We start from the raw sequence: 57671 nt of genomic DNA, 5'->3' as shown, positions 1-57671 counted from the left end.
TGAGGCGGCCGATGCTCTATCTCCTCGGCGCGAGCGAGAATACCTTTCCGTATGCGAATCGCTATCTGACGATCTATGTCCTGGGGACGATCTTCGTCATGCTCGGGCTCGGCATGAACGCCTTCATCGATTCCCAGGGATTTGCCCGGACAGGCATGATGACTGTCATCATCGGGGCGGTGATGAACATTGTGCTCGATCCGCTGTTCATCTTCGTCTTCCACATGGGCGTCTCCGGCGCCGCGCTGGCGACGATTCTCTCGCAGATGGTTTCCGCCGTCTGGATCCTGCGCTTCCTGACCGGGACAAAGACGATTCTCCGCCTGAAGCGCCAGAATATGCACCTGGAAGCGCACCGGTGCCGGCGGATCATTACCCTCGGCTTCTCCGGCTTTGTCATGAGCGCCACGAACAGCCTCGTGGAAATGGTCTGCAACACCACGCTCCAGAGCTGGGGCGGGGATCTCTACGTCGGCGTGATGACTGTCCTCTCCAGCCTCCACGAGATCGCCCTCCAGGCGGTCCGCGGGCTCACACACAGCGCCCAGCCGGTCTTCGGCTTCAACTATGGCGCCGGGGAGTACGGCCGCGTGAAGCGCGGGATCGTCTTCCTGACGATCTCCACGGTGCTCTACGCGCTGCTCGTGTGGTTCCTGATGGTCACCTTCCCGGAATTTTTCATCCGGATTTTCAACCGGGATGAGGCGCTTATTCAGAAGGCAATCCCCGCCCTGCACGTGTATTTCTTCGGATTCTTTATGATGGCCCTGCAGTTTACCGGGCAGTCGGCGGCGGTCGGGCTCGGAAGGTCCGCCCAGGCGATCTTTTTCTCGATTTTCCGGAAGGTGATCATCGTCGTCCCGCTGACCATCCTGCTGCCGAAGCTGGGCTTCGGCGTCATGGGCGTCTTCATCGCGGAGCCGATATCCAACTTTATCGGCGGCGCGGCTAATTATATCACCATGCTGCTTACGATCTGGAGGGATCTCAGCCGGGAGATGAAACCGCGAAGGGTGCAGAGACCGTTGGAATAAGGCATAGAAAATGCACCCGGTTTTCCGGGTGCATTTTCTGCGGCTAAGAGGCCTCAGGAGCTGCTTTCCTCCTCCACGAGCCTCACCGCGTTGTATTTCTTCCGGAGCAGGGGCTTTTCGATCTTCCCTGTCGCATTTCTCGGCACGTCGGCGAAAATGATCCTGCGCGGCCGCTTGTATCGGGGCAGTTTCAGGCAGAACTGGTTCACCTCGTCCTCCGTGAGCGTCATGCCCGGCTTCACCTCGATAACGGCGGTCGCGATCTCGCCGAGCCGCTTGTCCGGGGTGCCGATGACCGCCACGTCCTGGATCCTGTCGTTGCTGCTCAGGAAGTTCTCGATCTGTACCGGGTACAGGTTTTCCCCGCCGGAGATGATGACATCCTTCTTGCGGTCAACCAGATAGTAGAACCCGTCCTCGTCCTGGCGCGCCATATCGCCGGTGTGTAGCCAGCCGTCAACCAGCGTCTCGGCGGTCGCCTCCGGGTCATTGTAATAGCAGACCATGACGCCCGGCCCCTTCACGCAGAGCTCGCCGACCTCGCCCCGGGGAGTCGGATTGCCGTTCGCGTCAACCAGCTTCGCCTGCCAGCCGTAGCCGGGAAGGCCGATCGCGCCGACCTTGTCGATGTGGTCCATGCCGAGATGGATGCATCCGGGGCCGGTCGATTCGGACAGGCCGTAGTTCGTGTCATATTTCTGCCCAGGAAAATACCTCTGCCAGTGCCGGATGAGGCTCGGCGGCACGGGCTGGGCGCCGATGTGCATGAGCCGCCACTGCTTGAGGTTGTAGTCCGACATCTTGAGCTCGCCGGAATCGAGGGCGGTCAGGATATCCTGCGCCCACGGGACGAGCAGCCAGACGATCGTGCAGCCCTCGCGGGAGACCGCCTGGAAAATGGTTTTCGGCTTATTTCCCTGGAGAAGGACAGCACGGCTTCCGGTGTAGAGGGAGCCGAACCAGTGCATTTTTGCGCCGGTGTGGTATAGGGGCGGAATGCAGAGGAAGGTGTCCTTATGCGTGGTCTCGTGGTGGATCGCCTCCATCTTCGCGGACTGCATGAGCGCCGAGTGGCGGAGCAGGATCGCCTTCGGGAAGCCGGTCGTCCCGGAGGAGAAGTAGATCGCCGCGCAGTCGTCGTCCTCGACCAGGACCTTCGGGGCACTGCTCGAGCAGTTGGCGGCGGATTCCTGATAATCCTCGGCAAATGTTGGGCAGGAATTGCCGACGTAGAAGAGAAGATCCTTCTTCCCGAGGTCTTCGGCGATCGCTTCGACCCGGCCGATGAATGTCTCGCCGAAGAAGAGGACGTCGCAGTCCGCTTTCTTCATGCAGTAGCGGATCTCCTCGGCGGTGTAGCGGAAGTTGAGCGGGACGGCGATCGCGCCGGCCTTCAGGATACCGAAATAGATCGGAAGCCATTCGAGGCAGTTCATCAGGAGGATGGCGACCTTCTGCCCTTTCCGGATGCCCTTTTTGACCAGGAGGTTCGCCACGCGGTTCGCCTTCTCATCGAAGACAGACCAGGTGATCTCCCGGCGGTAGTAGTCGGGAGAAGTGGGCTGGATGAGCTCATATTCCTTCCAGGTAACTCTCTGCGGTTCGGTGACTTCCGGGTTGATGACGATGAGCGCCGTCTCATCGCCGTACAATTTGCTGTTACGCTCGAGCAAATCTGTGATCGGCATGGTGCAACCTCCAAAATGTTATCGTGTCGGTAAAATAGGAAATGTTTAAAGCTTTTGTACTTTAATGCATAAAATCAATAACCTCAGATTATCGCGTTTTGCGCGGGGTGTCAAGTGGTTTTCGCCAATTCCACGCGGGATATCACGATTTCTTTTGGCGATTTTTCCAATCCTGTTGCTGAAATCGCGATAAAGTGCTAAAGTGATGTCATGTCTGTGAACAGAACGATGGAGGTATGCGATATGAAACAACTGATGCTGGGCAATAAAGCGGTTGCGCGCGGCCTTTACGAGGCGGGCTGCTGCTTCGTCTCCAGTTATCCCGGAACCCCGAGTACCGAGATCACGGAGGAGGCGGTCAAATATGACGACATTTACTGCGAATGGGCGCCGAACGAGAAGGTAGCCATGGAGGCGGCCTTCGGCGCGTCCCTGGCCGGAAGGCGGTCCTTCTGCGGCATGAAGCATGTCGGGCTCAATGTCGCCTGCGACCCGCTCTTTACGATGTCCTACACGGGCGTGAACGCCGGCCTGGTCATCGGTGTGGCGGACGACGCGGGGATGCACTCCTCCCAGAATGAGCAGGATTCCCGCCATCACGCGATCGCGTCCAAGATCCCGATGCTGGAGCCCTCGGATTCCGCGGAGGCGCTCGCATTTACCAAGCTTGCCTATGAGATTTCCGAGCAGTTCGACACGCCGGTGCTGCTCAAGATGTGCACGCGCGTGTCCCACTCCCAGTCGATCGTGGAACCCGGCGAGCGCGTTCTTCCGCCGAGAAAAGAGTATAGAAAGGATGCGGCGAAGAACGTCATGGTTCCGGCATTTGCCAAGAAAAAGCACCCGGTCGTCGAGGAGCGGATGAAGAAGCTCACCGCGTACGCGGAGGAGACGCCGATCAACCGCGTGGAAATGGGCGGAACCGAGCTCGGCATTATCACGGATTCCACCTCCTATCAGTATGTGAAGGAAGTTTTCGGGGATTCGGTGTCCGTCCTGAAGCTCGGCATGATCAACCCGATGCCGGTGAAGAAGATCCTTGATTTCGCGGCGAAGGTGAAGAAGATCGCGGTGGTGGAGGAGCTTGACCCGATCATCGAGAACCACTGCCGCCAGCTCGGCCTTACCGTATCCGGCAAGGATATCCTGCCGATCACCGGGGAATTTTCCCAGAATATCGTGGCAGCCGCCTTTGGCAGACCTGTGGACAAGGGACCGTCCATCGGGGAGGACATCCCGATGAGGCCGCCGGTGATGTGCTCCGGATGTCCGCACCGGGGGCTGTTCTACACGCTGCACAAGAACCGCTGCGTCGTTCTCGGCGATATCGGCTGCTACACGCTCGGCGCCTCCGCGCCGCTGAACGCGATGGACATGACCCTCTGCATGGGCGCGTCCGTGAGCTCCATCCACGGCTTCAACAAGGCCGGAGACGGGGAAAATGAGCACCGGACTGTTGCGGTCATCGGCGATTCCACCTTCATGCACTCCGGCATGACGGGGCTCGCGAACATCGCCTACAACCAGTCCAATTCCACGGTGATCATTCTGGACAACTCGATCACCGGCATGACCGGTCACCAGCAGAACCCGCTGACCGGCAAGAATATCAAGGGCGACCCGGCGGGGAAGATCAACCTCGAGGCGCTCATCCGGGCGATGGGCATCAACCGCGTCCGCGTTGTGGATCCCTATGATCTTGACGAGTGCGACAAGGCCGTGAAGGAGGAGCTTGCGGCGGATGAGCCGTCGGTCATCATCGCGAGAAGGCCGTGCGCGCTGCTCAAATATGTCCGGCACAACCCGCCGCTCAGGGTCAACGAGGAGAAATGCGTCGGCTGCCATGCCTGCATGCAGATCGGCTGCCCATCCATTTCCTTCCGGGACGGCCACGCCTATGTGGATGAAACCCAGTGCGTCGGCTGCGGCGTCTGCGAGCAGATGTGCCATTTCGATGCTTTTGAGAGTACGGGAAAGGAGTGATTTCGATGAAAACGAAGAATATCATGGTCGTTGGTGTCGGCGGTCAGGGATCGCTCCTTGCCAGCAAGCTGCTCGGGCAGGTATTTCTCGACGGCGGTTTCGATGTCAAGGTTTCCGAGGTCCACGGCATGTCGCAGCGAGGCGGCAGCGTGGTGACCTATGTCCGTTACGGGGATAAGGTAGCCTCCCCGATTATCGATGAGGGAGAGGCGGACGTGATCGTCTCCTTTGAGCTTCTCGAGGCGGCCCGCTGGCTTCCGTGCCTCCGCCCGGACGGCCAGGTGGTGACCAACCTCCAGCAGATGGACCCGATGCCGGTGATCACCGGGGCGGCTTCCTATCCGGAGAATCTGGTGGAGAAGATGAGAAATGCGGGCGCGAAGGTGGATGCCCTCGACTGCTTGAAGCTTGCCGAGGAGGCCGGTTCCGCCAAGGCGGTGAACATTGTCCTCATGGGCAGGCTTTCCCGGTATTTTGACTTCCCGGTGGAGACCTGGATGAAGGCGATGGAGAGAATCGTTCCGGGCAAATTCCTGGAGATGAACCGGAAGGCATTTGCCCTCGGCCGGGACGCGGAGTAAGTCCCCCCGAGGCTGAGGCGAAGGCTTGTTTACTCAGAGCCGCGGCGGGAGGACGGGATTCTACCACCGCGGAGGAGGGGCGGCAGCACAGCAGGAACAGGACAGGAGAGAGAAGACATGGAAAGGTACTTTCAGAAGGACATCGAGTGCGCGCCGCGCGAGGTGATCCGGGATATCCAGAACAAGAAGCTCGTCGAGCAGGTGCGCCACGTGTGGGATCATGTGCCCTATTACCGGGCGCTCATGGAGAAGAAGGGCGTCACCCCGGAGGACATCCGGTCGATCGATGACCTCTATAAACTGCCGTTTATCGCCAAGGCAGACCTCAGGGAATCCTATCCCTACGGGCTCCTCGGCGTCCCGCTCAGGGACTGCGTCCGGATTCACTCGACCTCCGGAACCACCGGCAAGCGGGTTGTGGCCTTCTACACGAAGGGGGATCTTGACCTCTGGTCAGACTGCTGTGCCCGCGCGATCGCGGCGGCCGGCGGCACCGAGGAGGATGTGTGCCAGATATCCTACGGCTACGGTCTTTTTACCGGCGGCATGGGGCTCCACGGCGGCTCGGAAAAGCTCGGCTGCCTGACGATCCCGACCTCCTCCGGCAACACGGAGCGGCAAATCATGTTCATCCAGGATCTCAAGACCACCATCCTCTGCTGCACGCCGTCCTACGCGGCCTATCTTGCCGAGACCATGAAGGAGATGGGGCTCACCCCGGAGGATATCCCGCTCAAGGCGGGGATCTTCGGGGCTGAGGCCTGGACAGAGGAAATGCGCCACAGCATCGAGGAGACCCTGGGCATCAAGGCCTATGACATTTACGGCCTGACGGAGCTGTCCGGCCCCGGTGTAGCCTACGAGTGCTCGGCGCAGGATGGCATGCACATCAACGAGGATCACTTTATCGCGGAGATTATCGACCCGAAAACCGGCGAGGTACTACCCGAGGGCGCGGAGGGAGAGCTGGTCTTCACCTCGCTCGACAAGAAGGCGTTTCCCCTTCTCCGCTACAGGACAAGGGATATCTGCAGCCTGACCCGGGAGAGATGCTCCTGCGGCCGCACCTTTGTCCGGATGCAGAAGCCGAAGGGCCGGACGGACGATATGCTGATCATCCGCGGCGTCAATGTCTTCCCGTCGCAGATCGAGACTGTCCTCATGCAGCTCGGCTATCCGGCAAATTACCAGATTGTGGTGGACCGCGTGAACAATACGGATACCTTCGATGTCCTCGTGGAAATGACACCGGAGATGTTCACCGATGATATGGTGGAGGTGACCCGCCGCAGGAAGGAGCTCGGGGACGCCCTCAAATCCATGCTCGGCATCCGCGCGAACATCCGCCTGGTTGCGCCGAAGACAATCACCCGGAGCGAGGGGAAGGCGGTCCGCGTGATCGACCGGAGAAAACTGAACGGTTAACCTAAGGCCGGGCGGAGATTTCCGCCGGAGAGGAGAAGGCAGAAGATGAGTGTCAACCAGATTTCGATTTTCCTGGAAAATAAGCCGGGGACGCTTCATGAGATGACGCAGGTCCTCGATGAGAGCCGGGTCAACATGCGCGCCCTGTCCCTCGCGGAGACGGAGGGCTTCGGGATTGTCCGCATCATCGTGAACGATGTGGACGAGGCGGTCAATGTCCTCCGGAATGCAGGCTATGTCTGCCGGATGGTCCCGGTGGTGATCGTGTCCATTCCCGACGAGCCGGGCGGCCTGAATACGGTGCTCAGCTATCTGAAGGATGCCGGCGTGAACCTCGACTACATGTACGCGATGGAGGGCGGCCGGATCGCGGAGCACGCCCTGATGATTTTCCGCGTGAGCGACGCGGCGAAGGCGGAGCGGGTGCTTAAGGCCAAGAATATCCGTATCGTGAGCCAGGCGGATATCAGGGAAGAGTAACCGCGGCAGGATGCTTTGGTGAAAGGCAGTGTGCCGGGAAATGGCGGATATCCGCTGTTTGCCGGCGCACTGCCTTTTTTGCGTACCGACTTTTTGCGGGGTTCTGTTCCGGAATACAGCTGTTCCGCCGGCCTGCCCCGCCCGCGTTGCCTTTCCGGGACGCTGCCGGTAAGCCACCGTTTTGTGAATTTTCCCATCCGGAATGTGCCGGACAGCGATACCCTATGTACAGATTTGACGAATGTGAATAAAAAAACAATTGATTTTTCTGGACAATAATGCTAATATGACTAACAGAGATTGAGAGCAGAGGGCATCACATGGTAAAAAATTCGCAAATGTACTGCATTTCACCATGTGGGCTTTAATCTGCCCTTTTTTTGACTTTTCAGCTAAGCGCTCAATCTAATCCATAAGGGGGAGATATTCTATGGTTAAAAATTTTGCTCATCGGGGATTTTCCGGCAGATATCCGGAGAATACCCGGATTGCCTTTGAGAAGGCGATCGAAACTCCGGGGTGCGACGGTATTGAGAATGATGTGCACCTGACCAGGGACGGCGAGGTGGTCATCATCCATGACGAAAAACTGGACCGCACCTGCCTCAATATGAAGGGATTTGTGCGGGACTACACGCTGGACGAGCTGCGCCGGGCGGATCTTTCCTATACCTTCGCCGGCCAGGTTGAGCCGCAGCACATCATGACGCTCCGCGAATACCTGGAGCTGCTTGCGCCGACAAGCCTGGTCACGAATATCGAGTTAAAAACCGGTATTTTCGAGTACCCCGGCATCGAAAAAAAGGTGATCGACCTCATCCGCGAATTTGACATGGTTGACCGCATCATCATCTCGTCCTTCAATCATTACAGCATCAAGCGGATGAAGGAGCTCTGCCCGGAGATCCGCTGCGGGCTGCTGACCGATTCCTGGATCCTGGATGCCGGCCGTTATGTCCGGGAAAATGGATTCGAGTGCTATCATCCGATTTTCTATAACTGCACGCCGGAGCTTGTCCGCGGAATCCTTGCCCAGGGCATCGACATCAACTGCTGGACGGTCAATGAGGAGAAGGATATCCGCCAGATGATCGCCGCCGGCGTGACCTCGATCATCGGCAATTTCCCGGACCGGGTCGCGAAGATCCTCGCGGAGAAGAATTAACCGGCGCCGTTCTCCGGAAGTATATTCCCGTGCTGCAGATTCTGGTATGACGGGGCGGATCGGAATTCTTCCGGCCGTCTTGACAATAAAAGGAGGAAATGTATGAAAAACTTGAAAAAAGCGATGGCACTGACCATGGCTGCCGCAATGGCGGCATCCCTCGCGGCGTGCGGAGGATCTTCCTCATCGTCGACAACCGCGGCGGCGAAGACAACCGCGGCAGCAGCGGACACGACGGCGGCCGCGGCGGCAGATACGAAGGCGGCGGGTGCATCCGCGGCAGGCTCTGATTCCGAGGCGATTGACCTCTCTGGCGTTGACCCGAACTACAAGATCGAGTTCAAGCTGAGCCACGTATTTGCTCCGGATGAGGCGCTGACCAAGCACATGCAGGCCATCGCGGACAGCATCCGCGAGAAGTCGAACGGCATGGTGGATATCACCTGCTATCCGCAGTCCCAGCTGCCGGTATACCAGGACGGTGTCGCGCAGGTAGCCGCCGGCGCGAACTTCATTTCCGTAGAGGATCCGTCTTACCTTGCGGACTATGTTCCGGATTTCAACGTCCTGGCAGGCCCGATGCTGGTATCCAACTATGACCAGTACGGATACCTCCTGCAGACCGATGAAGTTCAGGAAATGTTCAAGAAGGCCGAGGAAAAGGGTGTCAAGGTCCTGAACATGGACTACATCTTCGGCTTCCGTTCAATGATGACCAACAAGGTCATCAAAGAGCCGGAAGACCTGAAGGGCATGAAGATCAGAACCCCGAAGTCTGAGCTCTATGTCAACACCATCAACGCGATGGGCGCAACGGCGACACCGATGGGCTTTGCGGATACCATCTCCGCTGTCCAGCAGGGCGTTGTTGACGGGCTTGAGGGAACCATCGACGCTTACGGCAGCAACGGTTCCGCGGAAGTCTGCAAGAACATGGCACTGACCAAGCATCTCCTTGGTGTCTGCGGCGCTTATATCAATCCTGATGTCTTCAACAGCATGCCTGAGCCGCTCCAGAAGCTGGTTCAGCAGGAGTTCAACAAGGGTGCTGAGGACATGGTCAAGGAGATTTCGGAGAACGAGAAGTCCCAGATGGAAAAGCTGGAGAAGGAGCAGGGCATCCAGTTCAACGAAGTGGACACGGAAGCCTTCCAGAAGCTGATGGTTCCGATCTACTCCGATATGGAGAAGAACAAGGGAACCACGCCTGGCCTGTATGACAAGTTCCAGAAGTACATCAAGGACAGCGGACTCTGATTCCTGAAACAGACAAAAAACGTTTATTGACCGTGCGGAGGGAGGGGGTTAGCCATTTCCCTCCGCATATTTTCCGCTTTGTGAACAGGGACGGATTCCGAGCCTTGTTTCCGCATCCCGATGATTAAAGGAAGATTAGCCTATGCTTTCCATGAAAAAATTCATGCGCGAAAATCCCGAGGAGTTCATCGCGTCGATTCTGCTCGTGATTACCACGATCCTCGTCCTGATGAATGTCTTCTTCCGCTACTGTCTGAACTCCGGCATCTACTGGAGTGAGGAGGTGGCGACCAGCTGCTTTGTCTGGAGCGTCTTCATCGGCGCCGCCGGCGCGTATCGGACCGGCGCCATGCTCGGCATCGATCTCCTGGTGAACAGGCTCCCGAGAGCGGCCAGGACCGCGGTGAAAATCATTGTCCAGTTTATTCTGCTGGTCATCAATTTCTATATTGTTTACCTCTCTGTTCTCTATATCAACCATACCCACGGGATTTCGACGTCCGTCCTCGGCGTTTCCTCCGCCTGGGTCAGCGCGGCGATCCCGGTGGGCTTCGGACTGGCGGCGATCTATACCGTTGTGCATATCGTTCAAATGTTCCGTGATATCCGGAACGGGAAGGAGGTATAAATATGGGATTTGCACCGCTCATTATTGTGCTGGTTCTGTATTTTACCGGCATTCCGATCGCATTTGCCCTTTTCGGTGCGACACTGTATTACTTTGCGTTTTTAAATACCGGTAGCCCGGCCTACCTGATTCTTCAGAAGTTCATCACCAGCGCCCAGTCGTTCTCCCTGCTGGCGATCCCGTTCTTCGTCATGGCCGGCTCCATCATGAACTACGCGGGCATCAGTGAAAAACTGATGGCTTTCGCTGACGTCCTTACCGGACATCTTCCCGGCGCGCTGGCGCAGGTCAACGTCCTGCTCTCCATGCTGATGGGCGGCGTATCCGGCTCGGCGAACGCGGACGCGGCGATGGAGGCGAAAATGCTCGTGCCGGAGATGGAGCGGAGAGGGTACAGCCGCGGGTTCTCCGCGGCGATCACCGCGGCGTCATCCGCGGTGACACCGGTCATCCCACCGGGCATTAACCTGATTATCTACGCGCTGATTGCCAATGTGTCCGTCGGGAAAATGTTCATGGCCGGTTATGTTCCCGGCATCTTCATGGCCATCTGCCTGATGATTGCGGTTCACATCATCTCGAAAAAGAGGGGGTACAAACCGACCCGCAGCCACATGGCTTCCGGAAAAGAAATCGGGAAACAGGCACTGGATTCGATCTGGGCGATTTTCTTCCCATTCGGCATCATCGGCGGAATGCGGATCGGCATTTTCACTCCGTCTGAGTGCGGGGCTGTCGCGGTCCTTTACACGCTCATTGTCGGCGCCCTGATTTACCGGAGGCTGAAACCGGAGCACACCGCGCTGATCCTCAAGGAATCCGTGGAAGGCACCGCCGGCGTTGTCCTCATTATCGTGGCCGCAAATGTCTTCGGGCAGTACATGACCTGGGAAGGGATTCCGGGAATGATCTCCAGCGCGCTTCTCGGCGTGACCTCCAATACAATTGTCATGCTGCTGATCATCAACATTATCCTCCTGATTGTCGGCATGTTCATGGAAGGTGGCGCGGCAATGATCATCCTCGCGCCGCTGCTGATCCCGGTGGTTTCCAAGCTTGGCGTGAACCTGGTGCATTTCGGCCTGATCATCATCGTCAATATCATGATCGGCGGCCTGACACCGCCGTTCGGCTCGATGATGTTCACCGTCTGCAGCATTGTCGACTGCCCGATCCCGGAATTTGTCAAGGAGTGCATCCCGTTTATTATCGCGCTTCTGGTTGCCCTCCTGATCGTCACGTATTTCCCGGGGCTGACGCTCTTTGTCCCGAATCTGGTATTCGGAAAGTAAAGATTTTCTGCTTGACATCTGCCGGCAGAAATGCTATTGTCTAATAGTTGTGAAAAGCAGCATCAGGAAAGCAGGTTATCGGCCTCACCCAGGCATTTACCATGTGCCCGTGGTTCATACGGAATGGACGAGTCCCTTCAGGGACTTTGGTTAAGCATGTATGAATGGGCGGCCGGTTGATCTGGCCGCCCGTTTTCTGTGTTCAGACCGGGGATGCGGACAGGATCCTGCGAAGGTCCAGAGAGAAATGTTTGTGCGATGGGAGGTTGACGGCAATTAGCGATTACATGATTAACGAACAGATCCGTGACCGGGAAGTTCGTTTGATTGGAGAAAACGGTGAACAGCTTGGCATTATGCCGGCGAGGGACGCGCTTCAGCGCGCAAGGGAAGCGGAGCTTGACCTGGTCAAGATCGCACCCAACGCGAAGCCTCCGGTATGTAAGATTATCGATTATTCCAAGTATCGGTATGAGATGCTGAGAAAGGAAAAAGAGGCAAGGAAGAAGCAGAAGTCTGTCGAAGTCAAAGAAATCCGTATGTCTCCGAACATTGATGACAATGACCTGAATACGAAGGTGTCCGCCGCGAGAAAATTCATCGAGAAGGGCAACAAGGTCAAGGTCACGCTGCGTTTCCGGGGCCGTGAGATGGCTCACATGGCGCAGACAAAGTACATTCTGGATGATTTCGCAGAGAAGCTTTCCGACATCGCGGTCATTGAGAAACCGGCCAAGATCGAGGGAAGGACCATTGTCATTTTCCTGACGGCAAAGCGTCAATAAACCTATTTGAAGGAGGAACTAGATCATGCCTAAGATGAAGACAAGCAGAGCTGCCGCAAAGCGCTTTAAGAAGACGGGTACCGGAAAACTGGTGAGAAACAAGGCTTATAAGTCCCATATCCTGACGAAGAAGAGCACCAAGAGAAAGAGAAATCTCCGCAAGGATACCGTTGCTGATATCACCAACAGCAGGGTAATGCGCAAGATTCTGCCGTATCTGTAATTCGTGAGGACGAAAAGGAGGAAATAAGCGATGGCAAGAATTAAAGGGGCATTAAATGCCAAGAAGAAGCACAATAGAGTATTAAAGCTGGCCAAGGGATACAGGGGCGCCCGCTCCAAGCAGTACAGGGTAGCCAAGCAGTCGGTCATGAGAGCCCTGAACTCTTCCTATGCCGGCCGCAAGCAGAGAAAGAGACAGTTCAGACAGCTCTGGATCGCCAGAATCAACGCTGCCTGCCGCATGAACGGCATTTCCTACAGCAAGTTTATGTTCGGCCTCAAGAAGTCCAACATCGACCTTAACCGCAAGGTTCTCGCGGATATGGCCATCACGGATGCCGCAGGCTTTGCAAAGCTTGCCGAGACCGCGAAGAGCGCGATCAGCGCATAAGCTGCCAGTCCGTACGAAGGAATTTCATGCATCGACCTGCTTTCTGACAGGGTCGGTGCATTTTTTTATGCAGAGCACTTAACAATAACCAGCCACTTAACGAGGACAAGCGAAAGCGCAGTCCGAGTTTAGTGGAGTGGCTATCCAATGATAACCAGCCACTTAACGAGGACAAGCGAAAGCGCAGTCCGAGTTTAGTGGAGTGGCTATCCGCGGAGCGGGGCGCAAGCCCGGAGTGCGAAGATCGGGCTTAGTGGGACTGTGTAAAATTGTTTTGCGAGAACAAGCGTAAGCACAGTTCAGACTTAGCAAATTGGGGGTTATGGGGTACAATTTGACACTCCACACGACTAAAGTCGTGGGATTCTTGCTTCAGCCACTACTGCGTTCCTAACAAGTTACCTTGTTGGCTCGTCTTACACAGTGTCCACAAGCGTAAATTCCCGTATGCCCTACGGTATTTTATATATGTCAGGCTATTGACAGCCCTTTATTTAAGATGTTTATGCTTGCGTTGGTGTCTCTATCGTGCTTTGCGTGACAATTAGGACATTCCCATTCTCTGATAGAGAGATTCTTTACAAACGGGTTCTTATACCCACAACAACTGCATGTCTGGCTGCTTGGATACATAGTAGGTACTTTGATTATGTCATTTCCGTACCATGTAGCCTTGTATTCAAGCATTGCAAAGAACTTAGACCATGAACAGCTTGCTATGTGTTGCGCAAGTTTATGATTACGAATCATTCCTTTTACATTCAGGTCTTCAATACAGATCGTTTGGTTTTCGCTAACAAGTATCGTTGACTGTTTTTGGAGGAAATCGTTATGCTGATTCGTTATCTTTTCATGGACTTTAGCTACCTTAACACGCTGTCTATTGCGATTATTAGAGCCATTTTGCTTACGAGAAAGCCTGCGTTGTTCTCTGACGAGTTTACGCATAGACTTCTCTAAATACTTAGGGTTATTGACGACATTGCCGTTGCTGTCGGAGTAAAACTCCTTTATGCCGACATCAATGCCAATCATGCAGCCTGCATTTGGTCGAAACTCTGGCTCAAAGTCAACATTCAGAACTACAAAGTATTTACCCGTAGGAGTATGCTCTACCGTGACATTATTGATATGCCCGACTTCCATGGATTGTTTGATTTTGACATACCCGAGCTTCGGGAGCTTAATATACTTCCCGATTATGCGGATATTATCGCCCTGATTAATGGTTCTGTATGACTGGTGGTTATTATGCTTACTCTTGAACTGCGGATGTCTTGCACGTTTCTCAAAGAAATTTTTAAATCCACGGTCTAAATCCCTCAAAGACTGCTGGAGTGCAATAGAATCAACGTCCTTCAGGAAAGCAAAGTCAGCCTGCTTTTTAAGGTCTGTGAGCATAGCAGATGTTTGGTTATAGCCAATCTTTTCGCCATTGGAATAGGCATCGTTACGCATGGCAAGACCTTTGTTGTAGATGAGCCTGCAACATCCGAATGTTCGATTTATTAAGTTTTGTTGTTCCTTATTGGGATACGCCCTAAACTTAACACCTTTGTTCATGCTTACACCTACGGTCTTGTTTTTTGGGTATCTACATACCACTTAATCGTTTCGGAACTTACATTGCCTGCTGTACTTACAAAATAGTTTCGAGTCCAAAGACTCGGCATTGCTTTAAGCTGTGGAAATTCTTCTCTTAATTGAAGTGAAGTACAGCCCTTAATCTGCTTCATTATGTTTGGAATGGACATAGTTGGCAGTACACTAACGAAAATATGTACATGGTCCATATGACATTCCAGAGCAAGGATTTCAATACCTTGTTTTTCACATTCAGCAGTAGTAAGTTCTTTAAATCTTTCCTCAACACCCTGGATATTAAATATTTTTCTGCGGTATCGAGGACAAAATACAAAATGGTAGTTAATCAATGATACAGTTGTTTTTGTATGTTTATATTCATTCTTCATGAATATATAGTAGCACATTTGTAGATATTATCCAATATATTATCTATAGAAAGTAAAGAGGTGGGCTATCATCCTCACGGTTGAAACCGTGGGTTTTCTCGCCCACATGGGTTATAAGAAAAGCGCGTCAAAACCCGGCAACACGCATGCTTGCAAGCCGGTGGCGGAGGTTCTATCATAAAAGAAAACCAGAAAGGAATGGTGACACAGATGGGAAATGTGAAAATTACCTGGCTGGGGCACAGCTGCATGGCGGTAGAAAAAGAGGATTACCGGATTGTCTTTGATCCCTACGGGGATAATACGGTACCTGGATATCCGCCGCTTCGGACAGATGCCGACCTTGTCCTTTGCAGCCATGGCCACAGCGACCACAATGCGGCGGAGCTTATTCAGATCCGGCAGGACGCGGAGAAGAAGGAGAATCCCTGGAAGATCACGGAGCTGTCCTCCTTCCACGATGAGAACGGCGGTAAAGACCGCGGAACCAACACGATCCGCATCCTGGATGACGGGGAGTACCGGATCGCACACATGGGAGACCTTGGCTGCGCGCTCACGCCAGAGCAGAAGAGAGCTCTCAGCGGCCTCGATGTGATGCTGGTCCCGGTCGGCGGATTTTTTACCCTGGAGCCGGACCGCATTCATGCCATCGTCCAGGAACTCCAGCCGACGGTAGTTGTTCCTATGCATTACCGCTTCGGGGCGTACGGCTACCCGAAGATCGGGACGCTGGACGCCTATACCAGCCTCTGCGATGATGTGGTGATTTACGACGGTAATTCCCTGGAGCTTCCGGAGGATGGGGCGCCGCAGACCGCAGTGCTGAAATTTACGGAGTGATCGGGAGACGCCTGGAAAAACGGCGTTCTGGACCGCTTGCGGCGCCTGGACACATACGGGGAGAGAGCCCGCAAAGGCGTCCGCGAGCGGCGATTTGCAGGCCACCTTCCCTGCATATCCTGAGGAATTACCAAATTTTTTTAAAAAGTTGTTGCAATTAGATTTTTACTGTGGTATAGTATCATTCGTCGGCGAGAGAAAACGACGACAGGATGAGCGGAAGTGCTGGAATTGGCAGACAGGCAAGACTAAGGATCTTGTGTGCGAATACACGTGTGGGTTCAAGTCCCATCTTCCGCATCCATGCAGAAGTGGCGGAATTGGCAGACGCGCACGGTTCAGGTCCGTGTGATAGCAATATCATGAGGGTTCAAGTCCCTTCTTCTGCATTAAACGGAAGCCCCGGAAAATCGCTTTTTGAAGTGGTTTTCGGGGTTTATTTTTTGTGTTGTGGCTGCGTTTTGCGGTAACTGGCCGTGAACCCTTTTGTGGGAATACTACATTTACGGATACACTGACATCTATGTTGCATGTCCTGGTCAGTCTGAAGTCGCGATTTTCTGTCGATGGCGAGAATCATAAGGTGATTCATATCCGTGACGACGGTACAGCAGAAAACGTGGACGCGGTCGCGCAGGTCAGTGACACGTCGGCGGACTTTGCGGCGGACAGTTTCTCCGTGTACGCAATCGTGGAAACCGGGGATGCATCGCATTTCCCCCTCGATCTCGCCGGTATGGTGGGCTGCCTGCTGCTTCTCGTTGATGACTTTCTGTTCTGGAAAAAAAGTGGAAGAAAAGACAGGTAATCTGCCGGAGAATAGAATCAACATCATGAAAAAGGCTGACAGCATTAAGCTGCCGGCCTTTTTTGGGATTCTCGTCTTTGGAAAGGCTGGGCTCTCTTTTTGCGTCCCTTCTCGTCCTTTCGTTCCAGGATGATGGCTGTCCTACTCACGGATGGCAGGTCAGATGCCAGGCGGAATGCTGCGGCATCTGCTGCGTCCCGTTTTTCTGTACATCGGGAGAACTAGCGGGTATAATGCAAGGAAACAGCCAGGGAATATGCGCTCCGATGCAGGCGGGAAGAAAACCCGCTTCGTCGTGCGGATTCCCGGGTGGAAGGAGGAAAATTTGATCTGGATATTTGAAAAGAATCAGAATGATGTCTTTGACACCCTGGAGGAGGCTCGGGAGACGATCCTTCGGCTCTGCGGCAGCCGCCTCGGGGAAGAAGCCCTGAAGGAGCTTGAAGGGGCGAAGGCAGGGACATTCTTCCGCAAGGAGGGGAGTCCCCTGATCAAGGTTGTTACGGAGGAAACCGGGAATTACATTCGTCTTCGGCAGAGACTTGGCATAAAGAAGAAGGAAAACCCCGGAAATGTCTGAGGAACAGGAGCTTCTTCGTAAAATTTCCATAAATTTAGGCAAAATCTCATATTCCATGGTAAAATAAATTATTGCGTTTTGACGGACACACCGGCGGATAGAACCGGAATCCTGCCGGGAGGGATTTTCCAGGGAGGTGAGAGCGCGTTGACAAATAAGGAACCGGAAGAACGCCTTACCATCCGGGAACAGGCGGAGATGGCCGAGCGGGAATTTCTGAGCCCTTATGCGGCGTTGTCCTCGGAGAGCCGCGGGCGGGACCGCGAAGAACCGCCGTGTGATATCCGGCCATGCTATCAGCGGGACCGGGACCGGATTCTCCACTGCAAGTCGTTCCGCCGGATGAAACACAAGACGCAGGTATTCCTGAGCCCGGAGGGCGATCACTACCGGACGCGCCTGACCCACACGCTCGAGGTCGCGCAGATCGCGCGGACGATCGCAAGGGCGCTCAGGCTAAATGAATCGCTGACGGAGGCGGTCGCGCTCGGGCATGATCTCGGGCATACGCCTTTCGGCCATGCCGGGGAACGGATCCTGAACGAGATCTGTCCGGACGGATTTGCCCACTATACGCAGAGCGTCCGCGTGGTGGAGGTTCTCGAGAAGAACGGCCAGGGGCTCAATCTCACCTGGGAGGTCAGGGACGGTATCCTGAACCACCGCCTGTCCGGGCATCCGCACACGCTCGAGGGGCAGATTGTCCGCCTGTCGGACAAGGTCGCCTACATCAACCACGATATCGATGACGCGATCCGGGCGAAGATTTTCCGCGAGGAGGATATCCCGCGGGAATACACCGATGTGCTGGGGGACAGTGTGAAATCCCGGCTGAACACGCTGATTCACGATATCATTTACCAGAGCATGGGACAGCCGGACATCCGGATGTCGCCGGATGTGGAGCGGGCGATGACCGACCTGCGGAAATGGATGTTTGAGAACGTCTATTCGAACCCGGTCGCGAAGTCGCAGGAGCCGAAGGCGCAGCATCTCCTTCTGATGCTTTTTGACTATTATACCAAGCACATTCATGAGATGCCGCCGGAGTATCTGGACATTATGCAGGCGCGGCATGAGACAAAGGAGCGGATCGTCTGTGACTATATCGCGGGTATGACGGACAGCTACGCGATCGACCGGTTCAATGAGCTGTTCGTGCCCATGAGCTGGAAAATCTGACGCCGGCGTTTTTTCGTAAATGACAAGCAGGAAGGGGGAAGTCCGCGGTGCGGTATTCTGAGGAGCTGATTGATGAGGTCCGGAGCAGGAATGATATTGTCGAGGTGATCTCCGGCTACATCCAGCTGAAGAAGTCCGGGGCCAACTATTTCGGGCTCTGCCCGTTCCACGGGGAAAAGACGCCATCCTTCTCGGTGTCCCCGGAGAAGCAGATGTACCACTGCTTCGGGTGCGGCGCGAGCGGAAATGTATTCTCCTTCCTCATGCAGTATGAGCAGCTCTCGTTTCCGGAGGCGGTGCAGCGCCTCGCCGACCGCGCGGGAATCGCGCTGCCGAAGCGGGAGCTCACCGGGAAGGCGAAGGAGGAGGCGGATCTCAGGCAGAAGCTGTTTGAGGTCAATAAGCTGGCTGCGAACTATTTCTATATCCAGCTGAAATCCCCGAAGGGAGAGCAGGGGCTCTCGTATTTTACCGGGCGGGCGCTCACGGACGCGACAATCCGGCATTTCGGCCTCGGCTATTCCAACAAGACCTCGGACGACCTCTACCGGTTCCTCAGGGGCAGGGGCTACGCAGACGCGGTGCTCAAGGAGACCGGGCTGTTTACCTACACGGAGAAGGGCGTTTTTGACAAGTTCTGGAACCGGGTGATGTTCCCGATCATGGACGCGAACAGCCGGGTCATCGGCTTCGGCGGGCGCGTGATGGGGGACGGGGAACCGAAATATCTCAATTCCCCGGAAACCAGGATTTTTGAGAAAAGCCGGAACCTGTACGGGCTCAATTTTGCCCGGAGCTCCCGGAAGAAATATATGCTTCTCTGCGAGGGGTACATGGATGTCATCGCCATGCACCAGGCGGGATTCACCAATTCCGTAGCTTCTCTCGGCACCTCGCTGACGGAGCAGCATGCCGCGATCCTCCGCCGCTATACGGACACGGTCATCCTGACCTACGACAGCGACGGCGCGGGCGTCAAGGCGGCGCTCAGGGCGATCCCGATGCTCAGGAATGTCGGCATTTCCACGAAAGTCTTGAATATGCGGCCGCACAAGGATCCCGACGAGTTCATCAAGGCTGAGGGCAGGGAAGCCTTTGAACAGCGGATCGCGGAAGCCCGGAACAGCTTTCTCTTTGAGATTGACGTCCTTAAGCGGGATCTCGATATGGATGACCCCGAACAGCGGACAAGGTTTTACCGGGAGACCGCGCGGAAACTTCTGGAATTTGACGAGCCGCTTGAGCGGGAGAGCTACATCGACGCGGTCGCCCGGGAATTCTTCATCCCGAAGGACGAGCTGGCCGCGCTCGTGAACCGCATGGGCCTCTCTTACGGAACCGGTTCCCGGCCTTCTGCGGGGGCAAATGCCCGGGGCAGCGCCGGAATGCCGGAACAGCCCGTGAAAATGCAGGCAAATCCGAGGAAAAGGCGGGAGGACGGCATCCGCCAGTCCGAGCGGCTTCTTCTCGGCATGCTGATCAACGATCCGACGGATTTTGACAAAATCCGGGGGATTATCGGGCCGGCGGATTTCCAGGATCCGGTGTACAGGAAGGCAGCGGCGGATGTATTTGCCCAGCACGAAAAATCACCGGACGGAAAAGTCCTCCCGGCGCAGCTTCTGAGCCGCTATCAGGCGGAGGGAGACGACGCGCAGGAGATTGCCGGGCTTTTCAGCGAGGGGATGGCGGCGTCGCTCCGGGAGAGCGGCCCCAAGGCGCTGACCGAGACCGTCCGGAAGATCCGGAAGAACAGCCTGGATGTGAAGCTCAGGGAGGCGGGCGACATCCGGGAAATGCAGGAGATTATCCGCCAGCAGGCGGAGCTGGCGAATCTCGATCTGGGATGACGGGATCGCTGCAGCATGGGGAGATCCAACCCCGGGAAAGCGTGCCCGTCCCCAGGGAAGAGTGCCCGCGCTCCGAAAATAGTATCAACAACTTGGAAAGCTTGCCCGCACCCCGGAAAGAGCGCCGACACCCCGGAAATTCAGTCACAGGATGGCAGGAAGCCGTCCAGGGAGGTATCTGATTTGCGTACAAAGAAGGATCCCGCAGCAGCGGAACAGAGAAGAAACAGCTCCAGGGCAGAGAAGGCCGCGGAGCAGAAGATTTTTGAGGATACGCTGCGCTCGCTGGTCGAGAGGGGGAGGCAGAATGGCAATGCGCTCGATGAGAAGACGATTGCCTCCGCATTTCCGAAGATTCTGAAACCGGCTGAACTGGACAGGATTTACGACTATCTGGATGACCATGATATTGATATCCTCCGCCCGGAGGATGAATCTCTGGCGGAGGATCTGGATTCAGACCTCTATTCGAGTGAGGACAGCGAGAAGGAGGAGGAAGACGCGGACCGGGAGATTAAGAGCGCCGAGCTTGATACCGGTGCCCGGGGCTCTGTCTCCGACCCGGTCCGGCAGTATCTCAAGGAGATCGGCAAGATCCCGCTCCTCACGGCGGAGCAGGAGATCTCCCTCGCAAAGAAGATGTCCGAGGGGGATAAGCTCGCGAAGCAGCAGCTCACGGAGGCAAATCTCCGCCTCGTGGTCAGCATCGCCAAGCGGTATGTTGGCCGCGGCCTTCCGTTCCTCGACCTGATCCAGGAGGGGAATATCGGCCTTCTCAAGGCGGTCGATAAGTACGATTACACGAAGGGCAATAAGTTCAGCACCTACGCTACCTGGTGGATCCGGCAGGCGATCACCCGCGCGATCGCGGACCAGTCCCGGACGATCCGTGTCCCGGTGCACATGGTCGAGACGATCAACCGGGAGGTCAAGACCTCGCGCCAGCTCCTCCAGGAGCTCGGCAGGGAGCCCACGCCGGAGGAAATCGCGAAGCGCATGGGAGAGACGCCCGAGAAGGTGCGGGAGATCATCGATATCACGAAAAACCAGGATCCGGTTTCCCTAAGCACGCCGGTCGGCGAGGAGGACGACAGCCATCTTGAGGATTTCATCCCGGACAATTCCTCTGATTCCCCGGTGGATGTCGCGACGGAGAATTCTTTCCGGAAGGAACTGAATGACGTGATCGGTACGCTGTCTGACCGCGAGCAGCAGGTGATCCGCCTGCGCTTTGGCCTGGACGACGGAAAACCGAGGACGCTGGAGGAGGTCGGCAGGCAGTTCAATGTGACCCGCGAGCGCATCCGCCAGATTGAGTCGAAGGCGCTCAAGAAGCTGCACCGGGCCAGCCGGGGCGGGAAGCTCCGGGACTACCTGGAAGATTGACGGCGGCCGGAAGCAGCCGGCCTGCGGGAAGTAACCTGCGGACGGGAAGCCTGGGGCAGGCCTGCGGGATGGAGGAGATGGAAGATGAAGTGCTGGGAAGTGATCGAAAAATGCCGGGAGCTTGCCCCGGAATCGCTCGCCTGCGACTGGGATAATCCCGGTTTCCAGGCCGGGAGGTCGGATAAGGAGGTCCGGCGGATTCTCCTTGCCGTCGATGTGACGGATGAGGTGATCGACGAGGCGGTGCGGAAGAAGTCGGAAATGATCATCACGCATCACCCGCTGATTTTCCATGGAATCCGGAAGGTCAGCGACCGGGATTTCGTGGGGAAGCGGATTCTCCGCATGATCCAGGCGGATATCAGCTACTACGCGATGCACACGAATTTTGACGCGGCGCCGGGCTGCATGGGCGATGCCGCGGCGGAAAGGCTCTCGCTTACGGGATGTGCGATCCTTGATCCGATGGGCACGATGGCGGATGGGCGCCCTTACGGGATCGGGGCTTACGGCAAGCTTCCCCGGGAGATGACGCTCAGGGAGACCGCGGAATTTGTCAAGGAACGCTTCGGGATCCCGCAGGTGCAGGTCTTCGGCGACCTTTCGTCCGACAGGAAAATGCGCACCGCGGCTATCTGCCCGGGCTCCGGCGGGAGCGATATCGCGAATGCTGTGCGCTCCGGCGCTGAGGTGTATGTCACCGGCGATATCAGCCACCATCAGGGTCTTGACGCCCTGGAACAGGGACTTTCCGTGATCGATGCCGGGCATTACGGCATAGAGCACATCTTTATGCCGGTGATGAAAGCGTACCTTGAGAAGGTGCTGCCGGGTGAGGTGGAGATATCCGCGATGCCGGAGCATTTCCCGATGACGGCGGTCTGAAAAGAGGACAGGATGAGTGACGGAAAAATCGAACTTTCGGCGCGGCTCAGGATGATCGCTTCTTTTGTCCCCGAGGGCGCAGTGGTGGCGGATATCGGGACCGACCACGGTTTTCTCCCGATCCGCCTTCTGCAGGACGGCGCGGCGGCTCGGGCACTTGCCCTCGATGTCCGGGAGGGGCCGCTCGCCGCGGCAAGGGAGCACATCCTGCTCGCCGGTCTTTCCGATCAGATCGAGACAAGGCTCTCGGACGGATTCGCGGCGCTCCATCCCGGTGAAGCGGATACCGCGGTGATCGCCGGGATGGGCGGTGCCCTGATCGTTCGGATTCTCACGGAGGGGGAGGAGACAGCCCGATCGATGCGGCACCTGATCCTCTCCCCGCAGTCCGAGATCGATGAGGTCCGGCGCTATCTCGACGGTGCCGGTTATGAGATTGCCCGCGAAAAGATGCTCACGGACATGGGAAAATATTATCTTGTGATGGATGTCGTTCCGGGGAAAGCTTCAGCGCCGCTCGACGAGACGGAGATCCGCTTCGGCCGGGAACTGATCCGCGGGAAGGATCCGGTTTTTCTCGAGTATCTTGACCGGGAGGAGAACCTGTGCGGGACAATCCTGGATGCGCTCAGAGCGGCGGGGACGGACCGGGCAAGTGCCCGGGTCGGAGAGATCCGCGGATATCTTGCCCTGATCGAGGATGCCCGGAGACGGATGTGCTGACAGAAGGAAGAAGGTGCCAGGAATTGCTGAAGGTGAAAATTGACGGAGCGGTGAGGGAATATGCTTATGGCACGCCTTACCATGCGATTGCGGAGGAATTTCAGAAGGATGTTGACGATGACATTCTGCTGGTTTCCGTGAATGGGCGCCTGCGGGAGCTGGACAAGGTGCTCATGGAGGATGCGGAGGTCAGGTTTCTCACCGCAAGGGATAAGGCGGGCTATATGACCTACCGCCGGAGCGCGCTTTTCCTCCTGATGAAAGCATACTATGATGTGGCCGGAAAAGAGGATATCAGCCGGCTTCACGTGTGCTTTTCCCTCGGAAGCGGCATTTATATTGAGACCAGGGACGGCGCGCAGGCGGATGAACAGCTGCTTGGCCGGGTCAAGGCCAGAATGCTGGAGCTCAGGGATAAGAGGATCAGCATCCACAAGCGGAGCGTCAACACGGATGACGCGGTGGAACTTTTCACTAAGCATCACATGTACGACAAGGCCAGGCTGTTCAGCTTCCGCCGGAGCTCCAAGGTCAATGTGTACAGTATTGAGAATTTCGACGATTACTATTACGGCTACATGGTGCCGGATACCGGCTATGTGAAGATCTTTGACCTTGCGCTCTACGACAAGGGCTTTGTTCTTCTTCTCCCCGCGCGGAGTGATCCGGAGACCATCCCGCCCTTTACGGCCAGCCGGAAGCTGTTCGAGATCCAGCATGAGGCGGTCGTCCACGGGGAGAGGACGGGGATCTTTGACGTGGGAACCTTTAACACCCAGATTGCCCACGGCAGGACAGAGGACATCATTCTGATGCAGGAGGCCTTGCAGGAGAAACAGATCGGCGATATCGCCGCCAGGATCGTGGACACTGGCCGGAAGATCGTCATGATCGCGGGGCCGTCCTCGTCGGGCAAGACGACATTTTCCCACAGGCTGTCCATCCAGCTGGCGGCAAATGGCCTCCGCCCCCATCCGATCGGCGTGGATGATTATTTCCTGAACCGGGAGGACAGCCCGAGGGACGAGAACGGCAATTATGACTACGAATCCATCGACTGCCTGGACCGGAAGCAGTTCAACGCGGATATGCAGGCACTTCTCGCGGGTGAGCGGGTGGAGCTTCCGCACTATAACTTTGTCGCGGGCAAGCGCGAGTACCGCGGCGATTTCCTGAAGCTCGGCGAGGGCGACGTGCTCGTCATTGAGGGCATCCACTGCCTGAATGATAAGCTGTCCTACGCCCTCCGGCCGGATGAGAAGTTCAGGATTTACATCAGCGCGCTGACCCAGCTCAATATCGATGAGCACAACCGGATTCCGACGACGGACGGGCGGCTTATCCGCCGCATCATCCGCGACGCGAGGACCAGGGGAAATGACGCCCGGTGCACGATCCGGATGTGGGACAGTGTCCGGCGGGGCGAGGAGAAGAATATTTTCCCGTTCCAGGACAGTGCGGATGTGATGTTCAACTCCGCCCTCGTCTACGAGCTTGCGGTGCTCAAGCAGTTTGCGGAGCCGCTGCTCTACAGCGTCCCCAGGGACTGCCCGGAATACCCGGAAGCCAAGCGCCTGCTCAAGTTCCTGGATTATTTCCTCGGGATCACGAGCGAGAACGTCCCGCAGAATTCCCTCCTCCGGGAATTTATCGGCGGCGGCTGTTTCGGGCTGTAAGAGGAAGGCGCGGCGGCTGCTTCGGGCTGTAAGAGGAAGGCGCGGCGGCTGCTTCGGGCTGTAAGAGGAAGGCGCGGCGGCTGCTTCGGGCTGTAAGACGAAGGCGCTGCCGTGTGCCGGCAGCGGGTGTAGATACGGGCCAGGGCTGGCCCACCATTCCGGCAGGGAGACTGGCCGAGGCTTGACTTGGCCGGTTGAATCTGTTAAACTTCGATTGTTTTGAGCAGGACAAATGGTCGCTGCTGCGATCGCCGAAAGGCGGCAGGAGAGGAAAGTCCGGGCTTCACAGGGCAGGATGCCAGATAACGTCTGGTGGAGGCGACTCCCAGGATAGTGCAACAGAAATATACCGCGTGGGCTTAGACCCGCGTAAGGGTGGAAAGGCAGTGTAAGAGACTACCGCCTGGGTGGTAACACGCAGGGCACATGTAAACCCCATCTGAAGCAAGACCGAACAGAGAGCATATGGCGGCCCGTCAGCTCTCGGGCAGGTCGCTCGAGCCTGGTGGCGACATCAGGACTAGATAGATGACCATTCAACGACATAACCCGGCTTATCGTTCTGCTCATACGATGAGTGTATTCCCGGAAAGGAACCGGACGAGGCCTTTCCGGGATTTTTTTACGCAGAGCACTTAACAAGCGCGAGCCAGCAGGCGAAGCGCGAGTTTAGTGCGAGCTATGCAAATTTGCTTGGTGAGAACAAGCGAAAGCGCAGTTCGAACTTAGCAAATTTGCTTACGCAGAGCACTTAACAATAACCAGCCACTTAACGAGGACAAGCGAAAGCGCAGTCCGAGTTTAGTGGAGTGGCTATCCAATGATAACCAGCCACTTAACGAGGACAAGCGAAAGCGCAGTCCGAGTTTAGTGGAGTGGCTATCCGCGGAGCGGGGCGCGAGCCAGCGGGCGAAGCGCGAGTTTAGTGCGAGCTATGCAAATTTGCTTATCCCCCGGGGCTTTCGCGGTGCCATTTCACGAAAGCGGGAAGGGGGATCCCGGAATCTGTTCCGGGGGAAAGGAGGATCCCATGCAGAAGAAAACCTGGTTCACGGCGCTTTTGCCCGGCGCTGCCGCGGCGCTGTTCCTCTCTGCCTGCGGGCAGAAGCAGGATATGGCGGATGCCATGACGAAGGCGGGGGCGCCGACGATCGAGATCAATGACGAGACGGCCGAGTCGGTGAACCAGAGCATCGTGGATGAGGAGACGCTCTCCGCTTCCGGCCTTCCCGCCTATGTCTACTGCGGGGAGAGCCTGCTCGAGAGCGGCGTCTGCGAATTCATGCAGGATCAGTGGAATTCCTCGCTGAATCCCGGGGACGGCGGTGTCCTGGTTCCCGCTCCGGTGATTCTCGAGACGGATGAGACAGATCCGGAGGATGTCAAGGTCTGGGGGAATTTCCGGATGTTCGGTTATACGCTGTCCGGATCGACACTCACGGAGACCTGCCAGGGCGGCGGGCGCGGGCTGCTTCACTTAAAGCAGTCCGGCGACGGATATGAGGCCGTCTCCTTCGATGACGGCACGGATGATGCCGCGCTGAAAACGCTCTGCGAGGGGAAATCAGATCTCTACGGAAAGTTTGACGGCACAGACAGCGATACGGCGGGATCTGACCTCCGCCGGGCAAGGATCCAATACCTGCAGGATTATGTGAACAGCTACGGGCTCAATATCGATTCCTATCAGAACGCAGCCGGGGAGACGGTGATGATCAAGGACTGAGCGCCAGCCGGGCATGGCCGCATGCGGGCGTTACCAGGCCGCACGACGCGGCACCTGGCTGCATGACGGCGGATGAAAGCAGCATTCCGGCTGTGCCAGCACTTGATATGCAATTCAATATATTAAATTTTGTTAATATGTTGTCATAACAACAGACAAATTCTCTGCAATCCGGTATAGTCATCGCAGAATCCAGAGACAGGACAGGTTCTTCTGAGAAAGGAAGGAATATTATGGTGAATCTTCGCAAGGCAGCGGTTATCGGTTGTGGTTTTGTCGGCGCGTCGTCCGCGTTCGCGCTCATGCAGAGCGGCCTCTTTTCAGAGATGGTCCTGATTGACGCCGATCACGACAAGGCGGAGGGCGAGGCGCTGGACATCAGCCACGGGCTTCCCTTTGCCCGGCCGATGGAAATCTATGCGGGCAGTTATGACGATATCGCGGACGCGGCGGTCATTATCGTGACCGCCGGCGCGGGGCAGAAGCCGGGGGAGACCAGGCTGGATCTCGTGAAGAAGAACACCGGGATTTTCAAGTCGATCATGCCGGAGATCGCGAAGCGGCACTGCGAGGGCGTGATGCTCGTTGTCGCGAACCCGGTCGATGTCCTCACCTACACTGCCGTAAAATACAGCGGCATGCCGGAGGAGCGGGTGATCGGCTCCGGAACGACGCTCGATACGGCAAGGCTCAAATATCTCCTGGGACAGCATTTGGATGTCGATCCCCGAAGTGTCCACGCCTTTATCATCGGCGAACACGGCGACAGCGAGATCGCTGCCTGGTCCAGCGCCAACGTGTCCGGTGTCCCGCTCAATGATTTCTGCGATATGCGCGGCCATCATGAGCACGAGGCGGCAATGCGGGAAATCGCGGAGAAGGTGAAGAACAGCGCCTACGAGATTATCGAGAAGAAAAAGGCGACTTATTACGGCATTGCCATGTCGGTAGTCCGTATCTGCGAGGCGATCGTGCGGGACGAGAAGTCCATTCTCCCGATCTCCTCGATGATGCACGGCGAGTACGGGATCAGCGGCCTTTCCCTGAGCATGCCGAGAATCGTCGGAAGGGGCGGTTCCGAGGGGATGGTTCCGATCCACCTGAATGAGGAGGAGCAGGAGGCGCTCCGCGCTTCGGCTGATGTCCTCGCGGGGGTGATCCGGGACGCCGTGATCTGAGAGGCGGCCGGGCACGGCAGTTTCTGAAAGCCATACACAGGGCATTTTCCGTCCGTCCGGGAAATGCCGAGGCAGACAAAAGGGATCTCCCGCGGGAGATCCCTTTTGTCAGATGTGCGCCCGGCGGCACACATCCCTGATGATATTTTCCCAGGACGATTCTGTTCAGACTTTCCGGTTCTCGTGGCCGGTATATTTCTCGTCACAATATTTGCAGCGGTAGGTGCCGGCCTTCTCATCGGCCAGATAGAAGACCTGCGGCAGTTCCTGCTCAATGCTGGTGATGCAGCGCGGATTCTTGCAGCGGATCACGTTCGTGATCATTTTCGGCAGGCTCAGCTTCTTCTTCTCTACAATGCGGTTGTCCTTCACGATGTTGACTGTGATGTTGTGGTCGATGTAGCCGAGGGCATCGAGATCGACCTGGTCGAGGGAACCCTCGATCTTGATGATGTCCTTCCGGCCCATTTTTTGGCTCTGGGCATTCTTGATGATCGCGACCTGGCCGTCAACCCTGTCGAGGCCGAGCAGGTCATAGATTTCCAGCCCCTGGCCGGCTTTAATGTGGTCAAGGACAATGCCTTCCTTCAATCCCGAAATATTCAGCATGGTTTTTTCACCCCAAGAAGTGTCATGATGAGCGCCATACGGACGTAGACGCCGAACTGTACCTGGCGGAAATAGGCGGCGCGCGGGTCGTCGTCCACATCCACGGAAATCTCGTTTACGCGCGGGAGCGGGTGGAGGACATACATATCCGGTTTGGCCTTCTTCATCTTCTCCCTGTCGAGGATATAGAAGCCCTTCATGCGGACGTAGTCTTCCTCGTTGAAGAAGCGCTCGCGCTGCACGCGGGTCATGTAGAGGATATCGAGTTCCGGCATGGCCTCGTCGAGGCTCATGACTTCTTTATACGGAATATTTTTCTTGTCCAGCATTTCCCTGACGTAATCCGGCACCCGGAGCTCCGGCGGGGAAATGAGGACGAACCGGATCCCCTCGTACCTGGACAGCGCGTTGATCAGGGAGTGTACGGTCCGGCCGAAGAGCAGGTCGCCGCAGAGGCCGACGGTCATGTGATCCAGGCGTCCTTTCAGGGTGCGGATGGTCATGAGGTCGGTCAGCGTCTGGGTCGGATGCTGGTGGCCGCCGTCGCCGGCATTGATGACCGGGATCGAGGATTTGGAGGCTGCTACGATGGCCGCGCCCTCCTTCGGATGGCGGATCGCCGCGATGTCGGCGAAGCAGGAGATCACCCGGATGGTGTCGGACACGCTCTCTCCCTTGGACGCAGAGCTGGAATCCGCGGAGGCGAATCCGATCACGCTTCCCCCGAGGTTCAGCATGGCGGTCTCAAAACTCAGGCGCGTCCTGGTGCTTGGTTCATAGAAAAGCGTGGCAATCTTTTTGCCATCGCAGACATGAGCGTATTTTTCTCTGTTGTGCATGATATCGGTGGCGAGATCGAGAAGCTGGCCGATCTCCTCCACGGAGAAATCAAGCGGGTTGAGCATGTGTCTCATGAGCTTTTCTCCTCCTTGTAAAATACAGGCGACATGGTTCGGGATGATTATATCGGATTCACCGGAAAATTACCAGACCCGCGGAGGGATCTGTTCCTGTTCTGAGAGACCGTTGTCATTCAGTTTTTGTTTCCTCATGAATAATTATATTCTGAAATTGTAAAGGTATCGTAATAAGGTTCACGACACATTGTGATATAATGTCAATAACTGGAAATTTTCTGAATAGTTATTGCATACGTTAATCGGGGAGAGCGGTTTGGGCGGGATCATTGAGGTGTGTAATCTGTATAAAATCTACCGGGTCGGCGAGGAGAAGGTCCGTGCACTGGACGGCGTGTCCTTTTCGATCCCGAAGGGGGAGTTCTGCGCGATTGTCGGCCCCTCCGGCTCGGGCAAATCGACGCTGCTCAATATGCTCGCAGGGCTTGAGCCGCCGACCCGGGGGACGGTCCGGGTTGCGGGGATTTCCATCGAGAATATGGATGAGAATCATCTCGTCGCCTTCCGAAGGGAGCATGTGGGCTTTATTTTCCAGTCCTACAACCTGATTCCGACGCTGAACGCGCTGGAAAATGTCGCGTTCCCCCTCGCGTTCCGGGGAATCGGCAGGGATGAGCGGCTCCGGGAGGCGGAGAAATATCTCGATCTTGTCGGGCTCAGGAAAGTGCGGGATCACATGCCGGGACAGATGTCCGGCGGGCAGCAGCAGCGGGTGGGCATCGCCCGGGCGCTGACCGTCCACCCGGAGATTATTTTTGCCGATGAGCCGACGGGAAACCTGGATTCCCATACGACCATGGACATCCTGCACCTGATGCAGAAAATCGTCCGGGAGCAGAAGCAGACACTCGTCATGGTTACCCATGACAACCGGCTTGCCTCCTACGCGGACCGGCGGCTGCATATCGTGGACGGGAAGATCACGGCGGTTGAGGAGGGCGCGATGGCGCTCTGAGGAGAAGATGAGGCGGGGCAAAAGAGCCCCGCACGGGGGAAAGAGCATGAGACGGAGAAGGGGATTTCGTGCCATTCTGGCGCTTTTTGCCGCCGCGGTCCTGACGGCGGCATTTCCGAACGGACAGCCGGCTGCCCACAGGGCGGAGGCGGCGATGCTGGATATGCAGGATTATAACGGGGACAAGGTGACGGTGTCCAAGGTTCCCGAGGGGCGGGCAGGACAGAAGATCACGATTCGCTTCACGATCCACAACACCTTTGAGGAAGACCTCAAAAATGTCCGGATTACGCTTGTGGATGAGCAGGAGTACCAGGACATCTATGACGGGATTTTCCGTGAGGATGACGAGAACGACGATGATGAAGACGATGACGAGGAAAGCGTGCGCCATGTCCCCGACAACTACCCCTTCGAGGCGGATTCGGATACCTATAAGGCGAAAAGCATCGGCGATGTCCGGGCAAAGGGGACGAAAAATGTCAGCGTGACCTACCGTCTCCGCCGCGACCTGCCGCAGGGGTATTATCCGGCATTTTTCTATCTGGAATCCGACGGCGGGCGCTGGCAGGGCGGCAGAGGCTTCGGCGTGAACCTCTGGGTGAAGGCGGCGAAGGCCGAGAACGAGTCGGATGAGGACGAGAAAAACAGCCGCGTGGATTACGACTTTACGCTCGGCGACGGGCAGATGACCCCCTATGCCGCTTACGGCCAGGTGATGAATTATTCGGTTGTCCTGACCAATGTGGGCCAGAAGAAAATCTGCGCGGCGAGGCTGGATATGCAGCTCGACGCGGACAGCACCAAATTTCCTTTTGATATCAATGAAGGGAACTACCGGAGGAATATCGGGGATCTGGAGCCCGGGCAGAGCACGGAGGTTTCCTACAGCATGGCCGTCCGCGAGGACGTGAAGAGCGGATTTTTCCCGATTCACTATCTCCTGAGCTACCGGAAGTCCGAGGAGGACGACTACGAGGAGCCGGTCGACCTCGTCTGCTATGTCCGCGTCAGGGGAAAGGACGATGAGAAGGAAGACGGCCTGGACGCGAACGCCGGCGAGCAGGAGCGGACGAAGGCGAGGATCATCGTGGACGCATTTTCCACCGAGCCGGCCGATGTCTATGCCGGAAAGCCCTTCACGCTTCACCTGCGGATGAAAAATGCCTCCGACAAGATTCCGGCGGCGAACCTGATGCTGACGCTCGAATCGGAGGAGGCGGACAATGCCCCGGTGTTCACCGCGGACGGCGGATCCAACTCGGCGGTAATCAACAATCTAGCCCCCGGGGCCTCGGGGGAGATCGCGATGCGCTTTATCCCGGATCCCACGGTTCCGCAGAAATCCTATAAATTTACCGTCAAGGAGCAGTATGACAGCCCGGAATTCAAGAATGCAACGGCTGAGGTGACGATCGCCGTCCCGGTCCGTCAGGAATCCCGCTTTACGCTCGGGACGATCGACGTGATGCCGGATACGATCGAGACAGGGTCGGAGACCAATGTCATGTTCCCGGTGAACAATACCGGCAAGGTGATCCTCTACAATGTGACCGCGCGGTTTGAGGCGGATTCCATTGACCCGGCGGAGGCTTATGTCGGGAACATCAAGCCCGGGGAGAGCGGAAATGTGGATACCATGCTGACCGGCATCGCCCCGACCATGGACGATGGAAAGATCCGCATGGTCATCAGCTATGAGGACGAGTACGGTCAGGTGACCGAGACCGAGAAATCGATGAACCTGACGGTGCTCGAGGCGCAGATGCCGGAGACGGACGTGGATATCCCGGAGGAGGTGCCCGAGGAGACCTTCGGGCAGAAATACGGCAGGAAAATCGCCCTGGCGCTCGCCGCCGCGGCTGCTGCTGTCCTTTTCCTCCGGAGAAGAAAGAAGAAACGCGCGGAGCGCGCGAAAAAAGAGGAGATGGAGGATGACATTACGTGACCTTTTGGGGATCAGCCTGGGCAATCTCCTCCGGCGGCGCCTGCGCACCTTCCTCACTGTGCTCGGCGTCTTTATCGGGACGACGTCCATCGTCGTCATGATGTCCCTCGGCATCGGCCTCAACCAGTTCATCATGGACCAGTTTTCCTCCGAGACGAGCCTCACGACGATCACGGTGAGCAATTATGACATGGATACGTCGAAGAAGGACGCCGAGAAGAGCTTCCTGACGGACAGCGTGGTTGACGGATTTACCTCCATCCCCCATGTAACTGACGCCTACCCCGCCCTGAGCTGTTCGGTGTTGATGAAACAGGGGCTTTACGAGGGATATATCAGCCTTGTCGGGATCCCAATCCGGGCGATGAGGGCGATCCCGCTGGGCGAGGGAAAGCTGCCCTCCGGAAAGGGGACCGGCCTGGAGCTTGTCGTGGGCAACATGGTGCCACTGAACTTCTATAACCCGAAAAATACGCACCAGGAAGACTACTGGTCAACCGACACGGCGCCGGTTGATTTCCATGAGCCGGTGTTCACGATTTTTGATACCGACGCCTACTATGCGGCGCAGAATCCGGCCGAGGGGACGGAGCGGACATCCCCGCCGAAAAAATACCTGCTTCCGGTGTCCGGATTTGTCAAAGGGACAATTTCCGATTACAACGCCTACAGTTATAATGTATACTGTGACCTGGAGAAGCTCGAGCAGCAGCTCCGGCAGATTTACGGAAAGCGGCAGATCCCCGGGCAGCCGGTGAACCGCAAGGGTAAGCCCTACCGGTATTTTATCTACTCGGAATGCCGGGTGGAGGTTGACGACATGGATCATGTGGAGGAGGTCCAGAAGGCTCTCCAGGATCTCGGCTATCAGGCGGACAGCCCTATGGCGTGGGTAAAGCAGTCCCAGAAAACCAGCCAGATGATCCAGGCGGTTCTGGGCGGCATCGGTGCTGTGTCCCTCCTGGTGGCGGCGATCGGGATCACCAACACGATGATGATGTCGATCTACGAGCGGACGAAGGAGATCGGCATCATGAAGGTGCTCGGATGCGACCTCCGGGACATCCGGCGGATGTTCCTCATGGAAGCCGGGATGATCGGGCTCATGGGAGGCGCTGCAGGCCTTGTGTTCAGTTGGGGCGTCTCCGCGGTTCTGAACCGGCTTCTCGGGACAAGCCTTGGGGACGGCACCATGACGGTGCGGCTCTCCATCATTCCCCTCTGGCTCGCCGGAGCCGCCCTCGCCTTCGCCGCGCTGATCGGCATGGCGGCTGGATACTTCCCGGCGAGGAGGGCGATGATGCTGAGCCCGCTCGCGGCGATCCGGAATGAGTAAACGGAAAAACAGCCGCCCGCTTGGGTTTCCTGCGGGCGGCCGTTTTTGGGATATTCTTTCTATGCTTTTCGGGATGGAGGCAGCATGGATTACAGGGAAGAATTTGAACAGGAGAAAATGGGGCGGCTGGTCTTCCGAATGGCGATGCCTTCCGTGGCGGCACAGCTGGTCAATCTTCTCTATAATCTTGTCGACCGGATTTATATCGGGCACATGCCGGGCACGGGGACCAACGCGCTGGCCGGCGTCGGCATCTGCAACACGCTGATTGTCCTGATCGCGGCATTTGCGGGCTTTGCCGGAGGCGGCGGTGCGCCGCTCGCCTCGATCGCCCTGGGGCAGGGGAAGATAGAGAAGGCGCGGCGGATCATGAATAATTGCCTGTCTATGCTGCTGATCTTCACCGCGGCGGCCATGGGGATCTGCCTGCCGTTTCTCTCCGGGATTCTCCACGCCTGCGGGGCGAGCGGGACGACGCTCCCCTATGCCCTCCCGTATATGCGGATCTATCTGATGGGCACCCTGTTTGTCCTCCTGACGCTCGGGCTCTCCCCGTTTGTCAATGCGCAGGGAAAGACGAAAATTTCTTTTCTCGCCGTGTCGGCCGGCGCGGCGCTCAATATCGCGCTCGACCCAGTGCTGATTTTCGGCTTCCGCATGGGCGTGCGCGGCGCTGCCCTGGCGACGGTCATTTCCCAGGCGTTAAGTGCTGTCCTGATCCTCCGGTTTCTCATGGGGAAGAAGACCGTTCTTCCGGTGGTTCCGGCGATGATGCTGCCGGATTTTACCATTTACCGGGAGATTGCCGCCCTCGGCATTTCCCCCTTTGTCATGGCTTCGACGGAATCCCTGGTTGGCTTCATTCTGAACGGGCAGCTGTCCAAGTACGGGGACATCTATGTCAGTGCCCTGGCGGTCATGCAGTCCGGGATGCAGCTGCTCTCCGTGCCGGTCCAGGGGCTCGGCCAGGGGGTGAGCCCGATCATCTCGTATAACTATGGCCACCGGAACCCGAAGCGTCTAACGGAGAGCGTGAGGCTTCTCGTGATCCTGTGTTTTTCCTACAATTTCCTTCTCGTGCTCTGGATGGTGCTCTGCCCTGTCCGGTTCGCCTCATGCTTTACGTCTGATCCGGAGCTCCTCGGGACGGTCGCCCGCGTGATGCCCTTCTTCATGAGCGGCATGGCGATTTTCGGTCTCCAGCGGGGATGCCAGAACACCTTTGTCGCCACTAACCAGGCGAAGGTCTCGCTTTTTATCGCCCTGCTCCGGAAAGCTATCCTGCTGATTCCGCTGGTCTTTATTTTCCAGCTTTTTGTGCGGCCGGGGTATCTCGGCGTTTATCTTGCGGAATCGACAGCGGATGCCCTGGCGGCGCTTTGCTGCACGGGGATTTTTCTCTGGAAATTCCCCAGAATCCTGAAATCGCTCGCCCCGGTGCGGTGAGGGCAGGGCCTTTCCGGAAGATGCGCGCGGGCTGCATAGGGCTGCGGATATGGGCACAATAGGAAATAAATTATAATATGCAATGCAAATGTATAAATATGCATTACAAACGGATATATACAGAGTTAATTCGAAAAAATATGTATATAAATGCATTCCGGGGGTTGATTTCCTGAAATCCCCGCGCTATAATTGGCGTCAGTTTCCGATGAGGAAAACAAATCTTGAGAGATTATCCGGGAGGACTTCACTATGGCTAAAAAATATAACAAGATCGTTCTCGCCTATTCCGGCGGCCTTGACACTTCTGTACTGATTCCGTGGCTGAAAGAGCACTACGGCGCGGAGATCATCGCGGTTTCCGCGGATGTCGGCCAGGGTGCCGAGCTTGACGGCCTCGAGGAGAAGGCGCTCAAGACCGGGGCTTCCAAGCTGTACATCGAGGATCTGAAGAAGGAATTTGTCAACGATTATATTATCCCGACCGTGAAGGCCGGCGCTACCTATGAGAAGTACCTGCTCGGAACCTCCTTCGCCCGCCCGATCATCGCGAAGCGGATCGTCGAGATTGCCCGGAAGGAAGGCGCTGACGCCATCTGCCACGGCTGCACCGGCAAGGGCAATGACCAGGTGCGCTTCGAGCTGGCGATCAAGGCATTTGCCCCGGATATGGATGTCATCGCGCCGTGGCGCTTCTGGGATCTCAATTCCCGCGAGAAGGAGATCGAGTACGCGGAGGCACACCATATTCCGCTGAAGATCAACAAGGAGACCAACTATTCCAAGGATAAGAACCTCTGGCACCTGTCCCACGAGGGCCTTGACCTCGAGGATCCGGCAAATGAGGCGCCGATCAACAAGCCCGGCTTCCTGGAGCTGTCTGTCTCCCCGGAGCAGGCACCGGATGAGCCGGAGTATGTGACCATTCACTTTGAGAAGGGTGTTCCGACCGCTATCGACGGCAAGGAGATGGACGCAGAGACCGTGATCGAGACGCTGAACAAGATGGGCGGCAAGAACGGCATCGGTATCCTCGACATCGTCGAGAACCGCCTCGTCGGCATGAAGAGCCGCGGTGTCTATGAGACGCCGGGCGGAACCATCCTCTATGCGGCACACGCAAAGTTGGAGGAGATCACGCTCGACCGCGAGACCCAGCACTACAAGGCGCAGGTTGCCCAGAAGTTCGGTGAGCTGGTATACAACGGCCAGTGGTACACCCCGCTGCGCAAGGCCCTGTCCGCCTTTGTGGATTCCACCCAGGAGACCGTGACGGGCGATGTCAAGCTGAAGCTCTACAAGGGCAACATCATCCCGGCTTCCGTGACCTCCCCGTACAGCTTGTACTCGAGCGGTATGGCGACCTTTGACGAGGACGACTGCTACAACCAGGCAGATTCCGCGGGCTTCATCAACCTGTTCGGCCTTCCGATCAAGGTTCGCGCGCTGAATGACCGCGAGCTCTTCCAGAAGAGCGGAAAGCACTTCCCGACCGTAGAGTAATCCGGACGGCCGCATTTCCCCGGGTATTGCGCCCGGCGGGCGGATCCGGGAGCGCGCGCACGCATAAAAATGCAGGGGAAAATGCGCGCGGCCGGTTACCTGCCGGCGGAACTGCGCTATAATAATTGAACAGAAGCATATCATCTCATGCAGCCCAGTGCCGCGAAAGGCGCTGAGCTGTATGACATTATTATGAGGTAAAACGATGGCAAAACTTTGGTCAGGGCGGTTCGGCAAGGATACAGACAAGACGGTGGACGATTTCAACTCGTCGATCTCATTTGATCAGCGTCTTTACCGCGAGGATATCACCGGTTCCATCGCCCACGCGAAAATGCTGGGAAAGCAGCACATCATTGCGCCCTCCGAGGCGGACCGGATTGTGGAGGGGCTGAACGGGATCCTCCGGGATATCGAGGATGGGAAAATTACGTTCTCCGAGGATTACGAGGATATCCACATGAACGTTGAGCAGATTCTGACGGAGCGGATCGGCGATGCCGGAAAGCGCCTGCACACTGCCCGTTCCCGGAATGACCAGGTTGCGCTCGATATGCGCCTCTATGTGAAGAAAGAGATCCGGAACATCAGGGCGCTGGTCCTTGAACTGATGGATGCCCTCTCCGAGAGCGCTGAGGCCAACCTACACACGGTCATGCCGGGATATACGCATCTCCAGCGGGCGCAGCCGGTGACGTTCGGCCACTACATGATGGCCTACGCGCAGATGCTCCGCCGGGATGTCCTCCGCCTGGAAAATACGCTGGAGCTCATGGATGATCTGCCGCTCGGCTCCGGCGCCCTGGCTTCGACGACCTATCCGATCGACCGGGATTATGTGCGGGAGCAGCTCGGGTTCGCGCGGCTGACCCAGAACTCCCTGGACGGTGTCTCCGACCGGGATTACTGCGTGGAGCTCTGCGCCGACCTCTCGATTCTCATGATGCACCTCTCCCGGTTTTCTGAGGAGATCATCCTCTGGTGCTCCTGGGAATTCAAGTTCGTCGAGCTGGACGATGCATTTTCCACCGGCTCCTCCATCATGCCGCAGAAGAAGAACCCGGATGTCTGTGAGCTGATCCGGGGGAAAACCGGACGGGTTTACGGTTCCCTCATCACGATGCTGACTTTCCTCAAGGGACTTCCGCTCGCTTATAATAAGGATATGCAGGAGGACAAGGAGGCGGTATTTGACGCGGTGGACACCGTGAAAATGTCCCTGCGCGTCTTTATCCCGATGTTCCGCACGATGACGGTTCTTCCGGAGAACATGAAGAAGGCGGCGAGCCGCGGATTTATCAACGCGACGGACTGCGCGGATTATCTGACCAAAAAGGGCGTTCCTTTCCGAGATGCCTACCATATCACCGGCCAGCTTGTCGCCGAGTGCATCCGGAAGGAGAAAGGGCTGGCGGATCTTACCCTGGACGAGTTCCGGGCGCATTCCGCTGTCTTTGACAAGGATGTCTATGAGGCTATTGACCTGGTGAACTGCGTGAAGGGCAGGAAGGTGATCGGAGGCCCGGCGCCGGAGGAGGTTCAGCGCCAGATCCGGGGGATCCGGGACTTCGTACAGGAACACGGGGAAGACAGGGAGGCTTGAGCATGGCAAAACCGGTCGTTTATATCGACGGACAGTCCGGGACTACCGGGCTGCAGATCAGGGACAGGCTGTCCGGGCGGACAGATATCGAGCTGGCGGAGATCCCGGAGGCGCTTCACCGGGATCCGGAAGCCAGAAAAAAGATGATGAATGCGGCGGATCTGGTGTTTTTCTGCCTGCCGGACGCTGCGGCGGCGGAAGCGGCCGGGATGATTGAGAATCCCCGGACGAGAGTGATCGATGCCTCGACAGCCCACCGGACAGCCCCGGGATGGGACTACGGCATCCCGGAACTCGCACCCGAATTCCGGGAGCGGATCCGCACCTCCCGGCGGGTAGCCAATCCCGGCTGTCATGCCTCCGGCTTTGTCATCCCCATGTTTGCGCTGGTGAAAACCGGGATCATTCCGGCGGACACCCCACTCACGGTGTTTTCCCTGACCGGCTATTCCGGCGGCGGGAAGAAGATGATTGCCGAGTACGAGGCTGCGGACAGGGCGCCGATGTATGGCGCGCCGCGGCTCTACGGCCTGACGCTCCGGCATAAGCACCTGCCGGAGATGCAGAAAATCCCGGGATTCACCGTGCCGCCGGTCTTTGTCCCTGTGGTGGATGATTACTACAAGGGCATGGCCGTGACGACGATGATCCCGAACGCCTGCCTCCCGGGTAAGCCCTCTGCGGAGGACATTCACCGCGCCCTCGCGGATTATTATGCGGGGGAGAAGATGGTGGGCGTCCATCCTTTCGGATACGACGGCATGATCGCCGCGAATACGCTCTCCGGCAGCGACCGGATGGAGATCATCGTGAACGGCCATGAGGATCAGACGATCGTGACCGCGCTGTTTGATAATCTCGGGAAGGGCGCGGGCGGCGCCGCCGTGCAGAACATGAACCTGATGCTGGGATTTGAAGAAACCTCGGGGCTCAATCTCTGACGGGCGGAGGTTTCGCCTGCCGGCAGGAGTGATGCCGGCAGGCAGGACACCGGTCAGGGGAAATCCGGCCGGCATGGAAGGAGCAGAACATGATCAAGAAGATAGACGGCGGCGTCTGTGCCGCAAAGGGATTTAAGGCAGGTGCGGTGCACTGCGGCATCCGCCGCTCGCAGAGCAAGAAGGATCTCGCGATCATCGCCTCAGACGTGGTATGCAATGCGGCCGGGGTATTTACCAGGAATGTCGTCAAGGCATCTCCGGTCATTCTCGACCGCGACCGGCTCGCGAACGGCAAGGCGCAGGGAGTTATCGTCAATTCCGGCATCGCCAATGCCTGCGCGCCGAACGGGATGGATAACGCGGTGGCCGAGGCGAAGCTTGGGGCTGAGAAGCTGGGGATTCCGGAAAATCTGATGCTTGTCTCCTCCACCGGCGTCATCGGCATGGAACTCCCCCTGAAACCGATCCGGGAGCACATCGGGGAGATCGAGATGAAGGAAGATAACGCCCTGGAGGCTGCGCGGGCGATCATGACCACCGACACGAAGGAAAAGCTCTCCGCCGTGGAATTCGAGCTCGGCGGGAAGACCTGCCGCCTCGGCGGCATCTGCAAGGGCTCCGGCATGATCCATCCGAACATGGGCACGATGCTCTGCTACATCACGACGGATGCCGCGGTCAGCAGTGCGATGCTCAAGCGCGCCCTCCTGGAAAATGTCCGCACGACCTTCAACCGGGTATCGATCGACGGCGACACCTCGACCAACGATTCCTGTATCCTGATGGCGAACGGCCTTGCGGGCAATGCCCCCATCCTCGAGCCCGGCGGGGATTATCCGGCATTTTCCGAAGCGCTCCATGAGGTCATGCAGGATCTCGCGAAGAAGATTGCCGCCGACGGCGAGGGCGCTACCCGCCTGGTGACGGTCAATGTGCGCGGGGCGAAGAGTGAGGATGAGGCGGAGACACTGGCGAAGTCCATCGGGTCCTCCTCCTTAACGAAGGCGGCCATGTTCGGCGCTGACGCCAACTGGGGCCGCGTCCTCTGCGCGATGGGATATTCCGGCGTGGCGTTCAATCCGTCCGGCGTCGATATCGCCTTCGCGTCCCGCGTGGGCCGGATCGCGGTCTGCAGGGGCGGCAGAGGCATCGATTTCGATGAGGATCTCGCGAAAAAGATCCTTTCCGAGGATGAGGTGGAGATCAACGTCACCATGAAGGAAGGGGACGGCGAGGCCACCTGCTGGGGCTGCGACCTGACGTATGATTACGTGAAGATCAACGGCGATTACCGCACCTGATCCGGCATCCGCCGGAGCGGGAAAAACGTGATGGCCGGCATCCGCCGGAGCGGGAAAACGCAGTCAGCTGCCGGCGGGATATTCCGGCAGAGTTGGGGAGGAGAGACGAGATGATCAATATGGAGCCCGGTGTCCGGGCAAATGTCCTGGCGGAAGCGCTTCCGTATATCCAGGAGTATAACGGTAAGATTATCGTGGTAAAATACGGCGGGAATGCCATGACCAGCGAGGAGCTGAAAGACGATGTCATCCGGGATATCGTCCTGCTCAACCTGGTCGGCATCCGCGTGGTGCTGGTGCACGGCGGCGGCCCGGACATTTCCCGGATGCTGAAGAAAATCGGCCATGAGTCCACCTTTGTGCGCGGGCTCCGCTACACGGATGAGGAGACCATGGATGTCGTCCAGATGGTGCTCTGCGGCAAGGTCAACAAGAACCTGGTTTCCCTCCTGGACAAGGCGGGCGGCCGCGGCGTCGGCCTCGGCGGCATGGACGGCGGCCTTTTCCGCGCGGTGAAGAAGGTTGACCCGGACGGCACCGAGTACGGCAAGGTCGGCGAGATCCGGGAGGTTCACCCGCAGATTGTCCTGGATATGCTGGAAAAAGGGTATATCCCCGTCGTCTCCTCTGTGGCGGCCGGCATGGATGAGAACACCAATTATAATATCAACGCGGATACCGCGGCGGAAAAGCTGGCTGTGGCGCTCAGGGCGAAGAAGCTGATTCTGCTCACGGATGTCCGGGGCCTCATGCGGGATCCGAAGGACGACGCGACGCTGATCCCGGAGCTCAAGGTCTCCGAGGTTCCGGCGCTCACCCGCCAGGGCGTGATCTCCGGCGGCATGATCCCCAAGGTGGAGTGCTGCGTGGAGGCGGTGCGCCAGGGCGTGGAGCGCGCCAATATCCAGGACGGCCGTGTTCCCCACTCGATCCTGATCGAGCTTCTGAGCAACGACGGCGTCGGCACGATGTTTTCCTGATGAGGTGAGCCTTATGACATTTGACGAAATCAAACAGCTGGATGATACCTATGTGATGCATACCTACGGCCGCTTCCCGGTGGCTTTCGACCACGGGAAGGGCGCCACGCTCTTTGATGTGAACGGAAAGAGCTACATCGACCTGACTTCGGGCATCGGCGTAAACTGCCTTGGCCATGACAACCCGAAGCTCGTGGATGCGCTGACGGAGCAGGCCCACAAGCTCATGCATGTCTCCAACCTCTATTACAATGAGCCCTGCGCGCGGGCAGCCAGGCTCCTCTGCGAAAAATCCGGCATGAAGCGGGTATTTTTCGGCAACTCCGGCGCGGAGGCCAATGAGGGGCTGATCAAGATCGCCCGCAAATATTCCTACGACAAGTACGGCGAGGGCCGGGCGAAGATTGTGACGCTGGTCAATTCCTTCCACGGGAGGACCGTGACGACGCTCAAGGCGACCGGACAGGACCAGTTCCATAAGTATTTCTATCCGTTCACGGAGGGTTTCGATTACGCAGTGCCGGATGACCTGGACGACCTCAAGGCCAAGTGCACCGATGATGTCTGCGCGGTCCTGATGGAGCTGATCCAGGGAGAATCCGGCGTCCATCTGCTGGATCCGGCGTATGTGAAGGCCGCCGCGGCGTTCTGCCGGGAGCGGGATATCCTGTTCCTCGTCGACGAGGTGCAGACCGGCATCGGCCGCACGGGTGCCCTGTTCTCCTATCAGAAATACGGCGTTGAGCCGGATGCGATCAGCATGGCCAAGGGGCTTGCCGGCGGGCTTCCGGTCGGTGGTTTCGCGGTCAATGGGAAGCTCCAGGATGTTCTTGGCCCGGGTGCCCACGGCAGCACGTTCGGCGGAAACCCGATGAGCATGACCGCCGCCTGCGTTGTCCTCTCGGAGGTCACGAAGCCGGAATTTCTCCGCGCGGTGGAGGAGAAGGGGGAGTACCTCATGGAAAAAATCCGCGGGATCGGTTCCCCCGAGATCGCCGAGGTCCGCGGCATGGGCCTCATGATCGGCATTGCGCTGAGGGATAAGGAAAAGAGGGCGGCGTTCGTGAACCGCCTCCTGGAAAATGGCGTCATTGTCCTTACCGCCGGTGCGGATGTCATCCGCCTGCTTCCGCCTCTTGTGATCACCCGGGAGGAAATGGACACGGCGGTCGAGGTCATGAAGAAGGTATTCTGAGCACCAGGAGGGCAAAGCAGCCCGCAGGCGGCTTTTGCGGACAGCCCTGACAGGTGCGTGCAATTGCATAATCGATACACAGAAGTGAGGAAAATACGATGAAAAATCTGCTGAAATTACAGGATATGTCCACCGAGGAGATCACAGCGGTACTTGATCTCGCTGACCAGCTGAAATATGAGCGCAAGCACAATATCCCCCATCCGCATCTCGCGGGAAAGTCGGTGGGGCTCATTTTCCAGAAATCCTCAACCAGGACAAGGGTCTCCTTCGAGACCGGGGTCTACCAGCTCGGCGGCCAACCGCTGTTCCTTTCTTCCCGTGACCTCCAGATCGGGAGGGGGGAGCCGGTGCAGGACACGGCGAGAGTTCTTTCCCGGTATCTGAACATGATCATGATCCGGACCTACGAGCAGAAGGAGGTTGAAGATCTCGCAAAGTACGGCTCCATCCCGGTGATCAACGGCCTGACTGACTACTGCCACCCCTGCCAGGTGCTGGCGGATCTCATGACCATCCGCGAAAAGTACGGCGTTCTGGACGGGCTCAAGATGACCTACATCGGCGATGGCGACAACATGGCAAATTCGCTGATTGTCGGCGGCCTCCGCATGGGCATGAAGGTTGCGGTGGCGACGCCGGAAGCCTACCGCCCGGATCCGGAGATCCTCAAGTGGGCATCCCAGAATAAAGATTTCACCTTCACCAATGACCCGAAGGAGGCGGCAGCCGACGCCGACGCCGTGTTCACGGATACGTGGGTATCCATGGGCATGGAGGAGCAGAAGGAGAAGAGGGTTCGCGATTTTGCCGGCTACACGGTTGATGACGAGCTGATGGGCCTGGCAAAGCCCGGGGCGATGGTTCTCCACTGCCTGCCGGCATACCGGGGTTACGAGATTACCGAGAAGGTGTTTGAGGACCACGCGGACGAGATCTTTGAGGAAGCGGAAAACCGGCTGCACGCGCAGAAGGCAGTCATGGTGAAGCTGATGCGGGACAACGCATGAGCGGGAAACAGATTGTTATCGCCGGCTGCGGGGCGGCCGGCATGGCCGCGGCAATCGCCGCGGCGGAACAGGGCGCGAGGGTCACCGTCATCGAGAAAAATGAGAAGGCGGGAAAAAAGATCTACATCACGGGCAAGGGCAGGTGCAACCTGACCAACGCCGCCGGGCGGGACAGTTTCCTGGAAAAGATTGTCACGAACCCCCGGTTTTTCTACAGCGCCTTCAGCGGCTTCAATAATCAGGATATGATGGGCTTTATGGAAAAATCCGGCTTCCCGGTCAAGATTGAGCGGGGAAACCGGGTATTTCCCGTTTCAGACCACGCCTCGGATGTCACCAGGGCGCTGACCCTGCGGATGCAGAAGCTCGGCGTCCGCGTCCTCCTGGAGACGGAGGCTGTCCGCCCGGAGATCACGGACGGAAGGATCGCCGGCCTCCTTATCCGGGGAAGAAAGGACAAGGAAGAGCGGGAGATTCCGGCGGATGCCCTGATCCTCGCCACCGGCGGGCTTTCCTATCCGTCCACCGGCTCCACGGGGGACGGCTTCCGGATGGCCCGCGAAGCCGGGCACAGGGTGACGGAGCTTCTTCCCGCCCTCGTCCCGCTGGAGACCGAGGAGGACACCTCGCCGATGATGGGGCTCTCGCTGAAAAATGTCGAGGTCCGCATGCTCGACGGAAAGAAGGAGGTTTATCGCGGGTTCGGGGAGATGCTGTTCACCCATTTCGGTGTCTCCGGGCCGCTTATCCTCAGCGCGTCGAGCTTCGCCGCGAAGCGCCTGAGGAAGCACAGCCTAAGACTTTCCATCGACCTCAAGCCGGCGCTCACCGAGGAAGAGCTGGACGCCAGGATCCTCCGGGATTTTGACGGGGAGAAGAACCGGGATTTCGCGAATTCCTTAGGCCATCTCCTCCCGGCAGCCCTGATTCCCGAGATCGTCCGCAGAAGCAATATTCCCGCGGACAGGAAGGTCAACGCGGTGACCAGGGCGGAGCGGCGGAACCTGGCTGCCCTCATGAAGCACGTGACGTACACCGTCCGGGCATCCCGCGGCTTCGGGGAAGCTATTATCACGCAGGGCGGCGTGAACTGCCGGGAAATCAACCCGTCGACGATGGAATCCAAGCTGGTCCGCGGGCTCTACTTTGCCGGGGAGATGATTGACCTGGACGCCGAGACCGGCGGCTTTAACCTGCAGATTGCCTGGAGTACCGGCCATCTCGCCGGCATGAGCGCCGCGGCTCCGGAGGAGTAATCCCGCGGAGTGCCGGACGCAGAATTTTGCACCGGCGGCACGAAAAGGAGAAGGTATGAACGTGAAAGAAATTTTCCGGAAACTGCAGAATGGCAGCGACGTCCGCGGGGCTGCCCTCGCAGCGGGCGGGGAGGAGAAAAACCTCACCCCATCCCTTGCGGCGTTTATCTGCCGGGCTTACGCCGGATGGCTCTCGGAGAAGGGCGGGAAGGACGAATCCGCGCTCCGGATCGGCGTCGGCCACGACAGCCGCATCACCGCGGAGGCGATCAAGGCTGGCTGCCTCTCCGGGCTTTCGGTGGCAAAAGCCTTCGACTGCGGCCTGGTGTCCACGCCGGCCATGTTCCAGTCCACCCTGCTTCCGGGGGCGGATTTTGACGGCGCGGTGATGATCACCGCAAGCCACCTGCCCTTCAACCGGAACGGGCTGAAATTCTTCACGAAGGAGGGCGGCCTTGAGAAGGCGGAGATCCGCGCCATCCTGGACCGGGCGGCGGAGCTCGCGGAGCAATACGGTGCGGAGGACGCGCAGGAGATTCTCCGTGCGGACAGGCTTCCTGATGGGGGAAATGGGGCAGAGGCATTTTCCCTTGTCTCCCTCTACGCGGAACATATGAGGCAGCTGATCATCGACGGGGTAAATGCCGAGGACCGGACCCACCCCCTCGCCGGGCTGCACATTGTGGTTGACGCGGGGAACGGTGCGGCAGGTTTTTTTGCCACGGATATTCTCGCCCCGCTCGGCGCGGATATCTCCGGGAGCGCTTTCCTTGACCCGGACGGGCATTTTCCTAATCATGTGCCCAATCCGGAAAATCCGGCAGCGATCGACGCGATCCGCAAGGCCGTGCTCGAAAGCCATGCCGACCTCGGCGTGATTTTTGACTGCGACGGTGACCGGGGGGCCGTGGTCTTTTCCGACGGCACCGAGGTGAACCGGAATACGCTGATCGCGCTCCTGGCCGCCATCATCAACGAGAAGAAACCGGGAACCACGGTGGTCACGGATTCGGTGACCTCTGATGAGCTCCACGAGTTCCTGGTTGGGACGCTTCACATGAAGCACCTGCGCTTCCGCAGGGGCTACAAGAATGTGATCGACAAGGGAATCGAGCTCAACCGGAACGGCGAGGACTGCGAGCTCGCGATCGAGACCTCCGGGCATGGGGCATTCCGGGAAAATCATTTCTCCGACGACGGCGCGTACATCGCCGTGAAGATCATCATCCGCATGGCCCAGCTCCGACGGGAGCACCGGGATATCCGCTCGCTGATCGCCGGCCTCCGTTATCCCGCCGAGGCGAGAGAGCTCCGCTTCCACATTGCCGGTGCCGATTTCGGCGCCTACGGCGACGCTGTGCTCCGGGATTTTGAGGCGATGGCCAGGGAGGATCCCCGGTTCCATATCGTGACGCCGAATTATGAAGGCATCCGGGTAAGCTTTGACGATCCCGAGGTGAAGGGCTGGCTGCTCCTTCGCAAGTCTCTCCATGACCCGGTTCTTCCGGTCAACGTGGAGTCCCGCGATCCGGGCGGCGTAGAGGTAATCCTCGGCAGAGTGATGCCGTTCTTCCGGTCGAAGGGGAGGCTTTCCCTTTAAGTAACCGGGCTTTCATCTCGGCTATTTATAGCCGAGATGAAAGCCCGTTATTTTATAGTACCGAACACACTATATGTATTACGGAAAAATGCAGTATATTGTTGCGTATTTGCAACTTTTGATATATACTATATGTATGGATAGCAAATACACTCACGCACGAACATGCGTATACAACATCGATTATCATATAGTATGGTGCGTAAAGTACCGCAGGAAAGTCCTTAAACCTGAGATAGCCAACAGGTTATATGAACTCCTAAAGGCTATCGGCAATGAAAAGGGTTTTACTGTCGTAGACTGTAAAGTAGGTGAGAGTGACCATGTGCATTGTTTTGTATCTGCTCCACCTAAGATATCTGTGACACAGATAGTAAAGTATCTCAAAGGCATTTCGGGTAATACATTGTTCAAAGAATATCCCGATTTGCGTAAATATTTATGGAAGGGACAACTTTGGAACGGCTCATACTTCTGCGAAACTATAGGCTCTACATCAGAAGAAAACATTCTAAAGTATATTGAAAGGCAAAAGAACTGTCAGTTATGAATAAAGCAATCAAATACAGAGTGCATCCCACAACTGAACAATCTGTTATGTTTGCTAAGACCTTTGGCTGTTGTCGTAAGGTCTATAATCTTATGCTTTCCGATAAAATTGACGGCTACAAAGCTACGGGCAAATTTCCTACTGTTACGCCTGCCAAATATAAGAACGATTATCCTTATCTTAGGGAAGTGGATAGTCTTGCTCTTGCCAATAAGCAAATGGACTTACAGGAAGCGTTCCGCAATACATTTAGCAAATCCCGCAAAAAGAAAAATGGTTTTCCTAAATTCAAATCCGCAAAGCATAGCCGTAAGTCCTATACTACAAACAATCAAAAAGGCACAGTTGCTATCATAGATAACAAATGTATTAAGCTCCCTAAGATTGGAAGGGTAAAAGCTGTTATCCATCGTGTGCCTGACGATAGTTGGACAATTAAATCGGCTACCGTATCACAGGAATCTGATGGCAAATATTATATCTCTGTACTCTTTGAGTTTGAGAATATCGTAAATCCTTACGTGGCTGATAAAAATAATGCTGTCGGATTGGACTATGCTTCTGACGGCTTATATGTAGACAGTAACGGCAATACAGGTACTAATCATAAGTATTATCGTGAGAGTCATAACAAGCTTGCTAAAGCACAGCGTAAGCTATCACGTATGCAAGGCTCTAAGAAACACGAGGTTAAGTCCAATAATTATATAAAGCAACTTCGTAAAGTGAATAAGATACATAGGCATATCGCTAATCAGCGTCTGGATAACCTGCATAAAATATCTACGAAGATAGCCAATTCGTATGATGTTGTTTGCGTGGAATCCTTAAACATGAGGTCTATGGCAAATCATGGCTTCGGTAACGGCAAAGCTACTCTTGATAACGGTTATGGTATGTTCCTGTCTATGCTTGAATACAAGCTATCTGATAGGAATAAGTATCTTATCAAGGTAGATAAGTGGTTTCCGTCATCACAAATATGTCATTGTTGTGGCAAGATACATCCCGAGATGAAAGATCTCACAATTCGCACAATGAAATGTGATTGTGGTCTTACGATGAATCGTGACCAGAATGCCGCTATCAATATCTTACGTGAGGGATTACGACTACTGACTAAAGTAGCCTAAAACTAAATATTACAGTAGGGATGGAATATCCCAAACTCATACGCCTGTGGACACTGTGTAAGACGAGCCGTTACGTATCATCGTAGCCAGCGCAGTAGTGGTTGAAACAGGAAGCTCGGTTACTTGTAACCGAGTAGTTCACGATCAGGGAATACTGTTCAGCCTCCACAGCATGGTTCCTGTTCAACACATACGCAGGGATAGCCCGCAAAGCCGTCCGCAAGCAGCCGTTTTTGCGGACGATCCCCACGAATGTGCTGAACAGGAACAAATTTTCCCCGCGATCTTGTGATTTTGTGCGTTTTGCGGTAAATTTAAAGGGCAGGGAACAATAAAAATCACAGGTATTCTTTGCGGAAAGGCGGTTAGTCATGGCTCTAGTTACTTCTACGGAACTGTTCAAGAAAGCCTATACCGGAGGCTATGCCATCGGTGCTTTCAACATCAACAATATGGAGATCGTCCAGGGCATCACCGAGGCGGCAGCTGAGCTGAAATCCCCGGTTATCCTGCAGGCTTCCAAGGGCGCCAGAAAGTATGCAAATTCCGTATATCTGGTAAAGCTTGTTGAGGCGGCTGTAGAGCTCCATCCGGAAGTTCCGATCGTGCTCCACCTGGATCACGGCCCGGATTTTGAGACCTGCAAGGACTGCGTGGATCACGGCTTTACGTCGGTCATGATCGATTACTCCGGCCACCCGTTTGAGGAGAATATCGCCGAGTCCCGGAAGGTTGCCGAGTACGCACATGAACACGGCGTTGTGGTTGAAGCTGAGCTGGGCACGCTGAGCGGTGTCGAGGATGAGGTTTCGGTTGAGGCAGATAAGGCCATGTACACCGATCCGGATCAGGTTGAGGAGTTTGTGAAGCGCACCGGTGTGGATTCCCTGGCTATCGCCATCGGGACAAGCCACGGCGCATACAAGTTTAAACTCGGCCAGAACCCGAAGCTGCGCCTGGACATTCTTGCGGAAGTTTCCAGAAGGCTTCCGGGCTTCCCGATCGTTCTTCACGGCTCGTCCTCCGTTCCGCAGGAATACGTGAAGATCATCAACGCCAACGGCGGCGCGCTGAAGGATGCCATCGGCATTCCGGAGGACCAGCTCCGCGAGGCGGCAAAGGGCGCTGTCTGCAAGATCAATATTGATACTGACCTCCGCCTCGGCATGACGGCCGGCATCCGCCAGCATTTCAACGAGCATCCGGATCACTTTGACCCGAGACAGTATATCGCTGACGGCCGTGCCAATGTGAAAGCCATCGTTGAGCACAAGATCCGTGAGGTTCTCGGCTCTGAGGGCAAGATCTGACAGGTAAATGATGGAAACACTGATCAAGTGAAGTATCGGGGTGGCTTTCGTGTCATCCCGATATTTTCACGTTGTCGGTGCCCGGTGCCGGGGGCTTCCGGCGTTTCGGGCAGCGGACACCGGATGAAGGAGGCAAATCGCATGCAGGCTGTCAATATCGCGATCGACGGACCCGCCGGAGCGGGAAAAAGCACCATCGCCAGGATGCTGGCCAAAAAGATGAACTATCTCTATGTGGACACCGGGGCCATGTACCGGGCGATGGCCCTGTATTTTCTCCGGAATCATACGGATATGGAAAATGAGGATGAGGTTCGGAAAGCCTGCGGGCAGGTGGACATCACGCTCGAGGATCGGGACGGGGAGCTTCTGGTGTTCCTGAACGGGGAGAATGTCTCCTCCCTCATCCGCACCAAGGAAGTCAGCCGCATGGCTTCGGTCGCCGCGGCGAAGACCCCGGTCCGGACAAAGCTCGTTGAACTCCAGCGGAAGATTGCCGCCGGGCGCAATGTGGTGATGGACGGAAGGGACATCGGGACGGTCGTCCTTCCCGACGCGAAGGTGAAAATTTACCTCACCGCTTCCAGCCAGGTGCGCGCGGAGCGAAGGTACAGGGAGCTTAAGGATCCGAAGCCGTCCCTTGCCGAGGTGAAGGCGGAGATTGAGGAGAGGGACGACCGGGATATGCACCGGAAGAATTCCCCGCTCAGGCGTGCCGACGACGCGGTGCTGATCGACAGTTCGGAGATGACGCCCGGGGAGGTGGCGGCGCAGATCGCGGCCATCGCCTATGAGGCACACTGATATTTTCTAGGAGAGAAGGATGGAAGACAAGAAAGAGGATATCCGCGTCGTCGTCGCGAAAAGCGCCGGATTCTGCTTCGGTGTCAAACGCGCGATGGACATCGTCGAGGGGCAGCTCGCGAAGGGGGAAGCGCCGATCTATACCTGGGGGCCGATCATTCATAACGAGGAAGTTGTCGCGAACCTTGAGCGCCGCGGGGTGAAAGTCCTGGAGTCTGAGGAAGAGCTTCTCGGTGTCCGTTCCGGAACCGTGATTCTCCGGTCTCACGGCGTCCCGAAAAGGATCTATGATCTTCTCGACGCGCGCGGGATCCGTTATGTGGATGTGACCTGCCCGTTTGTCAAGAAAATCCACCAGATCGTGCAGCAGGCGGATGCGGACGGGCGCCGGGTGATCATCGTGGGAAGTCCTGACCACCCCGAGGTCCAGGGCATCGTCGGCTGGGGCGACGAGAGAACCCGCGTGATCGGAAATCTTGGGGATTTCCTTGCCCTTGAAGCTTCCGGTGACCTGATTCCCGGAGAAAAAATTACGATCGTTTCCCAGACCACATTCAACCATAAGAAATTTGAAGAATTGGTTGAAAAAATCGGGAAAATGAATTATAGTGTTATTTGTGTAAATACGATATGTAATGCAACACAGGAACGGCAGGACGAAGCAGAACAGATCGCTTCCGGGGTCGACGCGATGATTGTCATCGGTGGGAAGAACAGTTCCAATACCCGGAAACTGGTGGAAATCTGCAGGAGCAAATGTAAGTCTACATACTACATTCAGACACTGAAAGACTTAAAACCTGAAAAGACAATTACTGTGCGCAGCGTAGGTATTACCGCCGGGGCTTCCACCCCGAATCAAATTATTGAGGAGGTAAGTTTTAATGTCCGAAGAAAGTTTCAAGGATCTGTTTGAGGAGAGCAACTCGGTCAAACAACCACGTACAGGAGAAATTGTCACCGGTAAAGTTGTCGACGTGAAGGAAGACGAGATCATCCTCAGCATCCCCGGCAGCAAGTCTGAAGGCGTCATCACGAAGAATGAGTATTCCAACGAGTCCGGTCTTGACCTCAGAACCAAGGTTCAGGTCGGCGATGATATGGAAGCTAAGGTTCTTAAGGTTAATGACGGCGAGGGAATGGTTTCCCTTTCTTATAAGAGAGCCGCGGTTGACAAGGGTCTTCAGAAGCTGAAGGAAGCTTTCGAGAACAAGACAGTCCTTCACGAGAAGGTTACCCAGGTTGTGGAGAAGGGACTTGTTGTCGAGGTTGAAGGCACCAGAGTCTTCATCCCGGCGAGCATGGTCAGCGATACTTATGAGAGAGATCTCAACAAGTATGCGGGCCAGGAGATCGATTTCGTGATCACCGAGTTCAACCCGAACGGCAGAAGAAGCCGCATCATCGGTGACCGCAAGCAGCTCATGATCAAGGAGAAGGCAGCGCTCAAGGAAGCTCTCTTCGCGAAGATCAAGGTTGGCGATACGGTTGAGGGTACGGTTAAGAATGTCACCGATTTCGGCGCGTTCATCGACCTCGGCGGCGCGGACGGCCTTCTGCACATCTCCGAGATGTCCTGGGGCCGTGTGGAGAACCCGAAGAAGATTTTCCACAATGGCGACAAGGTAAGATGCCTGATCAAGGATATCAACGGCGAGAAGATTGCTCTGAGCCTCAAGTTCCCGGAGACCAATCCGTGGCTTAACGCTGACGAGAAGTTCGCTGTCGGCACCGTTGTCGAGGGCAGAGTAGCCAGAATGACCGATTTCGGCGCATTCGTTGAGCTCGAGCCGGGAATCGACGCCCTGCTTCACGTTTCCCAGATTTCCAGACAGCATGTGGATAAGCCGTCCGATGTTCTGAGCGTAGGCCAGATGGTTACCGCTAAGGTTGTCGACTTCAACGGCCAGGATCACAAGATCAGCCTCAGCATGAAGGCACTGGAGAACCAGGCTTCACAGCAGGACGAGGATGTCGCTGACGTGGACATTGACAAGGTTGCCAGAGAGACCGAGGACGAGCAGTAAACTGCCCGGCAAAAATGAATTTTGATGAGGCATCTGCCGCAAGGCAGGTGCCTCATTTTCGATAGCCGAAAAATTATGCCCTGCAAGGGAGGGCAGGATGGCCGGCGGGTGTTCGCCCCGGCGGCAGAAAGGGAGAACCGGATGGCAGATGGGAATAGCCCGCGTCCGCTGAGAAATGGGATCACGACAGGGACCTGCGCGGCGGCTGCCGCTGCGTGCGCCATGCGCCTTGTCCTCACGGGGGAGAGCGCGGCGGGAATTGCTATCCATACCCCTGCCGGGATTGTGGTCCACCCGGAGATCCTGTACATCTCCAGGACTTCGGACAGCTCCGCTGCCTGCGGCATCCGGAAGGATGCCGGGGACGACCCGGATATCACCGGCGGAACCGAGATCCGGGCGGAGGTGACGCGGCTTACCGGGACGGAGGAGAACCTTCAGGGGCGGAAGGAGTACACAGATCCGGATTTCCCCGGCCTTTTTCTCACCGGCGGCACCGGGGTGGGAACCGTGACGATGCCCGGTCTCCCGGATCCGGCTGGCTTTCCGGCAATCAACCCGGTGCCCCGCCGGATGATTTTCTCCGCCTGTGCCGATGAACTCAGGCGGGCGGGGAGGACAGCCGGAGGGGACGCATGGTTCCGGGCTGTCATCTCGGTACCGGAGGGCGAGAAGCTTGCCGCGCGGACCTTCAATCCGCGGCTCGGCGTCGTCGGCGGGATTTCTATCCTGGGGACGAGCGGTATTGTCCGGCCGATGAGCGAGGACGCCCTGACCGCCTCCATCCGTCTGGATATCCGGACAAAAACCGCCCGGGGGTTGAGAGCCCTTGCGGCCGCTCCGGGCAATATCGGGGCGGGGGAGCTGTCCAGGAGGTTCGGGATCCCGGAGAACCGGATTGTCACCATCAGCAATTATGTGGGGGATTCCTTCCGGATGATGGCGGAGGAGGGCGCGGAGCGCGTGCTTCTGGCGGGACACCCGGGGAAACTGATCAAGATTACCGGCGGGGTGATGAACACGCACTCGAAGTACGGCGACCGCCGTATGGAGCTGATGGCGGACGCTGCCCGGGCGGCCGGGGCGGGGCAGGCGGTGCTTGCCCGGATGCAAAGCCTCAGGACGACCGATGAGGCCTGCGCCCTCCTCCGGGAAAATGGCCTCCTCGGGCGGGCGATGGCGATCGCGGCGGACCGGGTGAAGGCCGTTCTCGAAGGGCGCTTTCCCCTCCGGGTGGAGGTGGTCCTCTCGTCGGAGCGGGCAGGCCTTCTGGTGAAGACCGGCGGGGCGGAGGCATTTGCCCGGGAGATCCGCGGGGCGGGAGAGGAAGCCGCGGGAATCCGCTGAGACGGGAGCATCCGCGGGAATCCCCTGAGACGGGAGCATCCGCGGAGGTTCGCTGAGACGAAAGCCGCCCGCACAGGGATCTGCTGAGACGACGGCATTTGCCCGGATCCCGGGCAGCCGGATTGCAGGATTTTTACGCAGACCGCATTCTGCGGGGAAAGGACGGGAAAATGGTTCATTTTGTCGGCGCGGGGCCGGGCGCGGAGGATCTCATCACCGTGCGCGGCGCCCGCCTGATCGCGGAGGCTGACCGGGTGATTTACGCGGGTTCCCTGGTCAACCCGGCGCTCCTTCAGGGGATGAAGCCGGGAGCGGATGCCCTGGACAGCGCGAAGATGACGCTCGAGGAAGTCATCGCGGCGATCCGGGAGACGGAGGAGAAAGGAGGGAATACCGTCCGACTGGCCTCCGGCGATCCCTGCCTCTACGGGACTGTCCGGGAGCAGATGGATCAGCTCGACCGGCTGGGCATCCCCTATGACAACTGTCCGGGTGTGAGTTCCTTCTGCGCGGCGGCAGCCTCCCTGAAAACCGAGTACACACTGCCCGGCGTCAGCCAGAGTGTGATCATCACCCGGACAGGCGGGCGGACGCCGGTGCCGGAGAAGGAATCCCTCCGCTCCTTTGCTGCGCACGGAGCGACGATGGTTCTCTTTCTCTCCACGGGACTTGCGGGGAAGGCTTCCCGGGAATTGATCGAGGGGGGAATGCCGGAAAATACACCGGCGGCGGTCGTCTACCGGGCTTCCTGGCCGGATGAGCGGGTATTCCGCTGTACCCTGGGTACGCTGGCGGAGACCTGCCGCCGGGAGAAGCTCACCAACACCGCGCTTCTTGTGATCGGCTGCACGGCTGCGCCGGAGAGTTATGAGCGCTCGAAGCTCTATGATCCGGATTTCACGACGGGCTGCCGGAAGGGCAGGCTGCCATGACCATCTGGATTCTCAGCTTCACAGACAGGGGGGCTCTGACGGCGGGGGAGATCGCGGCGGCATTTCCGGATGAAGATGTCCGGACGGACCGGTTTTCTTCCCTGGACATTTCCCTCCGGGAATACGCGGACAGGGCATTTTCCGAGTCGGATGCCCTCGTCTTTGTCGGCGCCTGCGGCATTGCCGTGCGCGCCATCGCGCCCTTTATCCGCTCGAAGATGACCGATCCGGCTGTCCTCGCCGTTGACGAGGCAGCGCACTACGTCATCCCGATCCTCTCCGGACATATCGGCGGGGCAAATGCGCTTGCCCGCCGCATATCTTCCGTGATCGGCGCTGAGGCGGTGATCACGACAGCGACGGACATCCGCGGGGCTTTTGCCGTGGATCTCTTTGCCAAAAAGAACCTTCTCACGATCCTTGATCCCGGCGGAATCAAGGAGGTTTCTTCCGCGATTCTCGCCGGAGATATGATCGGCCTGTTCTGCGAGCTGCCGATGGAACCGGAGCTTCCCCGGGAGCTCCTGCCGGATGAGCCGGAGCGTATGAATCTGGTGATTCCGGACACCCGGCGGGGAAATCCGGCTTCCCTCAGGACAATGATCGAGCGCGCAGAGGCCGGCGGGACGGCGAAAACCGGCATGATGGTCCTCCTGCCGAAACGGGCTGTGCTCGGGGTCGGCTGCCGGAAGGGTGCTTCCTTTGCCGAGGTGAAGGCCGGGGCTTGTCAGGCGCTCCGGCTGGCGGGGACAGACCGGCGGGAGCTCGCCGCGGTCGCTTCCCTTGACCGCAAAAAGGAGGAAAATGCCCTGAAAAGGCTCTGTGCGGAATGGGGACTGCCTTTCCTGGTCTATACGCCGGAGCAGCTCAGACAAATCCCCGGGGATTTTGCTGCGTCGGAATTTGTCCGGGATACGGCCGGCGTCGGCAATGTCTGCGGCAGAGCCTCCCATGCGGGGGCGCTCTCCTTCGGCAGCGCGGCGAGGACGCTTCTCCCGAAGACGATCATCGGCGGCGCGGCGTTTGCCGTCGCGGAATTTACACGAAAACCCATCCGATTCTGAGGTGGAAATCATCTGATTCTGAGGTGGCTATGAGGAAAATTCTGATTTTCGGAGGGACAACCGAGGGGCGCGAACTGGCCGTGTTCTGCGCGGAGAAGGGGATCTCCGCATACATCAGTGTTGTTTCCGGATATGGGAGGAATCTTCTCCCGGAAAGCCCGTTCCTTTCTCCCCTTGAGGGGGCGATGGAGCAGGCGGACATGGAAAAATTTTTCCGTGAAAAGGGGATCAGGCTCGTCGTCGATGCGACGCATCCGTATGCGGTCAATGTCTCCGCGAATATCCGCCGGGCAGCCGCGGCCGCCGGCGGGGTCCGCGTTGTCCGCTGCCTCCGTCCGGAGACAGCGGCCCTTTTGGGAGCACCGGCCGGTCCGGGAATACCCGCCGGCCCGGGAACTTCGGGCAGCCCGGAGACGCCCGCTCTCCCGGGGGTGATTTTCGCGGAAAGTGCCGCGGCAGCCGCGGAGATCCTCCGCGCGGATGTCCGGGCGAAAAACGCCCGTGGGGAAGAACCGGATCCGGTCCTCCTTACGGTGGGAAGCCATGAGCTCGGGGTATTTACCGCGGTTCCGGAGCTCCGCGGCCTCCTCTTCGCAAGAATCCTTCCGGGGGGAAAGCCTCTCGCGCTTGCGGAGAAGGCGGGCATTGAGGATAAGAGGATCATCGCGATGCAGGGGCCATTTTCCCGGGAGATGAACCGGGCGGTGCTCTCGATGACCCATGCGGGCTGGATGGTGATGAAGGACAGCGGGGAAGCGGGAGGGACGCCGGAAAAGCTTGCCGCTGCGTCGGATCTCGGCATCCGCTCCCTGGTGATCCGCCGCCCCAGGGAGGCGGGGATCACTGTTCCGGAGACCGAGCGGCTGCTTCTCAGGGAAGCGGGAAGGGCAGCCGGATGGCCGCAGGATGAGCAATGCGCTTCGACAGGATCCTCGGACGCACCTTCTGGGGCGCCCGGTGTCCCGGCGCATATTTTCCTCTGCGGGATCGGGCCGGGAAATCCGGATCTCATGACGGAGGAGGTACGCCGGGCGGTCCGGGAGAGCGATCTTCTGATCGGCGCAGCCCGGATGCTTCGCACCGCGGAGGAATACCTCCGCGGCTGCTGCCTTCCGGAGGAGACCCTGCCGCGGATGGCGGAGGCCTGTCTCCCGGATGCGGTGCTGGAGCTTCTTCGTCATGCCGCGGGAAAAACCGTCTCGGTGCTCTATTCCGGGGATACCGGGTTCCACAGCGGCGCTTCCGGGCTCAGGAGGCGGCTCCGGGAGGGCGCACTCCCCGGAGCCTGTACTGTCCGGGTCCTTCCCGGAATCTCCAGCGTAAGCTGCCTGGCCTCGGTACTCGGCATTTCCCTGGAGGATGCGGAAATCTTCTCCGCGCACGGGCAGCAGGTTCCGGAGGAAGAACTCCGCACCTCGCTTGAGCGCCCGGAGAAACCCTGGAAAATCTTCCTCCTCGGCGGGAAAAACAGTGCGGGTCCGCTTCTGCGGTGTCTCTTAAGCCTCGGCTGCGGGGAGGACGAGGCGTACCTGGCGGAAAAGCTGTCCTATCCTGAGGAGAGGGTGACCGGCGGAATCGTCAGGGAGCTTCTCGGCGCAGCGCAGGAATCGCCGGCGATTCTCGCACTGCGGCACAGGACAGCTGAGCCGTCGGGGATTTCGCAGGAATATGGGGATGCCGGGAGGAAGACCACATGAAAAAGCTGATGATCGCCGCGCCGAGGAGCGGCTCGGGGAAAACACTCATCACCTGCGGCCTGCTGCGGCTTCTTCTCCGGAAGGGATTTCATCCCGCCGCGTTCAAGTGCGGGCCGGATTTTATTGACCCGATGTTCCACCGGAGAGTGCTCGGCATCCCGGGGACGAACCTCGACAGTTATTTTCTCGGGGAGGAGGATGTCCGGGCGCTTTTCCGCCGGACCATCCGCCGGGAAAATGCGGATTTTGCCCTGATCGAGGGGGTCATGGGGTATTATGACGGCATCGCCGTGCGGGGCGGGCTTTCGACAAAAGCGGGAAGCTACGACATCGCGAGGATCACCGGGACGCCGGTGCTGCTCATTGTTGACGGAAGGGGAAGCGCGCTCTCCGCGGCAGCGGAAGTCCTGGGGTTTCAGAAGTTCCGTCCGGACAGCCGGATCGCCGGCGTCCTCCTCAACCGGAT

Annotated in this window: 53 protein-coding genes, 2 tRNA genes and 1 other RNA gene (2 of these 56 running past the window's edge); 51 read left to right on the top strand and 5 right to left on the bottom strand. The window is 57.5% G+C overall.

The window, feature by feature from the left end; translation table 11 throughout:
• Nucleotides 1–1034, top strand: partial view of an MATE family efflux transporter gene (locus ISF27_RS04195; RefSeq protein WP_194609368.1) — the 3' portion only. 397 nt of this gene lie to the left of the window's left edge; only the last 1034 of its 1431 coding nucleotides appear in the window; its start codon lies off the left edge, out of view; its stop codon occupies nt 1032–1034.
• Nucleotides 1035–1087: 53 nt separating this feature from the next.
• Here ISF27_RS04195 and ISF27_RS04190 read toward each other — a convergent pair whose 3' ends face one another.
• On the bottom strand, nt 1088–2722 hold the full coding sequence (locus ISF27_RS04190; RefSeq protein WP_194609366.1) for a class I adenylate-forming enzyme family protein: 1635 nt from the start codon (nt 2720–2722) through the stop codon (nt 1088–1090).
• A 243-nt stretch (nt 2723–2965) separates the two neighbouring features.
• Between ISF27_RS04190 and iorA the strand changes: the two genes are divergently transcribed.
• From iorA to rplT, 12 genes are all read left to right on the top strand, one after another.
• Nucleotides 2966–4705 carry an indolepyruvate ferredoxin oxidoreductase subunit alpha gene (gene iorA, locus ISF27_RS04185; protein WP_194609364.1) on the top strand — a complete coding sequence of 580 codons (1740 nt, stop codon included), beginning with the start codon at nt 2966–2968 and terminating at the stop codon, nt 4703–4705.
• A 5-nt stretch (nt 4706–4710) separates the two neighbouring features.
• Nucleotides 4711–5286 carry an indolepyruvate oxidoreductase subunit beta gene (locus ISF27_RS04180; RefSeq protein WP_194609362.1) on the top strand — a complete coding sequence of 192 codons (576 nt, stop codon included), beginning with the start codon at nt 4711–4713 and terminating at the stop codon, nt 5284–5286.
• Nucleotides 5287–5403: 117 nt separating this feature from the next.
• Nucleotides 5404–6711 carry a phenylacetate--CoA ligase family protein gene (locus ISF27_RS04175; protein WP_194609360.1) on the top strand — a complete coding sequence of 436 codons (1308 nt, stop codon included), beginning with the start codon at nt 5404–5406 and terminating at the stop codon, nt 6709–6711.
• A 45-nt stretch (nt 6712–6756) separates the two neighbouring features.
• Complete coding sequence (locus ISF27_RS04170) at nt 6757–7191, top strand: ACT domain-containing protein (RefSeq protein WP_194609358.1); 435 nt, start codon at nt 6757–6759, stop codon at nt 7189–7191.
• A 15-nt stretch (nt 7192–7206) separates the two neighbouring features.
• Nucleotides 7207–7470: a hypothetical protein gene (locus tag ISF27_RS04165; protein WP_194609356.1), complete on the top strand. Its 264-nt coding sequence runs from the start codon at nt 7207–7209 to the stop codon at nt 7468–7470.
• 151 nt (nt 7471–7621) lie between these two features.
• On the top strand, nt 7622–8356 hold the full coding sequence (locus ISF27_RS04160; protein ID WP_194609354.1) for a glycerophosphodiester phosphodiesterase: 735 nt from the start codon (nt 7622–7624) through the stop codon (nt 8354–8356).
• Nucleotides 8357–8458: 102 nt separating this feature from the next.
• Nucleotides 8459–9613: a C4-dicarboxylate TRAP transporter substrate-binding protein gene (locus ISF27_RS04155; protein WP_194609352.1), complete on the top strand. Its 1155-nt coding sequence runs from the start codon at nt 8459–8461 to the stop codon at nt 9611–9613.
• Between the two features lie 151 nt (nt 9614–9764).
• Nucleotides 9765–10241 (top strand): TRAP transporter small permease, encoded by a 477-nt coding sequence (locus ISF27_RS04150; RefSeq protein ID WP_194609350.1) that lies wholly within the window; start codon nt 9765–9767, stop codon nt 10239–10241.
• Nucleotides 10242–10243: 2 nt separating this feature from the next.
• Nucleotides 10244–11533 (top strand): TRAP transporter large permease, encoded by a 1290-nt coding sequence (locus tag ISF27_RS04145; RefSeq protein WP_194609348.1) that lies wholly within the window; start codon nt 10244–10246, stop codon nt 11531–11533.
• A 287-nt stretch (nt 11534–11820) separates the two neighbouring features.
• The gene (gene infC, locus ISF27_RS04140; protein ID WP_194609346.1) at nt 11821–12318 is read left to right on the top strand and encodes a translation initiation factor IF-3; all 498 of its coding nucleotides are present in this window, start codon (nt 11821–11823) and stop codon (nt 12316–12318) included.
• Nucleotides 12319–12343: 25 nt separating this feature from the next.
• Nucleotides 12344–12541: a 50S ribosomal protein L35 gene (gene rpmI, locus ISF27_RS04135; protein ID WP_194609344.1), complete on the top strand. Its 198-nt coding sequence runs from the start codon at nt 12344–12346 to the stop codon at nt 12539–12541.
• A 30-nt stretch (nt 12542–12571) separates the two neighbouring features.
• Nucleotides 12572–12931 carry a 50S ribosomal protein L20 gene (gene rplT, locus ISF27_RS04130; protein WP_194609342.1) on the top strand — a complete coding sequence of 120 codons (360 nt, stop codon included), beginning with the start codon at nt 12572–12574 and terminating at the stop codon, nt 12929–12931.
• A gap of 471 nt (nt 12932–13402) precedes the next feature.
• Here rplT and tnpB read toward each other — a convergent pair whose 3' ends face one another.
• Together tnpB and tnpA (ISF27_RS04120) are read right to left on the bottom strand one after the other, a co-directional pair.
• Nucleotides 13403–14494, bottom strand: coding sequence for an IS200/IS605 family element RNA-guided endonuclease TnpB (tnpB, locus tag ISF27_RS04125; RefSeq protein ID WP_194609340.1), 1092 nt, complete (start codon nt 14492–14494; stop codon nt 13403–13405).
• Nucleotides 14495–14502: 8 nt separating this feature from the next.
• Nucleotides 14503–14904 (bottom strand): IS200/IS605 family transposase, encoded by a 402-nt coding sequence (tnpA, locus tag ISF27_RS04120; protein WP_194609338.1) that lies wholly within the window; start codon nt 14902–14904, stop codon nt 14503–14505.
• 198 nt (nt 14905–15102) lie between these two features.
• On the opposite strand from tnpA (ISF27_RS04120), the gene ISF27_RS04115 reads away from it, so the two are divergent.
• The 14 genes from ISF27_RS04115 (at nt 15103) to ISF27_RS04050 (ending at nt 27741) form a co-directional block, all read left to right on the top strand.
• Nucleotides 15103–15747: an MBL fold metallo-hydrolase gene (locus tag ISF27_RS04115; RefSeq protein ID WP_235986007.1), complete on the top strand. Its 645-nt coding sequence runs from the start codon at nt 15103–15105 to the stop codon at nt 15745–15747.
• A gap of 216 nt (nt 15748–15963) precedes the next feature.
• Nucleotides 15964–16047: transfer RNA gene (locus tag ISF27_RS04110), tRNA-Leu, on the top strand.
• Nucleotides 16048–16052: 5 nt separating this feature from the next.
• Nucleotides 16053–16136 (top strand) — tRNA-Leu (locus tag ISF27_RS04105).
• A 134-nt stretch (nt 16137–16270) separates the two neighbouring features.
• Nucleotides 16271–16555, top strand: a complete 285-nt coding sequence (locus ISF27_RS04100) for a hypothetical protein (RefSeq protein ID WP_194609336.1) — start codon at nt 16271–16273, stop codon at nt 16553–16555.
• Between the two features lie 325 nt (nt 16556–16880).
• Entirely contained in the window at nt 16881–17135 is a 255-nt protein-coding gene (locus ISF27_RS04095; RefSeq protein ID WP_194609334.1) for a hypothetical protein, read from the top strand.
• A gap of 198 nt (nt 17136–17333) precedes the next feature.
• On the top strand, nt 17334–18317 hold the full coding sequence (locus ISF27_RS04090) for a deoxyguanosinetriphosphate triphosphohydrolase (RefSeq protein WP_194609721.1): 984 nt from the start codon (nt 17334–17336) through the stop codon (nt 18315–18317).
• 47 nt (nt 18318–18364) lie between these two features.
• Complete coding sequence (dnaG, locus tag ISF27_RS04085) at nt 18365–20167, top strand: DNA primase (protein ID WP_194609331.1); 1803 nt, start codon at nt 18365–18367, stop codon at nt 20165–20167.
• Nucleotides 20168–20428: 261 nt separating this feature from the next.
• Nucleotides 20429–21553: an RNA polymerase sigma factor RpoD gene (gene rpoD, locus ISF27_RS04080; RefSeq protein WP_328701511.1), complete on the top strand. Its 1125-nt coding sequence runs from the start codon at nt 20429–20431 to the stop codon at nt 21551–21553.
• A gap of 84 nt (nt 21554–21637) precedes the next feature.
• Complete coding sequence (locus ISF27_RS04075) at nt 21638–22438, top strand: Nif3-like dinuclear metal center hexameric protein (RefSeq protein WP_194609327.1); 801 nt, start codon at nt 21638–21640, stop codon at nt 22436–22438.
• Nucleotides 22439–22450: 12 nt separating this feature from the next.
• A complete protein-coding gene (locus ISF27_RS04070; RefSeq protein WP_207727374.1) occupies nt 22451–23161 on the top strand; it encodes a tRNA (adenine(22)-N(1))-methyltransferase in 711 nt (236 codons plus the stop codon).
• A gap of 32 nt (nt 23162–23193) precedes the next feature.
• A complete protein-coding gene (locus ISF27_RS04065) occupies nt 23194–24837 on the top strand; it encodes a nucleoside kinase (RefSeq protein ID WP_407926052.1) in 1644 nt (547 codons plus the stop codon).
• A 220-nt stretch (nt 24838–25057) separates the two neighbouring features.
• An RNA gene (gene rnpB, locus ISF27_RS04060) (RNase P RNA component class A) lies at nt 25058–25410 on the top strand.
• 457 nt (nt 25411–25867) lie between these two features.
• On the top strand, nt 25868–26563 hold the full coding sequence (locus ISF27_RS04055; RefSeq protein WP_194609323.1) for a hypothetical protein: 696 nt from the start codon (nt 25868–25870) through the stop codon (nt 26561–26563).
• A 233-nt stretch (nt 26564–26796) separates the two neighbouring features.
• Nucleotides 26797–27741 (top strand): L-lactate dehydrogenase, encoded by a 945-nt coding sequence (locus ISF27_RS04050; RefSeq protein ID WP_194609321.1) that lies wholly within the window; start codon nt 26797–26799, stop codon nt 27739–27741.
• A 165-nt stretch (nt 27742–27906) separates the two neighbouring features.
• Here ISF27_RS04050 and ISF27_RS04045 read toward each other — a convergent pair whose 3' ends face one another.
• Both ISF27_RS04045 and pyrB read right to left on the bottom strand, forming a co-directional pair.
• Nucleotides 27907–28350, bottom strand: a complete 444-nt coding sequence (locus ISF27_RS04045) for an aspartate carbamoyltransferase regulatory subunit (RefSeq protein WP_194609319.1) — start codon at nt 28348–28350, stop codon at nt 27907–27909.
• Nucleotides 28344–29264, bottom strand: a complete 921-nt coding sequence (gene pyrB / locus ISF27_RS04040; RefSeq protein WP_194609317.1) for an aspartate carbamoyltransferase — start codon at nt 29262–29264, stop codon at nt 28344–28346. The genes ISF27_RS04045 and pyrB overlap by 7 nt, the downstream gene beginning before the upstream one ends.
• 259 nt (nt 29265–29523) lie before the next feature.
• Between pyrB and ISF27_RS04035 the strand changes: the two genes are divergently transcribed.
• The 24 genes from ISF27_RS04035 to ISF27_RS03920 all read left to right on the top strand — a co-directional run.
• Nucleotides 29524–30222, top strand: coding sequence for an ABC transporter ATP-binding protein (locus tag ISF27_RS04035; RefSeq protein WP_194609315.1), 699 nt, complete (start codon nt 29524–29526; stop codon nt 30220–30222).
• A gap of 46 nt (nt 30223–30268) precedes the next feature.
• On the top strand, nt 30269–32170 hold the full coding sequence (locus tag ISF27_RS04030) for a COG1361 S-layer family protein (protein ID WP_235986006.1): 1902 nt from the start codon (nt 30269–30271) through the stop codon (nt 32168–32170).
• A complete protein-coding gene (locus ISF27_RS04025; RefSeq protein WP_194609313.1) occupies nt 32157–33506 on the top strand; it encodes an ABC transporter permease in 1350 nt (449 codons plus the stop codon). Before ISF27_RS04030 ends, ISF27_RS04025 begins: the two co-directional genes overlap by 14 nt.
• A gap of 84 nt (nt 33507–33590) precedes the next feature.
• A complete protein-coding gene (locus tag ISF27_RS04020; protein WP_194609311.1) occupies nt 33591–34952 on the top strand; it encodes an MATE family efflux transporter in 1362 nt (453 codons plus the stop codon).
• A gap of 252 nt (nt 34953–35204) precedes the next feature.
• Nucleotides 35205–36455 carry an argininosuccinate synthase gene (locus ISF27_RS04015; RefSeq protein WP_194609309.1) on the top strand — a complete coding sequence of 417 codons (1251 nt, stop codon included), beginning with the start codon at nt 35205–35207 and terminating at the stop codon, nt 36453–36455.
• A 205-nt stretch (nt 36456–36660) separates the two neighbouring features.
• The gene (gene argH, locus ISF27_RS04010; protein ID WP_194609307.1) at nt 36661–38058 is read left to right on the top strand and encodes an argininosuccinate lyase; all 1398 of its coding nucleotides are present in this window, start codon (nt 36661–36663) and stop codon (nt 38056–38058) included.
• Nucleotides 38059–38060: 2 nt separating this feature from the next.
• On the top strand, nt 38061–38999 hold the full coding sequence (gene argC / locus ISF27_RS04005; RefSeq protein ID WP_194609305.1) for an N-acetyl-gamma-glutamyl-phosphate reductase: 939 nt from the start codon (nt 38061–38063) through the stop codon (nt 38997–38999).
• Between the two features lie 89 nt (nt 39000–39088).
• Complete coding sequence (gene argJ, locus ISF27_RS04000; protein ID WP_207727373.1) at nt 39089–40300, top strand: bifunctional glutamate N-acetyltransferase/amino-acid acetyltransferase ArgJ; 1212 nt, start codon at nt 39089–39091, stop codon at nt 40298–40300.
• A gap of 110 nt (nt 40301–40410) precedes the next feature.
• Nucleotides 40411–41280 (top strand): acetylglutamate kinase, encoded by an 870-nt coding sequence (argB, locus tag ISF27_RS03995; RefSeq protein WP_194609303.1) that lies wholly within the window; start codon nt 40411–40413, stop codon nt 41278–41280.
• A gap of 13 nt (nt 41281–41293) precedes the next feature.
• Complete coding sequence (locus ISF27_RS03990; protein WP_194609293.1) at nt 41294–42475, top strand: aspartate aminotransferase family protein; 1182 nt, start codon at nt 41294–41296, stop codon at nt 42473–42475.
• Between the two features lie 98 nt (nt 42476–42573).
• On the top strand, nt 42574–43485 hold the full coding sequence (gene argF / locus ISF27_RS03985; RefSeq protein WP_194609292.1) for an ornithine carbamoyltransferase: 912 nt from the start codon (nt 42574–42576) through the stop codon (nt 43483–43485).
• Nucleotides 43482–44741 carry a BaiN/RdsA family NAD(P)/FAD-dependent oxidoreductase gene (locus ISF27_RS03980; protein ID WP_194609290.1) on the top strand — a complete coding sequence of 420 codons (1260 nt, stop codon included), beginning with the start codon at nt 43482–43484 and terminating at the stop codon, nt 44739–44741. Before argF ends, ISF27_RS03980 begins: the two co-directional genes overlap by 4 nt.
• Nucleotides 44742–44796: 55 nt before the next feature.
• Nucleotides 44797–46341: a phosphohexomutase domain-containing protein gene (locus ISF27_RS03975; RefSeq protein WP_194609287.1), complete on the top strand. Its 1545-nt coding sequence runs from the start codon at nt 44797–44799 to the stop codon at nt 46339–46341.
• Nucleotides 46342–46414: 73 nt separating this feature from the next.
• Nucleotides 46415–46891, top strand: a complete 477-nt coding sequence (tnpA, locus tag ISF27_RS03970) for an IS200/IS605 family transposase (protein WP_328701496.1) — start codon at nt 46415–46417, stop codon at nt 46889–46891.
• Nucleotides 46888–48024 carry an RNA-guided endonuclease TnpB family protein gene (locus ISF27_RS03965; RefSeq protein ID WP_194609283.1) on the top strand — a complete coding sequence of 379 codons (1137 nt, stop codon included), beginning with the start codon at nt 46888–46890 and terminating at the stop codon, nt 48022–48024. The genes tnpA (ISF27_RS03970) and ISF27_RS03965 overlap by 4 nt, the downstream gene beginning before the upstream one ends.
• 371 nt (nt 48025–48395) lie before the next feature.
• Entirely contained in the window at nt 48396–49334 is a 939-nt protein-coding gene (gene fba / locus ISF27_RS03960; RefSeq protein WP_194609282.1) for a class II fructose-1,6-bisphosphate aldolase, read from the top strand.
• A 141-nt stretch (nt 49335–49475) separates the two neighbouring features.
• Nucleotides 49476–50138 carry a (d)CMP kinase gene (gene cmk / locus ISF27_RS03955; protein ID WP_194609280.1) on the top strand — a complete coding sequence of 221 codons (663 nt, stop codon included), beginning with the start codon at nt 49476–49478 and terminating at the stop codon, nt 50136–50138.
• Between the two features lie 19 nt (nt 50139–50157).
• A complete protein-coding gene (ispH, locus tag ISF27_RS03950; RefSeq protein WP_207727372.1) occupies nt 50158–51054 on the top strand; it encodes a 4-hydroxy-3-methylbut-2-enyl diphosphate reductase in 897 nt (298 codons plus the stop codon).
• Nucleotides 51023–52165, top strand: coding sequence for a 30S ribosomal protein S1 (rpsA, locus tag ISF27_RS03945; RefSeq protein ID WP_194609278.1), 1143 nt, complete (start codon nt 51023–51025; stop codon nt 52163–52165). The genes ispH and rpsA overlap by 32 nt, the downstream gene beginning before the upstream one ends.
• Before the next feature lie 141 nt (nt 52166–52306).
• Complete coding sequence (gene cbiD / locus ISF27_RS03940) at nt 52307–53512, top strand: cobalt-precorrin-5B (C(1))-methyltransferase CbiD (RefSeq protein WP_194609276.1); 1206 nt, start codon at nt 52307–52309, stop codon at nt 53510–53512.
• Between the two features lie 170 nt (nt 53513–53682).
• Nucleotides 53683–54444: a precorrin-4 C(11)-methyltransferase gene (gene cobM, locus ISF27_RS03935; protein ID WP_194609711.1), complete on the top strand. Its 762-nt coding sequence runs from the start codon at nt 53683–53685 to the stop codon at nt 54442–54444.
• Nucleotides 54441–55508, top strand: coding sequence for a cobalt-precorrin 5A hydrolase (locus ISF27_RS03930; RefSeq protein WP_194609274.1), 1068 nt, complete (start codon nt 54441–54443; stop codon nt 55506–55508). Before cobM ends, ISF27_RS03930 begins: the two co-directional genes overlap by 4 nt.
• Before the next feature lie 29 nt (nt 55509–55537).
• Nucleotides 55538–57205 (top strand): precorrin-6y C5,15-methyltransferase (decarboxylating) subunit CbiE, encoded by a 1668-nt coding sequence (gene cbiE, locus ISF27_RS03925; protein WP_194609272.1) that lies wholly within the window; start codon nt 55538–55540, stop codon nt 57203–57205.
• Nucleotides 57202–57671, top strand: the beginning of a protein-coding gene (locus ISF27_RS03920) for a cobyrinate a,c-diamide synthase (RefSeq protein WP_194609270.1). Its footprint extends 949 nt past the window's final position; the window shows 470 of its 1419 coding nt (coding positions 1–470); the start codon lies at nt 57202–57204; the stop codon falls past the right edge of the window. The genes cbiE and ISF27_RS03920 overlap by 4 nt, the downstream gene beginning before the upstream one ends.

The organism is Clostridium vitabionis (assembly GCF_015351765.1).
GTDB classification, from domain to species: domain Bacteria; phylum Bacillota; class Clostridia; order Lachnospirales; family Lachnospiraceae; genus Clostridium_R; species Clostridium_R vitabionis.
Note: the sequence above shows the minus strand (reverse complement) of the source record. Positions and strands in the feature narration are given on the sequence as shown.

Coding starts and splice junctions, on each gene's coding strand:
- cmk (WP_194609280.1), top strand. CDS start 49,476: ATGCAGGCTGTCAATATCGCGATCGACGGACCCGCCGGAGCGGGAAAA.
- ISF27_RS04025 (WP_194609313.1), top strand. CDS start 32,157: ATGACATTACGTGACCTTTTGGGGATCAGCCTGGGCAATCTCCTCCGG.
- ISF27_RS04045 (WP_194609319.1), bottom strand. CDS start 28,350: ATGCTGAATATTTCGGGATTGAAGGAAGGCATTGTCCTTGACCACATT.
- tnpA (WP_328701496.1), top strand. CDS start 46,415: ATGTATTACGGAAAAATGCAGTATATTGTTGCGTATTTGCAACTTTTG.
- ISF27_RS04150 (WP_194609350.1), top strand. CDS start 9,765: ATGAAAAAATTCATGCGCGAAAATCCCGAGGAGTTCATCGCGTCGATT.
- ISF27_RS03975 (WP_194609287.1), top strand. CDS start 44,797: ATGAACGTGAAAGAAATTTTCCGGAAACTGCAGAATGGCAGCGACGTC.
- ISF27_RS04055 (WP_194609323.1), top strand. CDS start 25,868: ATGCAGAAGAAAACCTGGTTCACGGCGCTTTTGCCCGGCGCTGCCGCG.
- ISF27_RS04115 (WP_235986007.1), top strand. CDS start 15,103: ATGGTGACACAGATGGGAAATGTGAAAATTACCTGGCTGGGGCACAGC.
- ISF27_RS04070 (WP_207727374.1), top strand. CDS start 22,451: ATGAGTGACGGAAAAATCGAACTTTCGGCGCGGCTCAGGATGATCGCT.
- ISF27_RS04145 (WP_194609348.1), top strand. CDS start 10,244: ATGGGATTTGCACCGCTCATTATTGTGCTGGTTCTGTATTTTACCGGC.
- ISF27_RS03980 (WP_194609290.1), top strand. CDS start 43,482: ATGAGCGGGAAACAGATTGTTATCGCCGGCTGCGGGGCGGCCGGCATG.
- cobM (WP_194609711.1), top strand. CDS start 53,683: ATGGTTCATTTTGTCGGCGCGGGGCCGGGCGCGGAGGATCTCATCACC.
- ISF27_RS03965 (WP_194609283.1), top strand. CDS start 46,888: ATGAATAAAGCAATCAAATACAGAGTGCATCCCACAACTGAACAATCT.
- argC (WP_194609305.1), top strand. CDS start 38,061: ATGGCAAAACCGGTCGTTTATATCGACGGACAGTCCGGGACTACCGGG.
- tnpB (WP_194609340.1), bottom strand. CDS start 14,494: ATGAACAAAGGTGTTAAGTTTAGGGCGTATCCCAATAAGGAACAACAA.
- argF (WP_194609292.1), top strand. CDS start 42,574: ATGAAAAATCTGCTGAAATTACAGGATATGTCCACCGAGGAGATCACA.
- ISF27_RS04155 (WP_194609352.1), top strand. CDS start 8,459: ATGAAAAACTTGAAAAAAGCGATGGCACTGACCATGGCTGCCGCAATG.
- ISF27_RS04180 (WP_194609362.1), top strand. CDS start 4,711: ATGAAAACGAAGAATATCATGGTCGTTGGTGTCGGCGGTCAGGGATCG.
- rplT (WP_194609342.1), top strand. CDS start 12,572: ATGGCAAGAATTAAAGGGGCATTAAATGCCAAGAAGAAGCACAATAGA.
- tnpA (WP_194609338.1), bottom strand. CDS start 14,904: ATGAAGAATGAATATAAACATACAAAAACAACTGTATCATTGATTAAC.
- argH (WP_194609307.1), top strand. CDS start 36,661: ATGGCAAAACTTTGGTCAGGGCGGTTCGGCAAGGATACAGACAAGACG.
- iorA (WP_194609364.1), top strand. CDS start 2,966: ATGAAACAACTGATGCTGGGCAATAAAGCGGTTGCGCGCGGCCTTTAC.
- ispH (WP_207727372.1), top strand. CDS start 50,158: ATGGAAGACAAGAAAGAGGATATCCGCGTCGTCGTCGCGAAAAGCGCC.
- ISF27_RS04100 (WP_194609336.1), top strand. CDS start 16,271: ATGTTGCATGTCCTGGTCAGTCTGAAGTCGCGATTTTCTGTCGATGGC.
- ISF27_RS04015 (WP_194609309.1), top strand. CDS start 35,205: ATGGCTAAAAAATATAACAAGATCGTTCTCGCCTATTCCGGCGGCCTT.
- ISF27_RS04175 (WP_194609360.1), top strand. CDS start 5,404: ATGGAAAGGTACTTTCAGAAGGACATCGAGTGCGCGCCGCGCGAGGTG.
- argJ (WP_207727373.1), top strand. CDS start 39,089: ATGATCAAGAAGATAGACGGCGGCGTCTGTGCCGCAAAGGGATTTAAG.
- ISF27_RS03930 (WP_194609274.1), top strand. CDS start 54,441: ATGACCATCTGGATTCTCAGCTTCACAGACAGGGGGGCTCTGACGGCG.
- cbiE (WP_194609272.1), top strand. CDS start 55,538: ATGAGGAAAATTCTGATTTTCGGAGGGACAACCGAGGGGCGCGAACTG.
- ISF27_RS04050 (WP_194609321.1), top strand. CDS start 26,797: ATGGTGAATCTTCGCAAGGCAGCGGTTATCGGTTGTGGTTTTGTCGGC.
- ISF27_RS04075 (WP_194609327.1), top strand. CDS start 21,638: ATGAAGTGCTGGGAAGTGATCGAAAAATGCCGGGAGCTTGCCCCGGAA.
- ISF27_RS03990 (WP_194609293.1), top strand. CDS start 41,294: ATGACATTTGACGAAATCAAACAGCTGGATGATACCTATGTGATGCAT.
- fba (WP_194609282.1), top strand. CDS start 48,396: ATGGCTCTAGTTACTTCTACGGAACTGTTCAAGAAAGCCTATACCGGA.
- ISF27_RS04170 (WP_194609358.1), top strand. CDS start 6,757: ATGAGTGTCAACCAGATTTCGATTTTCCTGGAAAATAAGCCGGGGACG.
- ISF27_RS04160 (WP_194609354.1), top strand. CDS start 7,622: ATGGTTAAAAATTTTGCTCATCGGGGATTTTCCGGCAGATATCCGGAG.
- ISF27_RS04190 (WP_194609366.1), bottom strand. CDS start 2,722: ATGCCGATCACAGATTTGCTCGAGCGTAACAGCAAATTGTACGGCGAT.
- ISF27_RS04020 (WP_194609311.1), top strand. CDS start 33,591: ATGGATTACAGGGAAGAATTTGAACAGGAGAAAATGGGGCGGCTGGTC.
- cbiD (WP_194609276.1), top strand. CDS start 52,307: ATGGCAGATGGGAATAGCCCGCGTCCGCTGAGAAATGGGATCACGACA.
- pyrB (WP_194609317.1), bottom strand. CDS start 29,264: ATGAGACACATGCTCAACCCGCTTGATTTCTCCGTGGAGGAGATCGGC.
- argB (WP_194609303.1), top strand. CDS start 40,411: ATGATCAATATGGAGCCCGGTGTCCGGGCAAATGTCCTGGCGGAAGCG.
- ISF27_RS04030 (WP_235986006.1), top strand. CDS start 30,269: ATGAGACGGAGAAGGGGATTTCGTGCCATTCTGGCGCTTTTTGCCGCC.
- rpsA (WP_194609278.1), top strand. CDS start 51,023: ATGTCCGAAGAAAGTTTCAAGGATCTGTTTGAGGAGAGCAACTCGGTC.
- rpmI (WP_194609344.1), top strand. CDS start 12,344: ATGCCTAAGATGAAGACAAGCAGAGCTGCCGCAAAGCGCTTTAAGAAG.
- ISF27_RS04090 (WP_194609721.1), top strand. CDS start 17,334: ATGGCCGAGCGGGAATTTCTGAGCCCTTATGCGGCGTTGTCCTCGGAG.
- infC (WP_194609346.1), top strand. CDS start 11,821: ATGATTAACGAACAGATCCGTGACCGGGAAGTTCGTTTGATTGGAGAA.